Source organism: Noviherbaspirillum sp. UKPF54, assembly GCF_007874125.1.
GTDB lineage: Bacteria > Pseudomonadota > Gammaproteobacteria > Burkholderiales > Burkholderiaceae_D > Noviherbaspirillum.
The window spans coordinates 2,389,968-2,447,638 of the sequence record NZ_CP040128.1 but is presented as its reverse complement, the minus strand read 5'-3'; the positions used below and the strand labels follow the sequence as shown (position 1 = coordinate 2,447,638).

Here is a 57,671-nt window from a genome sequence, read left to right as displayed (position 1 = left end):
AACGATCCGCTGACTTCGCTCGACGCGACCGAAAAGGTCAAGCTGCTCGAAAAGGTCGAACGCATCGCGCGCGCCAAGGACCCGCGCGTGGTGCAGGTAATGGCGGGTCTGGCCGGCGAATACGACGTGGTGCTGGTAGTGCGCAGCGACGGCGTACTGGCGGCCGACATCCGCCCGCTGGTGCGCGTATCCGTCACCGTGATCGCCGAGCAGAACGGGCGCCGCGAAGTGGGTTCGAGCGGCGGCGGCGGGCGCTACAACTACGGCTATTTCACCGACGAGCTGCTGGAACAGTATGCGACCGAAGCGGTCGAATCGGCCATCGTCAATCTCGACGCGCGCCCCGCGCCGGCCGGCACGATGACGGTAGTGCTCGGCCCAGGCTGGCCGGGCGTGCTGCTGCACGAAGCGATCGGCCACGGGCTGGAGGGAGATTTCAACCGCAAGGGCTCCAGCACCTTCTCCGGGCGCATCGGCGAGCGCGTCGCGGCCAAGGGCGTGACGGTGGTGGACGACGGCACCATCGCCGATCGCCGCGGCTCCCTTAACATGGATGACGAGGGTAACCCGACCCAGTGCACGACGCTGATCGAGGACGGCATCCTGAAGGGCTATATCCAGGACACGCTGAATGCGCGCCTGATGAACATGCCGCTGACCGGCAACGCCCGGCGCGAATCGTATGCCCATCTGCCGATGCCGCGCATGACGAACACTTACATGCTTGGCGGAGACAAGGACCCGCAGGAAATCATCGCCTCGGTGAAGAACGGCCTGTATGCGGTCAATTTCGGCGGCGGCCAGGTCGACATCACCAATGGCAAGTTCGTGTTCTCGGCCAGTGAAGCCTACATGATCGAGGACGGCAAGGTCACCTATCCGGTCAAGGGCGCGACCCTGATCGGCAACGGTCCCGACGTGCTCAACAGGGTGTCGATGATCGGCAATGACATGAGCCTGGACAGCGGCATCGGCGTCTGCGGCAAGGAAGGGCAGAGCGTGCCCGTGGGCGTAGGCCAGCCGACCTTGCGCATCGATGGCGTGACGGTGGGCGGAACTGCCTGACCGAGGCATTCCGGCCTGCGCCGGAATGCCAGCCTTGGCCTCGAAGGCCATTTTGAGGTCGACAGCTTGCCAAAACCCTTGTTTTACTGCACTATTGACCGATACCAGTTGCAAGACACGTAAAAAATGACGTTCGCGCACTTTTACTTTTATTTTTACTTTAGCTATTCCAGCCCCATGGCGGTGGAAAAGCGGTAAGCGCACGAATAAAAGCCCAGACCGAATTCCTTGAAAAAACCGCCAGCGATGGCGGTTTTTTCATTTGTACAGCTTTGAACCCTACTAATCGGAGAGAAAACATGCCGCGCACCGACGATCTACGCATCCGTGAAATGAAAGAACTGACGCCGCCTTCGCATCTGATTCGCGAGTTTCCCTGTACCGACAAGGTTTCCTCGACCGTGGCCGACGCACGCACCGCGCTGCACCGTATCCTGCACGGCCAGGACGACCGCGTGATGGTGGTGATCGGCCCGTGCTCGATTCACGATCCGAAGGCGGCGATGGAATATGCGAACCGACTGGTCAAGGAGCGCGAGCGCTTCGCCGGCGAGCTGGAAATCGTGATGCGCGTGTATTTCGAAAAGCCGCGCACCACCGTCGGCTGGAAGGGCTTGATCAACGATCCGTACATGGACAACAGCTTCCGCATCAACGACGGCCTGCGCATGGCGCGCGAGCTGCTGTTGAACATCAACGAACTCGGCCTGCCGGCCGGCACCGAATTCCTCGACGTGATCAGCCCGCAATACGTGGCTGACCTGATCAGCTGGGGCGCGATCGGTGCGCGTACCACCGAATCGCAGGTGCACCGCGAACTGGCCTCCGGCCTGTCCTGCCCGGTCGGTTTCAAGAACGGCACCGACGGCAACGTCAAGATCGCGGTCGATGCCATCAAGGCGGCGTCGCAGCCGCACCACTTCCTGTCGGTGACCAAGGGCGGCCACTCGGCCATCGTGTCCACCAGTGGCAACGAGGATTGCCACATCATCCTGCGTGGCGGCAAGGCGCCGAACTACGACGCCGCCAGCGTCGATGCCGCCTGCAAGGATATCGCCAGCAACGGCTTGGCATCGCGCCTGATGATCGATGCATCGCACGCCAATAGCTCAAAGAAGCCGGAGAACCAGGTTCCGGTGTGCGCCGACATCGGCAGGCAGATCGCCGCCGGCGACAGCCGCATCGTCGGCGTGATGGTCGAATCGCATCTGGTAGGCGGACGCCAGGATCTCGTTCCGGGCAAGGAACTGACCTACGGCCAGTCCGTCACCGATGGCTGCATCGATTGGGACAGCAGCGTGAAGGTCTTGGAAGGCTTGGCGCAAGCGGTAAAACAACGCCGCCTGCAGGATCCGGATGCGTGATCGGACCGTGTGAAAGCAAAGGGCGCGTTCCGCGCCCTTTGCCTTTGCGGTCAATACCGCTTTGTCAATACCATTTGCTCGCCTTCGCGCCGCATTTCCATGCGATTCAGGAAGGACATCCCGAGCAGGATGAAAGGCAGGCCCTGTTCCTGCACCACCGCGTCCACATGGCTGACTTCGATGTCGCCGAGCTTGACGGTGTCGAGCGTGACGCGGTAGGCGGGCGCAGTGCCATTGGCAGTTTTCACGTAGCTTGGCTGGCCGTTCTTGTAGCTGACGCCCAGCCGCGTCGCTTCCGACGCGGGCAGCGCGATCAGGGTGGCGCCGGTGTCGAGCAACATGCGCACCGCGCCGCCATTGATTTGTCCCTGCGCCATGTAGTGCCCCTGGCTGTCGGGCATCAGGGTCACGCTGGCGCGGCCGCTCGACGCGCTGCGGCCCGCATGGTCGCCCAGCGCAATCGTTTGCCGCTTGCCGTTTACTTCGAGCGTGGCGCCGGAATTGTCGGCCGACAGCAGCTTGATGCCCGCCGCGATCGTGCTGTCGACCGCATAAGTCTTCGGTGCGCCGCCATCGATCACCAGCACGGCCTTGTTGGGAAAAAGGCCGACCACGCTGATGTCGGTGGCGTGCGCCGCACCGGAAAACAACGCGAACGCGCAGAAGAGGGCGGGCGCGCGCACGATGCTAGTCGCGGAAGTTGTTGAATTCGAGCGGCAGGTCGGTCACTTCCTTGCGCAGCAGCGCGATCGCCGCTTGCAGGTCGTCGCGCTTGGCGCCGGTGATGCGCACGGCGTCGCCCTGGATGCTGGCCTGCACCTTCATCTTGCTGTCCTTGATGATGCGCACGATCTTCTTGGCGGCATCCGACTCGATGCCGTTCCTGATCTTGATGACTTGCTTGACCTTGTCGCCGCCGATCTTTTCGATCTTGCCGAGGTCCATGAAGCGCACGTCGACGTTACGCTTGACCATCTTGCCGGTCAGGACATCTCGTACCTGGTTGAGCTGGAATTCGCTGTCGGCATATGCGGTCAGCTCGCGCTCCTTCTGTTCGACGCGGGCATCGCTGCCCTTGAAGTCGAAGCGGGTGGAGATTTCCTTGTTGGATTGATCAATCGCGTTCTTGACTTCGACGAGATTGGCTTCGGATACGACATCAAACGATGGCATGGCGACTTCCTCTTTGCTTCGTTGGTTTGCTGGAACGGCCCATTGCCGCTGCGGGCGGGCCGAGTTGCGATTCGATTAACAGGCCATTCTAGCGGACAAAAAACCGGGTGACTAGACTCGACTATAATCGCAGCCCTATGACTCTTCCTGTTCAGTACGAATTTTCTCTCCGGCCATTCAATACCTTCGGTATCGAGGCCAAGGCCCGGGCCTATCTGCGCGTGACATCGAACGATCAGTTATCGGCGGTTAAACGAGATGCGGAACTCAATGCGTTGCCGCGCCTGGTGCTCGGCGGTGGCAGCAACCTGCTGCTGACGCGCGATTTCCCGGGACTGGTGCTGCACATGGCGACAACCGGTGTCGGGATTGCCGGCGAGGACGCCGAGGCGACCTTTGTGAAGGCAGCGGCCGGGGAAAGCTGGCATCGCTTTGTGTTGTGGACTCTTGAGCAAGGGCTGGGCGGGCTGGAAAATCTGTCGCTGATTCCGGGCTGCGTCGGCGCCTCGCCGATCCAGAACATCGGCGCCTACGGCGTCGAGCTAAAGGACTGCTTTCATGCATTGACCGCGTTCGATTTCGAGACCGGCGAAACCTTCGTGCTCGACAAGGCGGCCTGCCATTTCGGCTATCGCGACAGCGTATTCAAGCATGCATTGCGCGACCGCGCCGCGATTCTCGACGTGACGTTTGCGTTGCCCAAGCAATGGCGGGCGAACGTGCAATATGCGGACGTGGCGCAGGAACTGGCGGCATGCGGAGTCACCGCGCCCACGCCTGGTCAGATCAGCGATGCGGTAATCGCGATCCGGACCCGCAAGCTGCCGGACCCTGCGCAGATCGGCAACGCCGGCAGCTTCTTCAAGAACCCGGTCGTGACCCAGCAGCAGCGCGACGCGTTACTGGCGGGCTATCCGAAACTGGTGAGCTATGCGCAGGCCGACGGAACGTTCAAGCTGGCTGCCGGCTGGCTGATCGACCAGTGCGGATGGAAGGGCAGGAGCCTCGGCTTGGCCGGCGTGTACGAGAAACAGGCGCTGGTGCTGGTGAACCGGGGCGGCGCGACCGGGCGCGACATCGCGCAGCTCGCCGCCGCAATCCAAGCTGACGTGCAGGCGAAGTTCGGCGTGCTGCTCGAACCCGAGCCGGTGTTCATTTAATCCAAAGAAAAAGGGCGATCGGTCGATCGCCCTTTTTTATCATGCCGCGACGAAGTGGCAGACGTAGTCGAGCGTTTCCAGCGTTTCGATGTCGAAGGTGGAATTGCCCGGGACGTTGAAGCTCTGGCCGCCTTCGTAGGTGGTCCAGCTCTCTTCGCCCTTCAGGCGGATGCGGCATTTGCCGGCATTGAGTTCCATGATTTCCGGTGCGCCAGTGTTGAAGGTCAGCGCGGAAGGGAAAATCACGCCGAGGGTTTTCTTGGTGCCGTCGGCGAACAGGACGGTGTGCGAAACGCACTTGCCGTCGAAGTAGAGATTGGCCTTCTTGACGACGGAAACGTTGTCGAATTGTGTGGTCATGGTATCCATGGGATGTCGATTGATTACTTGTCGCCGTTCTTGCCGAGGCGCGGCAGCGCCACCGACGAGGTGGTGCCCAGCAGACCGGCCTTGCCGTAGATGCCGAGCTTGTCGCGCGTATCGGTGATGTCCAGATTGCGCATCGTCAGCTGGCCGATGCGGTCCTGCGGCGTGAACGCGCCTTCGCCTTTTTCCATCGTCAGGCGTTCCGGCTGGTAAGTCAGGTTCGGCGATTCGGTGTTCAGAATCGAGTAGTCGTTGCCGCGGCGCAGCTCCAGCGTGACTTCGCCGGTGACGGCGCGCGCCACCCAACGCTGTGAGGCTTCGCGCAGCATGATCGCCTGCGGGTCGAACCAGCGGCCCTGGTACAGCAGGCGGCCGAGCTTGCGGCCGTTTTCGCGGTACTGCTCGATCGTGTCTTCGTTGTGGATGCCGGTGACCAGGCGCTCGTAGGCGATGAACAGCAGTGCCAGGCCAGGAGCCTCGTAGATGCCGCGGCTCTTCGCCTCGATGATGCGGTTTTCGATCTGGTCGCTCATGCCAAGGCCATGGCGGCCGCCAATGCGGTTGGCTTCCATCATCAGGTCGACGGCGTTGGCAAAGGTGATGCCGTTCAGCGCCACCGGCCGTCCTTCCTCGAAGCGCACGCTCACTTCCTCGCGCTTGACCTCGACATCGTCGCGCCAGAAGGCCACGCCCATGATCGGCTCGACGATCTTCATGCCGCTGTTGAGATGCTCGAGGTCTTTCGCCTCGTGCGTCGCGCCCAGCATGTTGGAGTCAGTCGAATAGGCTTTTTCGACCGACATCTTGTAGTCGAAGCCGGACTTGATCAGGAATTCCGACATTTCCTTGCGCCCGCCCAGCTCCTGGATGAAGGTGTTGTCCAGCCAGGGCTTGTAGATGCGCAGCGCCGGATTGACCAGCAGGCCGTAGCGGTAGAAGCGCTCGATGTCGTTGCCCTTGAAGGTGGAACCGTCACCCCAGATGTCGACCTGGTCTTCCTGCATCGCGGCCACCAGCATGGTGCCGGTCACGGCGCGGCCCAGCGGCGTGGTGTTGAAGTAGGTGACGCCGGCGGTCGAGATGTGGAACGCGCCGCTTTGCAGCGCGGCGATGCCCTCCGCTACCAGTTGTTCACGGCAATCGATCAGGCGCGCCTGCTCGGCACCGTACAGCTTCGCCTTTTTCGGGATCGCTTCGTAGTCGGGCTCGTCGGGCTGGCCAAGGTTGGCGGTGTACGCGTACGGAATCGCGCCCTTCTGGCGCATCCAGTGCAGCGCGGCGCTGGTGTCGAGGCCGCCGGAAAAGGCGATGCCCACTTTCTGATTGACGGGGACGGACTGGAGAATGGTCGACATGATATCTGCTTCGCTTGCTTGAAATGTGATTGATTAATTGAGCTTGCCCAGGACCAGGTATTCGAGCAGTGCCTTCTGTACGTGCAGCCGGTTTTCCGCCTCGTCCCAGACGACCGACTGCGGGCCGTCGATCACCTCGGCGGCGACTTCCTCGCCGCGATGCGCCGGCAAGCAGTGCATGAACAGGGCATCCGGATGGGCGCGCTTCATCTTTTCGCCATCCACGATCCAGCCGGCGAAGGCTTTCAGGCGTGCCGCGTTTTCCTCTTCGTAGCCCATGCTGGTCCAGACGTCGGTCGTGACCAGGTCTGCTCCCGCGCAGGCGTCGGCCGGATTGGCGAAGACGGTGTAGTTGATGTTGTCCTGGGATACCAGCGACGGATCGATTTCGTAGCGCTTGGGGGTCGATACGTTGACGTGGAAGCCGAACACTTGCGCTGCCTGCAGCCACGAGTACAGCATGTTGTTGGCGTCGCCCACCCAGGCCACAGTCTTGCCGGCGATCGAGCCGCGGTGCTCGATGTAGGTGAACACATCGGCCAGCACCTGGCAGGGATGATGTTCGTTGGTCAGGCCGTTGATCACGGGAACGCGCGAATGCTTGGCAAAACGGTCGATGATGTCCTGGCCGAAGGTGCGGATCATGATGATGTCGCACATGCGGGAAATCACCTGCGCCGCGTCTTCCACCGGCTCGCCGCGGCCGAGCTGGCTGTCGCGAGTGTTGAGGTAGATCGCCGCGCCGCCCAGCTGGTGCATGCCGGCTTCGAACGACAGTCGGGTGCGGGTGGAATTCTTTTCGAACACCATGACCAGCGTGCGATCGAGCAGCGTGTGATGGGGCTCGTAATTCTTGAACTTGCGTTTGATGATTCGGGTACGTTCGATCAGGTACTCGAATTCGTCAAGCGTAAAGTCAGAAAACTGGAGGAAGTGTTTGATAGCCATAAAAGGAAACGGCGGCCGGTGCTTGGCGCCTGCCGCCGTAGTTTTTGTAACTCGTTCAATTATATGGGTTTTGTACTCGGAAAGACAGCCTGCCTTGTCCGTATGCTTCGATTCCAGTTTCGCATTTCAGAAATTTCAGTATTGACTGAAATTTCTGATCGGTTTAGAGTAGCTTCATGGAACTGAAACCGATCGCGCAAAAATTCATTCTCCATTGGGGCGAAATGGGCACCCGGTGGGGAGTGAACCGTACTGTCAGCCAGATTCATGCACTGCTTTATATTGCAGGCAGGCCGATGCATGCGGAAGAGATCGCCGAAACGCTCGGCGTGGCGCGCTCGAACGTGTCGACCAGCTTGAAAGAGTTGCAAGGCTGGAAGCTGGTCAAGGTAGCCCACCTTATGGGCGAGCGGCGTGACCATTTCGAAACGTCGCTGGACGTATGGGAGTTGTTCCGTACTGTGGTGCGGGAGCGCAAGGAGCGCGAATTCGACCCAACTATCACGACGCTGCGCGAATGTCTGGCCAGCCCTGATTTGTCGCAAGAAGAGCGTGCCGCGCAGGAGCGCATAGCACAGACGCTTGCGCTGATGGAAACCCTGACGACCTGGGCTGATGAAATGCTGCGTCTGGAGCCGGCAACACTGATGAAGCTGCTGAAAATGGGCGCATCGGTGCAAAAGTTTGTGCGCGGAGAGGGGAAGACGTCGGCCGTGCAGCAGGATGCCGGCGATGACGGGCAGCCGCTGCTGCCGTTGCTGTAAGCAGGGCAAAAATTTTTGCCTGAATATTTCTGTTTTGACTGAAATTACAGAAATGAAAATACTTGTATGCGGTGCCAAAGGCTTTATCGGGCGCCATCTTTGCGCGGCGCTCGCCGCTGCCGGCCATGAGGTGGTGCGAGGCGTACGAGGCGCGACTGCGCCCGATGAGGTGACGATCGACTATGCGTGCGACCTGCGGTCCGACGCTTGGCTGCCGCGCCTCAAGGGCATCGATGCTGTCGTCAATGCAGTCGGCATCCTGGGTGAGTCCGGCGACGCGCGTTTCGAGGCAATCCACCGTGATGCGCCGGCGGTCCTGTTCCAGGCGTGCGCACAGGCCGGCGTCGCGCGCGTGCTCCAGATTTCCGCGCTGGGCGGCATGGAGGGGCGGGCGTCGACGCCATATATGCGGACCAAGCGTGAAGCCGATGCGCTTCTGATGGCTTCGCCGCTGGACTGGACGATCCTGCGCCCGTCGCTCGTGGTGGGCGTGGACGGTGAAAGCAGCCGCTTGTTCCGCACGCTGGCGAGCTTGCCGCTGATCGGATTGCCCGGGGCTGGCGACCAGCTTTTGCAACCGGTCCATATCGACGACCTGTGCCAGGCGGCGGTGCATATTCTGGCATCGGATAGATACGCGCGCCGCATCGTCGATGTGGTCGGGCCGCGACCGATGACTTACCGCGCCATGCTCGCGGCCTATCGCAAAGCGATGAAGCTGCGTGTGCCCGTATGGCTGCCGATCCCGCTGGGCGTCGTGCGGTTGGCGGCGCGCTGGGCGGCGAAACTGCCGCAGCGCGTGCTGACGCCCGATACCCTGCGCATGCTGAATGAGGGAAATGTGGGCGATCCGGAGCCACTGCGCGAGATACTGGGCCGGCCGCCGCTGGAGCCTGCACGCTGGTTTGCCGCGATTCCCGCCGAACTGTTGCGCTGGCAGGCGATAGCCGGCTGGATGTTGCCGCTGTTTCGCGTCACGCTCGCCGTTGTCTGGATCGTGACCGGCCTGCTGTCGCTTGGCCTGTATCCGGTTGCGGACAGCCTAGTGATGCTGGACCGGATCGGCCTGCACGGAACGGCGGCGCAAGTGGCGCTTTACGGTGCCGCACTGCTCGATTGCGTGTTCGGCATCGCCACGCTGGCCATTCCGCGCCGCGCATTGTGGCGACTGCAGATCGCGCTGATTCTCGGCTACACCGCCATCATCACGCTGTTCCTGCCGCAGTTCTGGCTGCATCCGTTCGGCCCAGTGCTGAAGAATCTTCCCATCCTTGCGCTCCTGGTCGTGCTGGATGCCTCCGAAACCCGTTAATCGTAGCCACTCATGTCCACCTACCTGATTTTCAAGACGCTTCATATCATTTCATCCGTCGTCCTGGTCGGCACCGGCCTCGGTTCGGCGTTCTACCTGTTTTGCGCCAACCGCAGCAAGAGCCTGGAGGCGCAAGCCGTGGTGGCGCGCTTCGTGGTGCTGGCCGATTGGATATTCACCACGCCGGCCGTCATCCTGCAACCGGTGACGGGCTTGGCGATGCTGTCGCTGGCTGGTTGGCCGGCGAGCACGCCGTGGGTGATGTGGTCGATCGCGCTGTATCTGCTGGCGGGCGCCTGCTGGTTGCCGGTGCTGTGGCTGCAGATCCGGATGAAAAGGATGGCAGACGATGCGCTCCGGTCCGGGGCAGCGTTGCCGGCCCGTTACTGGACCTATGCGCGCTGGTGGGAAGGGCTGGGTTATCCGGCCTTCGTCTCGATGGTGGCGGTGTACTTCCTGATGGTGAACAAGCCGGGATTCTAGTAGCCGATCTTTTGCGACGACTCGTGCAGGAGCTGCTGGTACAGCGCATGCCGCATCGGCGCAATCGTGTTTGCCTCGACCGCGGCCAGGACCGCGCAGCCGGGCTCGGTCAGGTGATGGCAGTTATAGAACCGGCACTTGCCGAGATGCGGGCCGAACTCGCGGAACGCCCGCTCCAGCATGCCTTCGCTCAGGTGATACAGACCGAATTCCTGGAAACCGGGCGAGTCGATGATCGCGCAGTCCGTTCCGATGGCATACAGGCGGGTGAAGGTGGTAGTGTGCTTGCCCGAGTCGAGCGCGGCGGAAATCTCGCGCGTGGCGATATCCGCATCAGGCACCAGCAAATTGATCAGCGACGACTTGCCCATGCCGGACTGGCCGATCAGGATTGACGACTGGCCGCGCATCAGCGGCAGCAGTGTTTCGCAGGCGGCATCCGGCGCGCTGCGCGCCGATACCTCATGGACCCGATAGCCGAGCGAGGCATAGAGCGCGACGCGTTCGCGCGCCTTGGGCAGCAACTCCGTCACGTCGGTTTTGTTGAGCACGATGTGCGCCGCGATGCCGGCGGCTTCGGCGGCGATCAGCGCGCGCGATACCAGGTCGTCGGAAAAACCCGGCTCGGTGGCGACGACGATGAACAGCTGCGTCACGTTCGCCGCCAGCAGCTTGGACTTGTACTGGTCGGAGCGGTACAGCAGCGTCTTGCGCTCGTCGATAGCTTCGATCACGCCCTGATTGGGTGACGTTTCCTTGATCCGGACGATATCGCCCACGGCAACGTCGCTTTTCTTGCCTCGTGTGACGCACTGCAGCCGTATCCCGTCGACCTGGGCCAGGTAATGCCGGCCGTGCGCCGCGATGATGGTGCCGATCTTTCCCGCCATCGGTCAGGCCGCGCGCTGGTGAAACACGGCGTCCACCTTGGCCGCACAAATGAAGTCGTTCTCGGAGATGCCGCCGCGTCCGCCGTTCACCGAATGCGTGTCGAACTTCACGACGCAGCGGTTATAGGTGACGGCCAGTTCCGGATGATGGTCTTCGGCATGGATCACGTAGGCGATCGCATTTACGAAAGCCAGCGTTTCGTAGTAGTTCGCGAAGCTGAAGGTCTTGGCGACCTTGCCATCCTGTAGCGACCAGCCGTCGACGGCGGCAAGATGCTCCTTGATCTGGGCATCGCTCAGGCCGGTATCCAGATGCCGGCATCTCTTTTTCAACAGTTCGTTGGCGGTAACCATGGTGTTTCCTTTTATCGGCCGGCAAGCAGATGCTGGATCCGCACGCTGGCTGGCGGATGGGAGTCGTAGAACGCCGAATGGAGCGGGTCCGGCGTCAGCGTCGAGGCGTTGTCTTCATACAGCTTCACCAGCGCTGCGACGAGGTCGGATGCCTCCGTATGCCGGGCGGCGAACGCGTCGGCTTCGAATTCATGCTTGCGCGAGGTGATCGACGTCAGCGGCGAGAGCAGGAAGGTGAACACCGGCAGTGCCAGCATGAACAGGATCAGCGCCATCGCGTCGTTGTTACCCAACAGCATGGGGTTGACGCCCAGGCCGGTGAAGAACCAGATTTGCGTCTTCAGGTAGCCTAGCAGCGCGAGAAAGCCGAGCGAGAGCGCGAACATGACGGCGATGCGCTTGATCACGTGCTTGAGCTTGAAGTGGCCGAGTTCGTGCGCCAGCACCGCTTCGATTTCCTGCGGCGCCAGGCGCGCCAGCAGAGTGTCGAAAAACACGATGCGCTTGGCTGCGCCGAAGCCTGAGAAATAGGCATTGCCGTGCGCGCTGCGCTTGGAACCATCCATCACGAACAAGCCTTTCGACGCGAAGCCGACGCGCTGCATCAGGCTCTCGATGCGCGCACGCAGGTTCTCGTCCTGCAGCGGCGTGAACTTGTTGAACAGCGGCGCGATCACGGTCGGATACAGCACCAGCATCAGCAGCTGGAATCCGCTCCATACGAACCAGGCGTACAGCCACCACAGGTCGCCGGACTTCGCCATCAGTGTCAGTATCACCCACAGGAGCGGCAGGCCGATGATGGTGCCGATGATGATGTTCTTGATCAGGTCGGTCACGAACAGGCGCAGGCTCATCTTGTTGAAGCCGAAGCGGGCTTCGAGCACGAATTGCTTGTAATAGTCGAACGGCAGGTCGATGGCCGCCGAGATGAATGCGAACGAGGCGATGAGCAGCAACTGGTACGCCATGCCGGGGCCGGTCAGCCTGAAGAGGTATTCTGAAAGCGCCTGCAAGCCGCCCAGCAGCGTGAAACCGATCAGCACCGCCGCGTTCACCAGCATCGTCAGCAATCCCAGCTTGGTCTTGGCAACGGTATAATCCGCCGCCTTTTGATGCGCATACAATGGGATCTTTTCGGCGAATTCCGCCGGCACCGCGTTGCGGTGGGCCAGCACGTGACGGATCTGGCGCGAGCCCAGCCAGAAGCGCACCAGCAGCGTAACAGCGAGAAAACCGATGAATAATACCGAAAACGCAAGTGAAGACATTCTGTGCCTGTGAGAAAATGGCTGGTTTTAGGTGCGGGCGCTCTTGCGCAATGGGACGGCACGGGCCGATGCCAGGCAAGACCGCTGCAAAAGCGTGCAGATTATCGCGCACCAATCCTTACCGAGGAAAATAAATTATGTCACAAGCTACCAATTCCAACGTTCCTGCCAACGCGCCCGCCCGGCCCAATGAATTCAACCTGATCTGGGTTGACATGGAAATGACCGGGCTGGACCCGGACAACGACCGCATTATCGAAGTGGCGGTCGTGGTGACCGACTCCGAGTTGAATGTGCTGGCCGAAGGCCCGGTGTTCGCGATTCACCAGCCGGACGAGGTGCTGGACCGCATGGACGCTTGGAACAAGGGCACGCATGGCCGGTCCGGCCTGATCGACCGTGTGAAGGCGTCGACCGTGACGGAAGCGGATGCTGAAACGGCATTGATCGATTTTCTCAAGCATTTTGTGCCGGCCGGTAAGTCGCCGATGTGCGGCAACTCGATCTGTCAGGACCGCCGCTTCATGGCGCGCGGCATGCCGAAACTGGAAACGTTTTTCCACTATCGCAACCTCGACGTGTCGACGCTGAAAGAATTGTGCAAGCGCTGGAAGCCGTCAGTGGCAAGCGGTTTCAAGAAACACCAGAAGCATACGGCGCTGGCCGATATCGTCGAGTCGATCGAAGAGCTGCGCTATTACCGCGAGCATTTCATCAAAGAGTAATTCCATTCTTGTGAGGCGGGATTCCGGCCTCACATTCAGATTCCGCTTTACATATCATCAAAAGCATCATGTCCTCCGCTCCAGATCTCCCGACCGCCGATACCGCCGAGGTCGCCTCCGAATCCCGCAAGGCTCCCGCCGAGCTGATCGCGCGCGAAGTCGCGCGGCGCCGTACCTTCGGCATCATTTCCCACCCGGACGCCGGTAAAACCACGCTGACGGAAAAGCTGCTGCTGTTCTCGGGCGCGATCCAGCTCGCCGGCACGGTCAAGGCGCGCAAGAGCGGCCGCCATGCGACTTCCGACTGGATGGAGATCGAAAAGCAGCGCGGCATTTCGGTGGCCAGCTCGGTGATGCAGTTCGAATACCGCGACCACGTGGTCAACCTGCTCGACACGCCGGGCCACCAGGACTTTTCGGAAGACACCTATCGCGTGCTGACCGCGGTCGACTCGGCGCTGATGGTGATCGACGCCGCCAAGGGCGTGGAAGAGCAGACCATCAAGCTGCTCAACGTGTGCCGCATGCGCGATACGCCGATCCTGACCTTCATGAACAAGCTGGACCGCGAGTGCCGCGATCCGCTGGAGCTTCTGGACGAAGTCGAATCGGTGCTGAAGATCCAGTGCGCGCCGGTGACATGGCCGATCGGCATGGGCAAGAACTTCCGCGGCGTGTATCACCTGCTGCGCGATGAAATCCTGCTGTTCAAGGCGGGCGAGGAACGCGCCGATCAGGAATTCGAAGTGGTCCAGGGCATCGACAACCCGCGTCTGGCCGAGATGTTCCCGCTCGAGATCGAACAGCTGAAGATGGAGGTGGAACTGGTGCATGGTGCATCGCATCCGTTCAACCTCGAGGAATTCCTTGCAGGTAAGCAAACGCCGGTCTTCTTCGGCTCGGCGATCAACAATTTCGGCGTGCGCGAAATCCTCAATGCGCTGCTGGACTGGGCGCCGGCGCCGCGCGAACGCGATGCGACCGTGCGCTCGGTGGCGCCGGTCGAGGCGCCTTTCTCAGGCTTCGTGTTCAAGATCCAGGCCAACATGGACCCGGCGCACCGCGACCGTATTGCATTTTTGCGCGTGTGTTCCGGCCGTTTCGAGCGCGGCATGAAAATCAAGCACCTGCGCCTGAACCGCGAGATCAAGGTATCGTCGGTCGTGACTTTCATGGCCTCTTCCCGCGAACAGGTGGAAGAAGCCTATGCGGGCGACATCATCGGCTTGCCGAATCATGGCAACATGCAGATCGGCGACAGTTTTTCCGAAGGTGAATTGCTGCAATTCACCGGTATTCCGTATTTCGCGCCGGATTTCTTCCGCTCGGTGCGCATTCGCAATCCGCTGAAGATCAAGCAATTGCACAAGGGCTTGCAGCAGCTGGGCGAGGAGGGCGCAGTCCAGGTCTTCAAGCCGGTGCATGGGGGCGACCTGGTGCTGGGCGCGGTCGGCGTGCTGCAGTTCGAAGTGGTGGCGTCCCGCCTGCTGAACGAATACGGCGTCGATGCGGTTTTCGAAGGCACCAGCATCAGCAGCGCGCGCTGGGTTACATCTAATGACAAGAAGGCTCTGGCGGATTTCGAAAAATCCTCGGCCGGCGCCAATGTCGCTTTTGACGCTGCGGGGAATATGGCTTATCTGGCAACTTCCGGCGTCAATCTCAAGCTCACGCAGGAGCGTTGGCCGCAGCTGACTTTCCATTCCACCAGGGAACACGCGGTAAAGCTGAGCTGATCTGTATTCTTGCTTCGCGGATTGATATGTTGCCCGCCAACATGGTCAATCCGCATTACTTTCCCTATTCCTTCTTACCTTTCTTACCGGCACACACTCCTCCTCGAGTTTGGGTCGCGTATCACGGTCGTTGCGCTTCTGTTACTAATCATTAGCGTATTAACATTAAGTTACCTCAAATTACTTGGCTTCTCCGGTCAATTTGCGTAATGTCAAATGAGCAAATCAACCGCCGCCTATACTTAGCGCACGCTTTTTTTAACCCATTCCCCTCGGATTTTCGCAGTGCAACGTCTGGATTCGTTGAATCCCGGATCGTCTAGCCGCAGTTACAGAATCAAGGAGTCCGCATGCTAACTGCCACTTATTCCCTTGTTGCTATTGCTGCAGAGCAAGATGTCGCGCACCGTTTCCTTCGCAAGCTGCAACAGCATGTCCGGAATATATGGCAGGGCATCCAGAACATCGATTTTGCTTTCCTCGATTCTGCGTTTGGCAAGCTTGTCGAGTTCGACGAGTTTTGCCGAAAGCGCAAGCTGACGGTGTATGTGATTCCCGCCCTGCGCAACGCGACACGCGAGGCCGATGCATTGCTGGCCGAACTCGATGCGCTGAGCGAGGCTGGCCGAATCCTGTTGCGCGACGTGCGTGAGCACCTGACCGAGGCATTTGCGGCGGGGCGCGGCACGCTGCACGAGATTTGCTCGGCAATGGAATCGTACTGCGAACGCTTGCATACGCGCCTGGTGAGAGAAGAAGAAGAGCTGTTCCCGATGCTGAGCCGCCTGCTGTCTGGGGAGGAATGGTTCGGGATCGCCGCCCAATTCCTGTCGGATGATGCCGATGCCGACGGGCGCAAGCGCTATCCGCTGCCGCAATTTCGCCTGCCGGCATCGCCTTCCATGCCCAACCTGACGGCTAATTAATTAGTGTCATTACCATTGAAGCTGGCGGTCTTGCCGGAGCAACAGGACGGCGTTGGCAGGCTTGCTATTGCTTAGTCGCACATTTCTTGGCATGGTGTGACCATGATTTCATTCAGGTCACGCATGCCGAAAATTCTGAAGTTTACCCAATTCTCGCTCCGCGATTTCCTTGTTGCCGCTGGCCCGGCGGCGCTCGCCATCGCGGTCACCTGTCTGCTGGCATACTGGCTGGTGGACCCGGCGCCGCCTTCACAGGTGACGCTCTCGACCGGGCAGGAAAATAGCGCCTACGAGGCGTTCGGGAAAAAATACGCCGCCGCGCTGGAGCGTTTCCACGTTCACGTCGCCTTGAAGCCGTCGCAAGGCTCGCAGGAAAATTTGGCGCGCTTGCACGATCCGGAGTCCGGCGTCGATATCGCCTTTGTCCAGAGTGGATCGTCCGAGCTGGAAGACGCGGAGCAAAAAGGCCTGGTTTCACTGGGCAGCTTGTTTACCGAGCCGGTCTGGTTGTTTCTGCGCGATGCGAAAAGCATCACGAAGCTGACCCAGTTGCGCGGCATGAGGATCAACGTCGGTCCGGAGGGGAGTGGTGTTCCGGCACTGTTTCGTAAGCTGTTGTCGGTCAATGGCGTCGAGCCGAGCGAGCTCAGGCTCGGGGCGCTGGAGAATACGCCGGCCACGGTGGAACTGCTGGCCGGGCGCATCGATGGCCTGGTATTCAGTTCGGCGCCGGACGCGCCGCTGATCCAGATGCTGCTGCAAACACCCGGCATCAAGCTGTTCGACTTTGCGCTGGCGGAAGCCTATACCCGGCGCTTTCCGTTCCTGTCGCATGTGGTGCTGCCGCGCGGGATCGTCGACCTCGGCCGCGACCTGCCGCGCAAGGATTATCATCTGATCGCGCCGACGGCTACCCTGGTGGCGCGCGCGGACTTGCACCCGGCCGTCGTCGACCTGTTCGTGCAGGCAGCGGTCGACATCCATGGCGGCGCCGGCTGGTTCCATCGAAAAGGCGATTTTCCGACCGCCAGCTACACCGAAATTCCGGTTTCGCGCGCGGCGCAGCGGTTCTACAAGGAAGGGCCGCCGCTATTGCGGCGCTATCTGCCGTTCTGGCTTGCCAATTTCTTCGAGCGCATGTGGGTGGTCGTGGTCGCGCTTGGCGCGCTGATCCTGCCTCTGTCGCGCATTATCCCGCCGCTCTATGTATGGAAAGTGCGTTCGCGCGTCTATCGCTGGTATGGTCAGTTGCGCGCGGTCGAGCAGGCGATCGAGGACGTGCCGCGCGAGCGCCAGGCGGACGTGTATCCGGCGCAGCTCAAGCGCCTGAACGACATCGAGGACCGGGTCAACCGGATCTCGATCCCGCTGTCGTTTGCGGACGAGCTGTACGGGCTGCGCAGCCATATCAATTTCGTGCGGCGGCGCGTGACCGGCCTGATGCGCGCGGAGCAGTGACGCTCAGGCCCCCAGCCACGGCAGGCCGGCTTTGCACCAGCCGCCGACGGTTTTGCGATGGCCGTCGGCGTCCTTGTCGCCTTCAAACCCCTCGAGAATGTCGAAGCAGTTGGCGTAGCCATGTTCGGTCGCCAGCTTTGCCGCATGCCGCGAGCGCACGCCCGAGCGGCATAGGAACAGCAGCACGTCGTCTTTGCCCGCCACCTGCTCCAGTTGCTTCAGGAATTCGGGATTCGGCGTACCTGCCGGGTAGAGGTTCCATTGCACGGCGGCGTGCTGGGGATCGGGGATGGCAACACGCCCGACCCAGTCGCGTTCGGCGTTGGTGCGCACGTCCACCAGCTTGGCGGTCGGGTCTTGCCGCAGAAGGGTATAGGCCTCCTGCGGCGTGACCGCGCCCGCATAGGACAGCTGGCGCTCTTGCCCGCGTTGCCGGGCCGTTGAAAGAATCTGATTGGTCATGGCAGCCTGCATCAAGTGAAGTCTTCTGTATTTTATCTTTTAGATTATATTGATTCGGAAGGCCTGTCAGACATCCCTAGATTGGTGCAAAAACACATCTTTGCTGCAAAAATGCACCAACATAGTGCTAACACTAATTTTTGCACCAAATTGGTGTTTCTCGAGGGGCGGATTTTCAGGCAAAAGTATTTCATTTGCTCATTATTTCTAATAATTTGTGCGTTTTATGACATTGGGCAAGACTTGCTTTTTTAGAAGATGGTGGCATGGAATCTGCTATCATCTCCGGCTGAGTTTAGGCTGCACTTCTGCCCTTGGCGTCCGATACGCTGACGGGATACCGAGCGGACTCACAACCGATTCAATAAAACCCATACCACTTTGCTCATTTAGGAGATTCGCATGGCAATGACGGCCGCAGATGTCTTGAAGATGTCGAAAGAGAACGAAGTCAAATTCGTTGATTTCCGTTTTACCGACACCCGAGGCAAGGAACAGCACGTAACTGTTCCGGCTTCTCACTTCGATATGGACAAGTTTGAGTCTGGCCATGCCTTCGACGGTTCCTCGATCGCTGGCTGGAAGGGGATCGAGGCTTCCGACATGATTCTGATGCCGGACCCGAATACCGCCAACATCGATCCGTTCATGGAAGAGACCACGCTGTTCATGCAGTGCGACGTGATCGAACCGTCCGACGGCAAGGGCTACGACCGCGACCCGCGCTCGATCGCCAAGCGCGCCGAAGCCTACCTGAAGTCTTCCGGCCTGGGCGACACCGCCTACTTCGGCCCGGAACCCGAATTCTTCATCTTCGACAACGTGCGCTGGAAGATCGACATGTCCGGCTGCTTCGTCAAGATCGGCTCGGAAGAAGCATCCTGGAGCACCGGCAAGGAACTCGAAGGCGGCAATACCGGCCACCGTCCGACCATCAAGGGCGGCTACTTCCCGGTTCCGCCGGTTGACAGCTTCCAGGACATGCGTTCGGAAATGTCCCTGATCCTCGAAGCGATGGGCATTCCGGTTGAGGTGCATCACCACGAAGTGGCAGGCGCCGGCCAGAACGAGCTCGGCACCAAGTTCTCCACGCTGGTGCAACGCGCCGACTGGACCCAGAACCTGAAGTATGTGATCTGGAACGTTGCCCACACCTATGGCAAGACCGCGACCTTCATGCCGAAGCCGCTGGTCGGCGATAACGGTTCGGGTATGCACGTGCACCAGTCTGTCTGGAAGGATGGCAAGAACCTGTTCGCAGGCGACGGCTATGCCGGCCTGTCCGAGTTCGCGCTGTACTACATCGGCGGCATCATCAAGCATGCACGTGCGCTGAACGCGATCACCAATCCAGGCACCAACTCGTACAAGCGCCTGGTGCCGGGCTTCGAAGCGCCGGTGAAGCTGGCTTATTCCGCCAAGAACCGTTCCGCTTCGATCCGCATTCCGCACGTCGCCAATCCGAAGGGCCGCCGCGTCGAAGCGCGCTTCCCGGATCCGCTGGCCAACCCGTACCTGTGCTTCTCGGCTCTGCTGATGGCCGGTCTGGACGGCGTGCAGAACAAGATCCATCCGGGCGAGGCAGCGTCGAAAGACCTGTATCACCTGCCGCCGGAAGAAGATGCGAAGATCCCGACCGTATGCTCCTCGCTGGATCAGGCGCTCGAGTACCTGGACAAGGACCGCGAGTTCCTGACCCGCGGCGGCGTGTTCAGCGACACCATGATCGACGCTTACATCGAGCTGAAGATGCAGGAAGTGCAGCGCTTCCGCATGACGACGCACCCGATCGAGTTCGACATGTACTACTCGCTGTAAGACGCATTCGCCGGCTGGCGATGAAAGCGGGGAAAACTGCGGTTTTCCCCGCTTTTTTATTTGTAACGAGTTGAAACATCGCCGTGGCATGTGTTTGTATCGTCTTGATTCTTATCCTAAACTAATAGGCGCTTCTGGTGTTTCCAAAAAGAAAGATTATGAAAAAGCAATTAGTGGGGTTGCTCCTGCTCGGTGCCGCCGCAGGCTATGCGCATGCTCAGAATGAGGTGTATCTATGCGTGGACGAGCATGGCAAGAAGGAATACAAGAACACCGGATTGACCAAGGGGTGCAAGAAGGTCGACCTGCCCGGGATTACGATGATTCCGGCGCCGCCCAAGCGGACGGCGGCCCAGAATCCGCCCGCCAGGGCGGCGGCGAGTTCGCCGTCCGATTTCCCGAAGGTGGACGGCGACACGCAAAAGGCGCGCGATAACGACCGCAAGCAAATCCTGCTCGACGAGATGAAAAGCGAAGAGCAGAAGCTGGCGAACCTGAAGAAGGAATTCAACAACGGGGAGCCCGAGCGACGCGGCGACGAGCGCAACTATGCAAAATACCAGGAACGCGTCGGGGCGATGAAGGAAGACATCGGCCGCACCGAAAAGAATATCGAAGCGTTGAGGCGCGAGATCGGTAACTTAAAATAGGGCAGGTATGACGCTTGCATGAAGGCCGCGTGATGCGGCCTTTATTTTTATTCGGGATCATCTTGAAGACATCCGTTACCTCGCTCGACGGCCTCGACCTGCTTTCGTCGGCGGTGCTTATCCTCGATGCGCATTACCGCATCGCCTATGCGAATGCTGCCGCGGAAAATCTGCTGGAGACGTCGATCAAGACGCTTATGCAGCAAACGCTGGGGGACTTGTTTTTGAACGCCGGCCAGCTTGACCCGGTGCTGAGGCAGGCGGTTGAGCACCAGTTTGCCGACAAGCGCCAAGATCTGGCGCTCGAACGCGTCGGGCGCGAGCCGCTGCACGTGCACATGATTGTGACCGCGCTCGACCTGCGCGACATGCCGGTGCTGATCGAGTTGCGCGAAAACGTGCAGCAGCTCAAGCAGGACCGCGAGGAGCGTCTGCTCGACCAGAGCCAGGCCAACAAGGAGCTGATCCGCAACCTGGCGCATGAAATCAAGAATCCGCTGGGCGGCATTCGCGGCGCGGCGCAGTTGCTGGAATTCGAGCTGCCGGAGCGCCACTTGAAGGAGCTGCGCGAATACACGCAAGTGATCATCAAGGAGGCCGACCGCCTGCAGACCTTGGTCGACCGCCTGCTGGCGCCTCACAAGCGGCCGCATATCGTGGGCGACGTGAATGTCCACGAAGTGTGCGAGCGCGTTCGCAGTCTGATCCTGGCCGAATTCCCGAACGGACTGACGATCAAGCGCGACTACGACTTGTCGGTGCCCGAATTCCGGGGCGACAAGGAGCAGCTGATCCAGGCGGTGCTGAACATCATGCACAACGCGGCGCAGGCTTTGTCCGCACAGATCAAAAGCGGCGATGCGCAGATCACGATCCAGACCCGTATCGCGCGCCAGGTGACGCTCGCGAAGGTCCGCTACAGGCTGGCATTAGATTTGCATATCATCGACAATGGACCGGGCATCCCGCCCGACATCCGCGACCGCATCTTTTATCCGCTCGTCTCCGGGCGGGATGGCGGCAGCGGACTGGGGCTGACCCTCGCGCAGACGTTCGTGCAGCAGCACATGGGCGTGATCGAATGCGAGAGCCGGCCGGGATGCACCGACTTCAGGATCTTGATACCGCTGCCTTGACAGCACGGCTTTAACCAACGCATACGACGCGGGACGCTGAATAAAACATGAAGCCAATCTGGATTGTTGACGACGACGAATCGATTCGCTGGGTGCTGGAAAAGGCACTCGCCCGCGAAAACCTCGCCACCAAGAGCTTTGCCAATGCGCGCGATGCGATGGACGCGCTCCAGACCAGCGTGCCCCAGGTGCTGGTGTCGGACATCCGCATGCCGGGCGAATCCGGGCTGGAGTTGCTGCAGGCGGTCAAGGCCAAGCACCCCGGCCTGCCGGTCATCGTGATCACCGCGTTCTCCGACCTCGACTCGGCGGTGGCCGCGTTCCAGGGCGGCGCCTTCGAGTATCTCGCCAAGCCGTTCGACATCGACAAGGCGGTCGAGCTGATCCGGCGCGCGCTGGAAGAAAGCCTGCGCGAATCGGATGTCGAGCAGACCGCCGCCGACACGCCGGAAATCCTCGGCCAGGCACCGGCGATGCAGGACGTGTTCCGCGCCATCGGCCGCCTGTCGCAATCGAACGTCACGGTGCTCATCACCGGCGAATCCGGCACCGGCAAGGAGCTGGTGGCGCGCGCGCTGCACAAGCACAGCCCGCGCGCGACGCAGCCTTATATCGCGTTGAACACGGCGGCGATCCCCAAGGATCTGCTCGAATCGGAATTGTTCGGCCACGAGCGCGGCGCCTTCACCGGCGCGCAGGCGATGCGGCGCGGCCGATTCGAGCAGGCCGAAAACGGCACGCTGTTCCTCGACGAGATCGGCGACATGCCGTTCGACCTGCAGACGCGCCTGCTGCGCGTGCTGTCGGACGGGCACTTCTACCGCGTCGGCGGGCATCAGCCGCTCAAGGCCAATGTGCGCGTGATCGCGGCGACCCATCAGAACCTGGAACAGCGCGTCAAGGAAGGGCTGTTCCGCGAGGACTTGTATCACCGGCTGAACGTGATTCGCTTGCGCCTGCCCAGTTTGAGGGAGCGGCGCGAGGATATACCGCTCTTGACGCGCCACTTTTTGGCGCAGAGCGCCAAACAATTGGGCGTCGAGGCCAAGCGCATGTCCGATAGCGCGATGCAATTCCTGAGCGGACTGGATTTGCCAGGCAATGTGCGGCAGCTGGAAAACCTGTGCAACTGGATTACCGTGATGGCACCGGGGCAGACGGTCGAGGTGAAGGATCTACCGCAGGAGCTCACGCATGGCCAGGAATTCGTGCCGCAGGCAACGGGCGCGTCGCCGGCGGCCCCGGCGCAGCCGCAGGTGTTCGTCGCACCGCCAGAGACGAGCAGCCTTGCCGTACCGAACGGCGGTGGCCTGATGCCTTCGGCGGCGGCAGGGGCCTCGGGTAACGGCGCCGCGGAAAAATCCGGCTGGATCGCCCTGCTCGAATCCGAAGCCGCGCACATGCTCGCCGCCGGGCAGCCGGAAGTGATGGACGCGCTGGGGCGCCAATTCGAATCCGCGCTGATCAAGACCGCATTGAAGCATACGCACGGACGCAAGAACGACGCGGCGATCCGTCTCGGGATCGGGCGCAACACGATCACGCGCAAGATCCATGAACTCGGGATCGACGGCGCCAAGGACGATTGATTCCCGCTGTGCCGAATGCGGCACGTGGGCACGGCTAACCTGTTTGCGGGTTTGCCGGGCTCAGGAATTGCGGCGCGGGTAACCCTGCGCCGTGATCCTGGTCCATACCCGCTCCTTTTCCTCTTGCGTCATGAACACCCAGTTCGCGACTTCGGCAACCGTGCGTCCGCAGCCACGGCAGACATCGTCGAAAGTGGTTGAGCAAACGGCAACGCAAGGCGTATCGGGGCGGGAAGACGGAGGTTTCTGCATGGTGTGCAATGATAGGCCAAACGCCGGATGGCCGCCATCCGGCGTTGCAGCGGCGCGAATCCGCCGGACGATCATTCCAGGTATTGCTCGTTCCAGCGCTGGTACAGCGCATAAGCCGCCTGCTTCATCGCATGCTTGTCCGGATAGGCTTTGGGTTCTAGCGGATCGTAGACATAGTAGTTGGCGCGGTTGTTCCGGGTCTTCATCATGTGCCAGATCTTGTCCGGCAGCGTGTAGGGCGGCTGCCACTCGAAGTCGTCCTGCGCCTCGTAATGCAGGAACACCGGCAGGATCGGCACGCCGGTGCGCATCGATACCTCGAAAGCGCCGGACTTGAATTCCTCGAACAGGCGCCGTCCCTTGCAGCCGCCTTCCGGGTAGAGCGCGATGTTGCGGCCGGCGTTGACGGCGTCCACCATGGCCTGGATCGCCTGCCGGCGCGAGGCGGGATCGTCGCGGTCGACATAGAGCGTGCCAGCGGCCCTGGTGATGCGTCCGACGACAAACCAGTCCTGCACCTGCACCTTGGCCAACGACACCACGTCGAACAGCGCCGGGATGCCGATGTCCTCGAAGGCGGCCGGATGGTTGGCGATCAGGATGAACCGCTCGGGCAGGTGTTTGCGGTTTTTCTGGTGCAGCCGCAGGTCGACATCGATGGCGCGCACGAAGGCGCGGCACCATGCATGGAACATGCGCGCCACCGGATGCCTGCCGCGCCACGGCAGCCAGGACAGCACGACCATCAGCGCGGTAAACAGGATGAAATCGATCCAGCCGACGAGTTTTCGCAGCAGGCGCAGCAGCAGTAGCATTCGGCTTGTCCCCAAAAGGAAGTGCAATACGGTGATGGGCGCACATTCCTGGCGCGCCAGATCATTATTGCTTCAGAGGATTTGTTGGGCAAGCAGTAACGATGCCGGCGCGCCACGGCGGCGTCGTTACTGCTTGCGCGCGAGCTTGCGCCACAAGGTGGTGCGGCTGATGCCGAGGTGTTTTGCGGCCGCTTCGCGATTGCCGTTGAAGCGCGTCAGCACCTGCTCGATCGATTCAGGCGGCTCTTGCGGGGCGGGGGGGCTTGCCTGCTGTGGCCCTGCCGCCGCCAACTCAGGCGCTATTGCCGCGACAAAGCCCGGCGAGAGCGCCTGCAGCGGTTCGGCGGCAAGGAATAGCGCGACGCGCTCCATCATGTTGCGCAGTTCGCGCACGTTGCCGGGCCAGGTGTAGGATGACAGGAGCGGCATGCAGGCCACGATTTCCGCGTGCAGGTTGGCATGCGGGCGCACCCCGAGCGAGGCCAGCGCGTTTTTCAGGCACCATTCGGCCAGCGCCACCAAATCCTCGGCGCGCTGGCGCAGCGCCGGCAAGCCAAGGCGCAGCACGCACAGGCGGTAAAACAGGTCGGCGCGAAAGCGCCCGTCCTTGACGCGCTGGTCCAGGTCGCAGTGGGTGGCGCTGATGACGCGCACATTCACGGGGATGGGGCGGGTGCCGCCGACGCGCACCACTTCGCGCTCTTCCAGCACGCGTAGCAGGCGCGTTTGCAGCTGCAGCGGCATTTCGCCGATTTCATCGAGGAACAGTGTGCCGCGGTTTGCTGCTTCGAACAGGCCGGCGCGCCCGCCGCGGCGCGAGCCTGTGAATGCGCCTTCTTCGTAGCCGAACAGTTCGGATTCCAGCAGCGACTCGGCCACCGCGCCGCAATTGATCGCGACGAAGGGCTGGCGCGAACGCTGGCTTTCGCGGTGGATCGCCTGCGCGGCCAGCTCCTTTCCCGTGCCGGTTTCGCCCTGGATTAATACCGTTGCCGGTGACTTCGCGAACAGTTCGATCGAGTGCCGCACCGCCTGCATGGGGGGGGAATCGCCGCGCAAGTCGTTCAGCCCGTGCCTGGCGCGCAGCGTGTCGAAGGGTGAATGGCTGCGGCCGGATCCGGATTCAAGCTGGGTGAAGCGCGCGATCTCCAGCGCATCGTCGAAGGCCTGGCGGATCGACGCGGCGGAGTACACGAATACCCCGGCCAGTCCCGCTTCCTCGACCAGGTCGGTTATCAGGCCGGCACCGACGATGGCCTTGATGCCGGCGGCTTTGAGCTCGCTGATCTGGGCGCGCGCATCCTCCGCCGTGACATAGGTGCGCTGCGCGATCTGCAGGCCGAAGGTCGCCTGGAAATCGGCCAGTTCCGGCATGGTCTGCTGGTAAGTGATCAGCCCGATGTCCGGCGTGATCTTGCGTGCGCGCGCCAGCGCCTGCATCACGTCGAAGCCGCTGGCCTTGGCTGTCACCACCGGCAGCGACAGCCGGCTCTTCAGGTAGGCGGCGTTCGAGCCGGCGGCAATCACCGCGTCGCAGCGCTCCGTGGCCATGCGCTCCCGGATATGAAGCACCGCGTCCTCGAAGCCGAGGCTGATCGGCTCGATTACCGCGCGGCCGTCATATTCCGGCGTGATGGCACGAAACAGGTCGCGCAGGCGCGAAATGGCGACAGTCCAGATGACCGGCTTGTCGTCAGGCGCAGCAAGGGGAGGGGAAGGTTCGCGCATGTTTCATGTTGCGTTTCAATGTTTCAAGTGTAACGCAGTTTGAAACATTTTGGGGTGGGGTGGATGTTTTCGCTATCCGGGATGGAGAGTGTAAGCCACTGAAAAAAAAGAAAATCTAGGGGCGAGCGGAAGTGGAGAATGATCTCATTACCAATTGGCACGGCGATTGCACTAGGAGACCCAGCTTCTCTCAATGAAACAGTCCAGACAAGGTGACGACATGAGTCTCTATTCCGCAGGTGCCGCTTTCCGCAAGGCCGTCAAAGAAGAATCTCCGCTGCAGGTGATCGGCGCGATCAATGCCAATCATGCATTGCTGGCCAAGCGCGCCGGCTACCGCGCGATCTACCTGTCCGGCGGCGGTGTGGCCGCCGGTTCGCTCGGCTTGCCCGACCTTGGCATTTCCAACCTGGACGACGTGCTCACAGACGTGCGCCGCATCACCGACGTGTGCGATCTGCCGCTGCTGGTGGACGTCGATACCGGCTTCGGTTCCTCCGCGTTCAATGTGGCACGTACCGTGAAGTCGATGATCAAGTTCGGCGCGGCCGCGATCCATATCGAAGACCAGGTCGGCGCCAAGCGCTGCGGCCATCGTCCGAACAAGGAAATCGTGAGCAAGCAGGAAATGGTCGACCGCATCAAGGCAGCGGTCGATGCGCGTACCGACGAAAATTTCGTGATCATGGCGCGCACCGATGCGCTCGCCGTCGAAGGCCTGGAAGCGGCGCTGGACCGCGCGCAAGCTTGCGTGGAAGCAGGCGCCGACATGATTTTCCCCGAAGCGATTACCCAGCTCGACATGTACAAGACCTTCGCTGACGCGGTGAAGGTGCCGGTGTTGGCGAACATTACCGAGTTCGGCGCAACACCGCTGTACACCGTCGAGGAACTCAAGAGCGTGGACGTCGGCCTGGTGCTGTATCCGTTGTCGGCCTTCCGTGCCATGAACAAGGCCGCCGAAAACGTCTATAACGCGATCCGCCGTGACGGCACGCAAAAGAATGTGGTCGATACCATGCAGACGCGCATGGAGCTGTACGATCGCATCAACTACCATGAGTTCGAGCAAAAACTGGATGCGCTGTTTGCGCAACAAAAATCGAAATAAATCTTTCAGGAGATATTGATGAGCGAACAACAAGCAGGCTTCAAACCGAAGAAATCCGTTGCCCTGTCCGGCGTGACAGCCGGTAACACCGCGCTGTGCACCGTCGGCCGTACCGGCAACGATCTGCACTACCGCGGCTACGACATCCTCGATATCGCCGACGAATGCGAATTCGAAGAGATCGCGCACCTGCTGGTGCATGGCAAGCTGCCGACCGCCGCCGAGCTGCGCGCGTACAAGGCCAAGCTGAAGGCGTTGCGCGGCCTGCCCGCGAACGTGAAGGCCGCGCTCGAATGGCTGCCGGCCTCGTCGCACCCGATGGACGTGATGCGCACCGGCGTGTCCGCGCTGGGCTGCGTGCTGCCGGAGAAGGATGATCACAACACGCCGGGCGCGCGCGACATCGCCGATCGCCTGATGGCGTCGCTCGGTTCCATGCTGCTGTACTGGTATCACTACAGCCATAACGGCAACCGCATCGAAGTCGAAACCGACGATGAGTCGATCGGCGCGCACTTCCTGCACCTGCTGCACGGCGAGAAGCCGTCGGCGCTGTGGGAAAAGGCAATGCATACGTCGCTGATCCTGTACGCGGAGCACGAGTTCAACGCATCGACTTTTACAGGACGCGTGATTGCCGGCACCGGTTCCGACATGTATTCCGCCATTACCGGCGCGATCGGCGCGCTGCGCGGCCCCAAGCACGGCGGTGCCAATGAAGTCGCGTTCGAGATCCAGAAGCGCTACGACAACCCGGACGAGGCGGAAGCCGATATCCGCAAGCGCGTCGAGAACAAGGAAGTGGTGATCGGCTTCGGCCATCCGGTGTACACCGTGTCCGACCCGCGCAACAAGGTAATCAAGGAAGTCTCGCGCAAGCTGTCGAAGGAAGCAGGCTCGATGAAGATGTTCGACATCGCCGAGCGCCTCGAAACCGTGATGTGGGAAATCAAGAAGATGTTCCCGAACCTCGACTGGTTCTCCGCCGTGTCGTACCACATGATGGGCGTGCCGACCGCGATGTTCACGCCGCTGTTCGTGATCGCGCGTACTTCGGGCTGGGCAGCGCACATCATCGAGCAGCGCATCGACAACAAGATCATCCGTCCGAGCGCCAACTACGTTGGCCCGGAAGACCTGAAGTTTGTCCCGATCAGCAAGCGCAAGTAAAGCCGGGAGCCTGTGATGATTGCATCACAGGCTTTTCTCCTTGACGCCACCCTTTTTTTTACCGAGCCATGAACACCGCATACCGCAAACCCCTGCCGGGCACCCAACTGGATTATTTCGACGCGCGTGCAGCGGTCGAGGCGATCCAGCCGGGCGCCTGGGAAAAGCTCCCCTATACTTCCCGCGTGCATGCCGAGAACCTTGTGCGCCGCTGCGACCCCGCGATCCTCACCGAATGCCTGAAACAGATCATCGAGGTCAAGCGCGAGCGCGACTTCCCGTGGTTTCCGGCGCGCGTGGTGTGCCACGACATCCTCGGCCAGACTGCGCTGGTGGACTTGGCCGGCCTGCGCGACGCGATTGCCGACCAGGGCGGCGATCCCGCCAAGGTCAACCCGGTCGTTCCGGTGCAGCTGATCGTCGACCACTCGCTGGCGGTCGAATGTGGCGGCTTCGACCCGCAAGCGTTCGAGAAAAATCGCGCGATCGAAGATCGCCGCAATGAAGATCGTTTCCACTTCATCGAGTGGACCAAGGACGCGTTCAAGAACGTGGACGTGATCCCGGCGGGTAACGGCATCATGCACCAGATTAATCTGGAGAAGATGTCGCCGGTCATTCACGCAATCGATGGCGTGGCCTACCCAGATACCTGCGTCGGCACTGACAGCCACACGCCGCACGTCGATGCGCTCGGCGTAATCGCGGTGGGCGTGGGCGGCCTCGAAGCCGAAAACGTGATGCTGGGCCGCGCATCCTGGATGCGCCTGCCGGAAATCGTCGGCGTGGAGCTGTCGGGCAAGCGACAGCCTGGCATCACTGCGACCGATATCGTGCTGGCCTTGACCGAATTCCTGCGCAAGTCGAAAGTGGTTGGCGCCTATCTCGAGTTCTACGGCGACGGCGCTTCCTCGCTGACACTGGGCGACCGTGCAACGATTTCCAACATGGCACCGGAATATGGCGCCACCGCCGCGCTGTTCTCCATCGACCAGCAGACGCTCGATTACCTGACGCTTACCGGCCGCTCTGCAGAACAAGTGAAACTGGTCGAGACCTATGCGAAGGAAGCGGGCCTGTGGTCTGACACGCTGAAGAATGCGAAGTACGAGCGTGTACTGAAATTTGATCTTTCCAGCGTCGTGCGCAACATGGCTGGCCCGTCCAACCCGCATGCGCGCGTGGCGACCACCGATCTGGCAGCCAAGGGCATCGCCGGCAAGTGGCAGGAAGTCCCAGGCCAGATGCCGGACGGCGCCGTGATCATTGCAGCGATTACCAGCTGCACCAACACCTCCAACCCGCGCAACGTGATTGCCGCCGCACTGTTGGCGCGCAACGCCAACCGCCTGGGCCTGACCCGCAAGCCGTGGGTGAAGACATCGCTCGCGCCGGGATCGAAGGCGGTGGAGCTCTACCTGGAAGAGGCGGGACTGAAGGAAGAGCTGGAAAAGCTCGGCTTCGGCATCGTCGCTTTTGCCTGCACCACCTGCAACGGCATGTCCGGCGCACTGGATCCGAAGATTCAGCAGGAAATCATCGACCGTGATTTGTACGCGACTGCTGTCCTGTCCGGTAACCGCAACTTCGACGGCCGTATCCACCCGTATGCAAAACAGGCTTTCCTGGCTTCGCCGCCGCTGGTCGTCGCGTATGCAATCGCCGGCACGGTGCGTTTCGACATCGAGCGCGATTCGTTCGGCACCGATGCAAACGGCAAGCCGGTCACGTTGAAGGACCTGTGGCCGTCGGATGAAGAGATCGACGCGATCGTCAAATCCAGCGTGAAGCCGGAGATGTTCAACAAGGTGTACATCCCGATGTTCGACCAGCGTGCAGCGTCGTCTGCCTCGGTGAGCCCGTTGTATAACTGGCGTCCGATGTCGACCTACATCCGCCGTCCGCCATACTGGGAAGGCGCGCTGGCAGGCGAGCGCACGCTCAAGGGCATGCGTCCGCTGGCTGTTCTGCCCGACAACATCACGACCGACCACCTGTCGCCGTCCAATGCGATCCTGGCAGATTCCGCTGCTGGTGAATACCTCGCCAAGATGGGCCTGCCGGAGGAGGACTTCAACTCCTACGCCACGCACCGTGGCGACCACCTCACCGCGCAGCGCGCGACGTTCGCCAATCCGACGCTGAAGAACGAGATGGTGCGCGACGCCGACGGCAAGGTGAAGCCGGGTTCGCTTGCGCGCGTCGAACCGGAAGGCAAGGTGATGCGCATGTGGGAAGCGATCGAAACCTACATGGGGCGCAAGCAGCCGCTATGCATCATCGCCGGTGCCGACTACGGACAGGGTTCGTCGCGCGACTGGGCAGCCAAGGGCGTGCGCCTGGCGGGCGTGGAAGCGATCGTGGCCGAAGGCTTCGAGCGCATCCATCGTACCAACCTGATCGGCATGGGCGTGTTGCCGCTGGAGTTCAAGCCGGGCACCAATCGCAATACGCTCGCCATCGACGGTACCGAAACCTTTGACGTGATCGGTGAGCGCAAGCCGCGCGCCGACCTGACGCTCGTCATCACTCGCAAGAACGGCGAGCGCGTGGAAGTGCCGGTGACCTGTCGTCTCGATACGGCCGAAGAGGTGTCGATCTACGAAGCGGGCGGCGTGCTGCAGCGTTTTGCGCAGGACTTCCTCGCATCGTCGTCGGCCAAGGCTGCCTAACAGCCTCTTTTGGTTCTTTTTGCTTCTCCCCCACAAGGGGAGTGTCAGGGAGGGGATGGGTTTTGTCATTCGCATTGCACCCATCCCTCAACCCGATTGCAGAAAAAGTTTGAACAGCGGTGCAGCAATGCGCCGCCTAGTTTTACCAGGAAAACATTCCATGGCCCACGTACCCCAAATCAAGATTCCCGCCACCTATATCCGAGGCGGCACCAGCAAGGGCGTGTTCTTTCGCCTTCAGGACTTGCCCGAAGCTGCGCAGGTGCCGGGCGAAGCGCGCGACAAGCTGCTGCTGCGCGTGATCGGCAGCCCCGACCCGTACGGTAAGCAGATCGACGGCATGGGCGGCGCGACCTCCAGCACCAGCAAGACCGTCATCCTGTCCAAGAGCAGCAAACCCGACCACGACGTCGATTACCTGTTCGGCCAGGTCTCGATCGACAAGCCGTTCGTCGACTGGAGCGGCAACTGCGGCAACCTGTCCGCGGCAGTAGGATCCTTCGCCATCAGCGCCGGATTGGTCGATGCCGGTCGCATCCCGCAAAACGGGACTGCGACCGTGCGTATCTGGCAGGCGAATATCGGCAAGACCATCATTGCGCATGTGCCGATCACCAACGGCCAGGTGCAGGAAACCGGCGACTTCGAACTGGACGGCGTGACCTTTCCCGCAGCCGAGGTGCAGCTCGAATTCATGGACCCTGCGGCCGAGGAAGAGGGCGCGGGCGGCGCGATGTTCCCGACCGGGAACCTGGTCGATGACCTCGAAGTGCCCGGCATCGGCACGCTCAAGGCGACCATGATCAATGCCGGCATCCCGACCATCTTCGTGAACGCGGAAGCGATCGGCTACAAGGGCACCGAACTGCAGGACGATATTAACGGCGACGCCAAGGCGCTGGCGATGTTCGAGACCATTCGCGCCTATGGCGCGCTGCGCATGGGGCTCATCAAGAACGTCGACGAAGCCGCCAAGCGCCAGCACACGCCGAAGGTCGCGTTCGTCGCCAAACCGGCCGACTATGTTGCGTCGAGCGGAAAACCGGTGAAGGCTTCCGACGTCGACCTGCTGGTGCGCGCGCTGTCGATGGGCAAGTTGCATCACGCGATGATGGGCACGGCCGCCGTCGCGATAGGCACCGCCGCGGCCATTCCCGGCACGCTGGTTAATCTCGCCGCCGGCGGCGACGAACGCACCGCGGTGCGCTTTGGCCATCCGTCGGGCACCTTGCGCGTGGGGGCCGAAGCAAAGCAGGTCAACGGCGACTGGAGCGTGACCAAGGCCATCATGAGCCGCAGTGCGCGGGTGCTGATGGAAGGCTGGGTGCGCGTGCCGGGCGATACATTCTGAGCACGATGAGTTGATGATGAATAAGAAAAAGCGCACCGACAATTTTCGATGCGCTTTTTTTTCGACCCAGTAAGTCCTTTGTAAGTAGCCCTACCCAAACTTGAAGCTATAGACAGGAGCGGTGCGCATCGCGGCGCGCCCTGCACAAATAATCCATACGTTGGAGACATCATGAACTACGCAGACTTCTACCAGCAATCCGTCAACGATCCCCAGACCTTCTGGGGCAACGAAGCCAAGGCCATCGACTGGCACCAGCCGTATTCGCAGGTGCTCGATTATTCCAAGCCGCCTTTCACCAAATGGTTCGTCGGCGGCACCACCAACCTGTGCCACAACGCCGTCGACCGCTGGGCCGCAAGTCAGGGCGACAAGCCGGCGCTGATCGCGATCTCGACCGAGACCAACAGCGAGAAGGTGTATTCGTTTGCCGAACTGCAGCAAGAAGTGATGCGGACCGCGGCCATCATGCAGACGCTCGGCGTGGGCAAGGGAGACCGCGTGCTGATCTACATGCCGATGATTGCGGAAGCGGCGTTCGCGATGCTGGCCTGTGCGCGCATCGGCGCGATCCATTCGGTGGTGTTCGGCGGCTTCGCTTCGAACAGCCTGGCAACACGCATTGACGACGCCAAGCCTAAGCTGATCGTGTCGGCCGATGCCGGCTCGCGCGGCGGCAAGAGCGTGCCGTACAAGCCGCTGCTGGACGAGGCGATCAACCTCGCGCAGCACAAGCCGGCGCATGTGCTGCTGGTGAACCGCGGGCTGGCATCGATGCAGACGGTGCCGATGCGCGACGTCGATTACGCGTCGATGCGCGAGCAGCACATGCATGCGCAAGTGCCGGTGACCTGGCTGGAGTCGAACGAGCCGTCCTACATCCTGTACACGTCCGGCACCACCGGCAAGCCCAAGGGCGTGCAGCGCGACGTCGGCGGCTATGCGGTGGCACTGGCATCCTCGATGAAGCATATATTCTGCGGAAATCCGGGCGAGGCGTATTTCTCGACCTCGGACATCGGCTGGGTGGTGGGACACTCGTACATTGTGTACGGCCCGCTGATCGCCGGCATGGCGACCATCATGTACGAAGGCTTGCCGATCCGTCCCGACGCCGGCATCTGGTGGAGCATCGTCGAGAAATACAAGGTGACGCGCATGTTCTCCGCGCCGACTGCGGTGCGCGTGCTCAAGAAGCAGCCGCCGGAATTCATGAAGAAATACGACCTGTCGTCGTTGAAGGCGCTGTATCTCGCCGGCGAGCCGCTGGACGAGCCGACCTCGCAGTGGATCGCTTCGGAGCTTGGCGTGCCGATCATCGACAACTACTGGCAGACCGAGACCGGCTGGCCGATCCTGTCGATCGCCAAGGGCGTGGAAGACAAGCCGACGCGCCTGGGCAGCCCCGGCGTGCCGATGTACGGCTACAAGGTGAAAGTCTTGAACGAATCGACCGGCGCGGAATGCGCTCCGAACGAGAAGGGCGTGGTGGTGATCGACGGCCCGCTGCCGCCGGGCTGCATGCAGACCGTGTACGGCGACGACGAGCGTTTCGTGAAAACCTACTGGGCGAATTTCAGGGAGCCTGCGTATTCGACCTTCGACTGGGGCATTCGTGACGCCGACGGCTATTACTTCATCCTCGGCCGCACCGATGACGTGATCAACGTGGCGGGCCACCGCCTCGGCACGCGCGAAATCGAGGAAAGCATTTCCAGCCACCCGAACGTGTCGGAAGTCGCGGTCGTAGGCGTGGAAGACAAGCTGAAGGGGCAGGTCGCGGTCGCCTTCGCGATCCTGAAGAATCCGGACCCGGCATCCACCCCGGACGGCAGGAAGGCGCTGGAAGCGGAGGTGATGGCGGTGGTCGACAAGCAGCTCGGCGCGGTGGCGCGTCCGGCGCGCGTGCATTTCGTCTCGCTGCTGCCGAAGACGCGTTCCGGCAAGCTCTTGCGCCGTTCGATCCAGGCCTTGTGCGAAGGCCGCGATCCGGGCGACCTGACGACGATCGAAGATCCGGCTTCACTCCAGCAAATCAAGGCAGTCCTCGTCGCCTGATCCGCATACCCGGCGCGGCGTGTTCATCGCGCCGCGCCCGGCCTTCTTTTTCTCCCCGCCGCACCGCCTTTTATTGCTGCACCGAAAAGGTTTCATTAAAAGACAATCTATTCGGAACGCTTGAAGTTGCTCTCGGGTCGAACCCGGGCAGGCACTTGTTGTTTGCCAACCGCGGAGCAGGGCGACGTGAAAATCTTTTTTCGAGGCAATCTGAAGGCGCGCCTTGTGCTGTTGATCCTGATGGCCATGACGCCAGCATTCGCGTTGTACGTGTTCAATTCCTATCGGCAGATGGAAACGCAGAAGGAGAACGCGCGCGAGGCCGCGTTGCGGCTGGTGCGCGTCATGAAGGCCAGCCATATGCAGATGATCGACGACGCGAAAGGCGAGTTGAAGGCGATGTCGCAGCTGCCCTCCCTGCGGGGAGATGGAAAGCGGCGCTGCAACTTGCTGCGCAGCGAGCTTGCGCCGACGTTTCCTGGCTATGGAGAGATCGGGCTGGCCAGACCCAATGGCGACATCATCTGCCTGACCAGCCCCTCCAGGCTCAATAACAATGTCGCGGGCATGCCGTTTTTCAGCGATACCATTGTCAGGCATGATGTCGGCGTCGGGCCTTATGAAATCGATGCGGTGACGTTGGTGCCGCGGGTGTTCATCGGCGTGCCGGTGACCGGCGCGACGACGCGCGTCGAGGCCGTGCTGTTCGCGTCGCTCAGCCTGTCGCAGTTCGAGCTCCTGCCGCCGGCGGCCCAGCTGTCGCGCGATTCGGTCATCCTCATATTCGACGACTCCGGGCTGATCCTTGCGCGCTATCCCGATTCGCAGGGCTGGCGCGGCACCCGCCGCATCGCCGACTCGCCGCTCGTGCGCTCGGTGCGCGGCAGCCTCGATGAGGAAGGCGTGAACGACCTGATGGGCGCCGATGACGTGTCGCGGCTGTTCGCCTTCGCGAAGATCCACAGGACGCCGAAGCAGACCGCCTATCTCGCCATCGGCATTCCTACTGCGGTGGCATACGCCGGCGCGAATAGCGCATTCCAATCCAACATGCTCAATCTCGCGCTGGTGTCGCTGCTGGCGCTGGGAATCGCCTGGGTCGGCAGCCATCGCCTCGTGGTCAGGAAAATGCGCTCGCTGATCCGGGTCAGCGACCGCATCCGCAACGGCGACTTCGGCGCGCGCAGCGGAGTGGCGCGCACCGGGGACGAGGTCGGCCAGCTGGCCGCCGCCATCGATGACATGGCGCACTCCATCCAGAGCCGCGTCGCCGAATTGCAGCGCCATGGCGACGAGCTGCGCGAACTGAAGGAAATGAACGACGCGCTGCAGTCCTGCGTGACGCAGGACGAAGTGCTGGCGATCGTTCGCCAGTTCGCGCTGCGCCTGTTTCCCGACCAGCCAGGCATGCTTTACCTGATGCATTCGAGCGGCGATCACCTGGAAGCGAAAAGCCGCTGGAACGATCCGGCGGCGATGGGCGAGTTCCTGCCGCAGGATTGCTGGGCGGTGCGCCGAGGAAAAATGTACCGGGTCGAGGCCGAGGGCAACCAGCCGCGCTGCCACCATGTGCAGGAGCCGCCGCCCGGCAATTACGTGTGCGTGCCCCTGATGGTGCAGGGAGAAATGCTGGGCGTGCTGCATATCGAGAACGACAGGGCCGGAAGCCGCTCGCGGGAACAGCCGCTGGTGCAGGCGGTGGCCGAACATACAGCATTGACGCTGGCGAACCTGCGCCTGCGCGACACGCTGCATGCGCAGGCCATGCGCGACGGGCTGACTGGTCTGTTCAATCGTCGCTTCATGGAAGAGTCACTTAGCCGCGAAATGCGCAATGCGCAGCGCAACAAGTCACCTGTGGCGATCGTCATGATCGACATCGATCATTTCAAGCGCTTCAACGATACCTTTGGCCATGCCGCCGGCGACATGCTGTTGCGCGAAGTCGGCGGCATGCTGCAGCGGCAGATGCGCGGCGGCGATCTGGCATGCCGTTACGGTGGCGAAGAATTCACCGTCATCCTGCCGGCGACGGCATTGCGCAACGCCGCCGAGCTGGCGGAAAAGCTGCGCGACAGCGCGCGCGGCCTGAGCGTGACCATGGATGGTCACGCGCTCGGCCAGATCACGATTTCGCTCGGCGTGGCCTCTTTCCCGGAGCATGGCGACACATGGGAGGCGGTCCTGCATGCCGCTGATATTGCGCTCATGCAAGCCAAGCACACGCGCAATCGCACCATGGTCTACGGCGCGGAGGAAGCGCCTGAGCCGGAGATCAAGGTGGGGACGTAAGGGTGGGGACTTAAGTGTCGGAACTTAGACGGGAATGGCTGATCTGTTTCTGTCAGGGACATCAGTATGCGGCATCGGCCAGCCGGTGTGTCATTTGGGGAACATCGCCTGCCTTTGCCCGTCCAAGCGTAATCGGCATCGGTCTGACAGGGGGCGGTGCGGCGCATGCAGCGGCGTCGTGCCAGACGTGCCGCCGCACATGCCTTGGCTATGCCGCATGATGCCCCCCACGTCCTGATCATTCGTCTGCGGCAGCCCCGTGGATCGAAACACCGCGAGAGGCAAGATCCATGGTCCAGACTGATGAGATCCGAGTTTTGCTTGTCAACGACGACCCTGGATCGCGTTTTGCACTGCATACCATCCTGACCGATCTTGACGCCGGGATCGAGACCGCGGCCTCCGGCGAAGAGGCGTTGATGTTGCTTCTGAAGAAGGATTTCGCCGTCATCCTCCTCGACGTCAAGATGACGGGTATCGACGGCTTTGAAACGGCGCGCCTGATCCGGCAGCGCCCGCGCACGAAATCTACGCCGATCATCTTCCTCACCTCGCACCGCGCCACCGACCTCGACCGCGCCACCGGCTACGAGCTGGGCGCGGTCGACTACCTGTTCATGCCGGTCGCGCCCGAGGTGCTGAAATCGAAGGTGCAAGCCTTCGTCGATCTCGCCAGGAGCACCCGCCGGCGCGAGCGCGGCGACGCCGACCTGGAAACCCAGAACCGCCAGCTGCGGCAGCAGCTGGACCACGTGACGCGCCTGAACGAAACGCTGCGCGCCGAGATAGCGGCGTGCGGGCAGGTGGCGGCCGATGCGCGGGAAGCCGGCGGCAGCAGCGACATCGAGCGCCTGATCGCGCAGCATGCGGGCGACTACGTGTCGCTGCTCGACGCCGACGGCGCCTGGGTGTACGCCAGCCCCTCCTGCCATGCGGCGTTCGGCAACGCGATCCGGGCGCCGGGCAGCTATTTCGACATCGTGCATGCCGACGACCGGGAACGGTTGCGCGAAGCTTTCGCCCGACTGGTCGGGGATGGCGCGAATAGCCGCCTGCAGTACCGGGTTCTCGAGCCCGAGCGCGGCGAACGGTATCTGGAGTCGGAGGCCAGTACCATCCGCGGCCCGTCCGGAAAGGTGTCGCAGGTGGTGATGGTGTCGCGCGACATCACTGACCGCAAGGAAATGGAAGCCTACATCCTGCACCAGTCATTCCACGACACCCTGACCGGCTTGCCCAACCGCCTGCTGCTGGAAGACCGCATGCGCCAGGCCACTGCCCACCTGGGGCGCCAGCATGCGCCGGTGGCGGTGCTGTTCATCGACCTCGACCGCTTCAAGGATATCAACGACACGCTCGGCCATGCCTCCGGCGACCGCTTGCTGCAGGAAGTCGCGGAGCGCCTCGGCCGCTGCGTGCGCGAGGGCGATACCGTGGCGCGCCTGTCGGGGGACGAGTTCGTGGTGCTGCTGGCCGGCCTGCACGATGTGCAGGACGCCGCACTGGTGGCCAGCAAGATCGTGCGCGCGGTCGGCGAACCATGCCAGCTCGGCGGCCGGGAGCTGCGGGTGTCGCCCAGCATCGGGATCGCGATTTTTCCCGACGACGGGCAGAACATGGACGAGCTGCTGCGCAACGCCGACACCGCGATGTACCACGCCAAGCAGGAAGGGCGCGGCCGCTATTCCTTTTTCACCGCAAGGATGAATGAAGCCGCCAACGAGCGGCTGGCCGTCGGCAGCGCCTTGCAGCGCGCCATCCAGGAGGGCGAGTTCATGCTGTATTACCAGCCCAAGGTCAGCGCGGCCGACGGCGAACTGCGCGGCTTCGAAGCGCTGATCCGCTGGCCGCAACCGGACGGCGAATGGATGGCGCCCAGCAAATTCATTCCGATCGCCGAGGAAACCGGGCGCATCGAGCCGATCGGCAAGTGGGCGCTGCATGAAGCGGCCAGGCAGATCAGGTATTGGATCGAGGCGGGCGCCAAATGCTGCCCGATAGCAGTCAATGTGTCTGCGCGCCAGTTTCACCAGGATAGCCTGGCGCAGGATATTCAAATGGCGCTGCAAAGAACGGGCATCCCGCCTGGCATGTTGGAAGCCGAGCTGACCGAGTCGGCGGTGATGGCCGATCCGGCAAAGACGATCCAGGCGTTGCACCAGATCCGCGACCTGGGCGTGTCGATCTCGGTGGACGACTTCGGCACCGGTTACTCGTCGCTGGCCTACCTGAAGCGATTCCCGCTCGACAAGCTGAAAGTCGACGCCGCCTTCGTGCGCGATATCGCTTCCGATCCGGACGACGCGGCCATCGTGTCGGCCATCATCACGCTCGCGCACAGCCTGAACCTGACCGTGATCGCGGAAGGCGTCGAGACCGCCGAGCAGATGGCATTTCTCATCGAGCACGGCTGCGACGAGATGCAAGGCCATTATTTCAGCAAGCCGGTGCCGACCGAAGAAGCGCTGGAAATGATCAGGCGCGGCCGGTTCAATCTTCATTAGCGAGGAGGACGACGTGGGGCAGGAATCCGTAACGCATGAACGCCGCAACTATGCCAGGCGCGCGCACGACCGCGCCATCATGGAGCAGGGCCCTGAAGCCGATACGCTGGATCACGTCACCGTGCTGCGGGCATTGAACGCGGTGCGCGAGGGCGATTTCAGCGTGCGCCTTCCGCTGCACTGGGAAGGCATGCACGGCAAGATCGCGGAGGCATTCAACGAGATCGTCGCCACCAACGAAAATCTGGCCAAGAACATCGAGCAAGTTTCCGAAATCGTCGGCATGGAAGGCCAGCTCGGCCGGCGCATTTCCTGCGACAAGGAAGACGGCGCATGGGGCGTGGAAGTGCGTTCCATCAATACCCTGATCGATAACCTGGTACAGCCGATCCGCGACTCGGGACGGGTGATCGGCGCGGTCGCGCGCGGAGCGCTCGACCAGGACATGGAGCTGGAAGTCGAAGGCAGGCCTTTGAAAGGCGAATTCCTCAAGAATGCCAAGACCATCAACACCATGCTCGACCAGTTGAACAGCTTTTCCAGCGAAGTCTCGCGCGTGGCGCGCGAGGTCGGCACCGAAGGCAAGCTGGCCGGACAGGCCCAGGTCACCGGCGCATCCGGAGTGTGGAAGGACCTGACCGACAACGTGAACCTGATGGCAAACAATCTTACCGGCCAGGTGCGCAACATCGCCGAGGTCACCACGGCGGTGGCCAGGGGCGACCTGTCGCGCAAGATCACGGTCGACGTGAAGGGCGAGATCCTGGAGCTGAAGGACACCATCAACATCATGGTCGACCAGTTGAACAGCTTTGCCGGCGAGGTGACGAGGGTGGCGCGCGAGGTCGGCACCGAGGGCAAGCTGGGCGGGCAGGCGCAGGTCAAGGGCGTGTCGGGCGTATGGAAGGATCTGACCGATAACGTCAACCTGATGGCGAGCAATCTTACCGGCCAGGTGCGCAATATCGCCGACGTCACCACGGCGGTGGCCAAGGGCGACCTGTCGAAGAAGATCACCGTCGACGTGAAGGGCGAAATCCTGCAGCTGAAGGACACGATCAACATCATGGTCGACCAGTTGAACAGCTTCGCCGGCGAGGTGACGCGGGTGGCGCGCGAGGTCGGCACCGAGGGCAAGCTGGGCGGGCAGGCGTTGGTGCCGGGCGCGGCGGGCGTGTGGAAAGACTTGACCGACAGCGTCAACGCCATGGGCAGCAACCTGACTGCGCAGGTGCGCAACATCGCCGAGGTCACCACGGCGGTGGCCAAGGGCGACCTGTCGCGCAAGATCACGGTCGATGTGAAGGGCGAAGTGCTGCAACTGAAGGACACGATCAACATCATGGTCGACCAGTTGAACAGCTTCGCCGGCGAAGTGACGCGGGTGGCGCGCGAGGTCGGTACCGAGGGCAAGCTGGGCGGGCAGGCCGAAGTGGTGGGCGTGTCGGGCGTATGGAAGGACTTGACCGACAGCGTCAATGCGATGGCCGGCAACCTGACCGTGCAACTGCGCGACGTGTCGAAGGTGGCGACCGCGATTGCCAGCGGCGACCTGGGGCAGAAGATCACGGTCGCGGTGCAGGGCGAGATCCTGCAGATCAAGGACGTCATCAACATCATGGTCGACCAGCTGAACCGGTTCGCCGGCGAAGTGACGCGGGTGGCGCGCGAGGTCGGCACCGAGGGCAAGCTGGGCGGACAGGCCGAAGTGGTGGGCGTGTCGGGCGTATGGAAGGACTTGACCGACAACGTCAATGCAATGGCCGGCAACCTGACCGTGCAGCTGCGCGACGTGTCGAAGGTGGCGACCGCGATTGCCGGCGGCGACCTGGGGCAGAAGATCACGGTCGCGGTGCAGGGCGAGATCCTGCAGATCAAGGACACCATCAACATCATGGTCGACCAGCTGAACCGGTTCGCCGGCGAGGTGACGCGGGTGGCGCGCGAGGTCGGCACCGAGGGCAAGCTGGGCGGGCAGGCGCAGGTCCAGGGCGTGTCGGGCGTATGGAAGGATCTGACCAACAACGTCAACCTAATGGCGAGCAATCTGACCGACCAGGTGCGCAATATCGCCGCCGTCACCACCGCCGTGGCCAACGGCGATCTGTCGAAGAAGATCACGGTCGACGTGCGCGGCGAAGTGCTGCAGCTGAAGGAAACCATCAACACCATGGTCGACCAGTTGAACGGCTTCGCCGGCGAAGTCACGCGCGTGGCGCGCGAGGTCGGCACCGAAGGGCGCCTGGGCGGCCAGGCTTACGTGCCGGCGGTGGCCGGGGTGTGGAAGGACCTGACCGATAACGTCAACCTGATGGCGGGCAACCTGACCGCGCAGGTGCGCAATATCGCCGCCGTCACCACGGCCGTGGCCAACGGCGACCTGTCGCGCAAGATCACGGTCGACGTGCGCGGCGAAATCCTGGAGCTCAAGGACACCATCAACGTCATGGTCGACCAGCTCAATGCCTTCAGCAGCGAGGTGACCAGGGTGGCGCGCGAGGTCGGCACCGAAGGGCGGCTCGGCGGGCAGGCGAACGTGAAAGGCGTGTCCGGCGTGTGGAAGGATTTGACCGACAGCGTCAACCTGATGGCGGACAACCTCACCGACCAGGTGCGCGGCATCGCCAAGGTGGTGACCGCGGTTGCGCTCGGTAATCTCAAGCAAAAGATGATGGTGCCGGCCAAGGGCGAGGTGGCATCGCTGGCCGAAACCATCAACGACATGGTCGACACCCTCGCCACCTTCAGCGACCAGGTCACGCGCGTGGCGCGCGAGGTCGGAGCCGAAGGACGGCTCGGCGGCCAGGCGGTGGTGCCCGGCGCGGCCGGGAGCTGGAAAGACTTGGTCGACAACGTCAACGAACTGGCCGCCAATCTCACCACCCAGGTGCGCGCCATCGGCGAGGTGGCCACCGCCGTGACCAAGGGCGACCTGACGCGCTCGATCCAGGTGGTGGCACGCGGCGAGGTGTCGGACCTCAAGGACAACATCAACCAGATGATCCGCAACCTGAAGGAGACCACCGAGCACAACACCGAGCAGGACTGGCTCAAGACCAACCTGGCGCGGCTGACACGCATGCTGCAGGGGCAGCGCGACCTGATCACCCTGTCGCGCATGCTGCTGTCGGAACTGGCGCCGCTGGTGGCCGCGCCGCACGCGGTGCTGTACCTGATGCAGGGGCAGGGCGCGGCCATGCGCCTGAAGCTGATGGCGAGCTACGGCTACCAGCAGCGCAAGAACCTGTCGCAGAACTGGGCCGTCGGCGAAGGCGTGGTCGGTCAGGCGGCCTTCGAGAAGCAGCGCATTCTGGTCACCAACCTGCCGGACGACTACGTGCAGGTCGTATCGGGACTGGGGCAGGCGGTGCCGCGCAACATCGTGGTGCTGCCCATCCTGTACGAAGGGCAGGTCAAGGCCGTCATCGAGCTGGCCGCGTTCGAGCGCTTCCAGGCGATCCACCTGACCTTCCTGGACCAGCTGGCCGAGGGCCTGGGCATCGTGTTCAACTCGATCGAGACCGCCAGCAGCACCGAAACGCTCTTGCAGCAGTCGCAGTCGCTGGCCAACGAACTCAAGTCGCAGCAGGACGAATTACAGAAGACCAATGCGGAGCTGGAACAGAAGGCGCGCCAGCTATCCGACCAGAACGCCGAAGTCGAGCGCAAGAACCGCGAAATCGAAGTCGCGCGCGGCAACCTTCAGGAAAAGGCGGAACAGCTGGCGCTGACCTCGAAATACAAGTCGGAATTCCTCGCCAACATGTCGCACGAATTGCGCACGCCCTTGAACAGCCTGCTGCTGCTGGCCGAGCAGCTTCAGCAGAACCGCGACCGCAACCTGTCGGACAAGCAGCTAGAAATGATCCGGATCATCCACGGTTCCGGCAGCGACCTGCTGCACCTGATCAACGACATCCTGGACCTGTCGAAAATCGAGTCCGGCAGCGTCACGCTCGACATCGAGGATGTGCCGGGCGATGAATTGAGGGAGTATGTGGACAAGACCTTCCGCCACCTGGCCGAGGCCAAGGGGCTGGACTTTAGCGTCGAGTTCGCCTCCGGGCTGCCTGCCTACATCCGCACCGACGAGCAACGCCTCAAACAGGTGCTCAAGAACCTGCTGTCCAATGCGATCAAGTTCACGGCCAAGGGCAGCGTGACCCTGTCGGCGCATGTCGCGCGAAGCGGCTGGAGCCCGGCGCATCAAATCCTCAACCGCGCACCGCTGGTGATCGCGTTTTCCGTGACGGACACGGGCATCGGGATCCCGCAATCCAAGCAGAAAATCATTTTCGAAGCCTTCCAGCAGGCCGATGCGGGCACTTCGCGACGTTACGGCGGCACCGGCCTCGGCCTGGCGATCAGCCGCGAGATCGCCTACCTGCTGGGCGGCGAGCTGCGCGCCGAGAGCGAAGAGGGCGTCGGCAGCAAGTTCACCTTCTACCTGCCGCAGCAGATGCCGGGCATGCCGGCCGAAAAAGCGCCGCAGGCAAGGCAGGCCAGTGCGCGTGGCGAAGCGCGGGCTGCGCAGCCGGCGGCCGCGCCGCACCGCGCACAGGCACTGTGGGACGATCGCATGACGATCGCCGAGGGCGACCGGTTGGTCCTGATTATCGAAGACGATCCGGTGTTTGCCGGTTCATTGCGTGATATGGCGCATGACAATGGCTTCAAGACCCTGATGACGGAAAGCGGCGAGGATGGCCTCATGCTCGCGCGCAAATACCGCCCCGATGCGATCACGCTGGACCTGATCCTGCCAGACGCCGACGGTTGGGAGGTGGCGGAACAACTGAAGGCACATCCGGCCACGCGAGACATCCCGATCCACGTCATTTCCATCCGCGACCGCCCGTCCGCGGCCGCCGAACACGGCGTGAGCAGCTATACCGCCAAGCCGGCCGACATCAGCGCGCTGGGGCAGGTGTTCAGCCGCATCACGCATCACCTGGGGCGGCCGATCCGCGCCCTGCTGGTGGTCGAAAACGACGCGGCCAAGCGCGATACCCTGGTGGCAGCGCTCAAGGGCGAACGGCTGGAGCTGGACGCGGTTCCGAGCGCGACCGAAGCGCTGGCCGCGCTACACGGCAGGCAGTACCAGGGAGTGGTGCTGGACCTCGACCTGCCGGACATGAGCGGCGAGTCGCTGCTGCGGGAAATCCGCCGCAGGCAGGAGTTGGCGGACCTGCCGGTCGTCGTCTATACCGCGCATCCGATCGCGCGCGCGACGGAAGAAGAAATTGAACGGCTGAATGCGACCGTGGTGACGGAAGGCGACAGCGCGCTGGATCGCCTGACGATGGAAACAGGGCAGTTCCTGCACCGGGTGAAAGACAGCCTGGCCAGGAGCCGGCCAACGCCGCCCCAGGACGCCGCCGACGTGTCTCTCGACGGGCGCAAGGTGCTGATCGTCGACGACGACGTGCGCAACCTGTTTGCGCTGACCGGCCTGCTGGAAAACCACGGGATGACGGCGCTGGCGGCAGAAGCCGGCGCCGAAGCCATCGAGCGCCTGAATGACGTAGCCGACATCGACATCGTGCTAATGGATATCATGATGCCGGATATGGACGGCTACCAGGCGATACAGAAGATCCGCAGCGATCCCCGCTTCAAGAATTTGCCGATAATCGCGCTGACCGCCAAGGCGATGAAGGGGGACCGTGAAAAATGCCTGGCCGCCGGCGCATCCGATTATGCGTCCAAGCCGGTGGACGCGGAACAGCTGCTGGCGCAGATGCGGGTGCTGCTCGGGCGATGATCTTCAGGAAAGCGTCGCGATCACCGGCGCATGATCCGACGGCTGCTCCCACTTGCGCGGCGCCTTGTCGATGGCGCAGGCATTGCAGCGCGCGGCCAGCGTGTTCGACAGCAGGATATGGTCGATGCGCAGCCCCATGTTGCGGCGGAACGCCATCATGCGGTAGTCCCACCAGCTGTACAGCTTCTCGGGCTGCTCGAACAGGCGGAACGCATCCTTGAAGCCGAGATCGAGCAGGCGCCGGAATTGCGCGCGCTCCGGCTCCGAGCACAGCACCTGCCCGGCCCAGGCGGCAGGATCGTGCACGTCGCGGTCCTCGGGCGCGATGTTGTAGTCGCCCAGGAGCGCCAGGTTTTCGTGCGACTTCGATTCGTCGGCCAGCCAGTCGTGCAGCGCATCGAGCCACCGCAGCTTGTACTGGTATTTGTCGGAGTCGACCGCCTGGCCGTTGGGAATGTAGGCGCACACCACGCGCATGCCTTCGATGGTCGCGGCGATGATGCGCTGCTGCTCATCCTCGAAGCGAGGATTGTTCTTCACTACCTCGCTCATCGGATATTTCGAGATGATCGCCACGCCGTTGTAGGTCTTCTGGCCGGTGAAGACGACCTGGTAGCCGATCTTCTCGATGTCGCCGACCGGGAATTTATCATCGGTCAGCTTGGTCTCCTGCAGGCACAGCACATCGACAGGATTGTCCGCCAGCCACTGCAACACCTGCGGCAGGCGGACCTTCAGCGAATTCACATTCCAGGTGGCGATCCTCATGCCGTTCCTTATGCCGCTTTCTTGCCGCTGGCCTTGTTGATCAGGAAGGTGGTCAGCAGCGGCACTGGGCGCCCGGTCGCGCCCTTGGCCGCGCCGGATTTCCAGGCAGTGCCGGCGATATCCAGGTGCGCCCAGGTGTACTTGCGGGTGTAGCGCTCCAGGAAGCAGGCTGCCGTGATGCTGCCGCCGGGCGGCCCGCCGATATTGGCCATGTCGGCGAAGTTCGACTTCAGCTGTTCCTGGTAGGCGTCCTCGATCGGCATGCGCCACGCGGTGTCGCCGGCGGTCTTGCCCGCGGCCAGCAGCTCGTTGGCCAGCGCGTCATGCGCGTCGTCGCTGCGCGTGAAGAGGCCGGAGTTGTGATGGCCGAGCGCGGTTACGCAGGCGCCGGTCAGCGTCGCCACGTCGATCACGGCCGCCGGCTTGAAGCGCTCGACGTAGGTCAGCGCATCGCACAGGATCAGGCGGCCTTCGGCGTCGGTGTTGAGGATTTCGATGGTCTGGCCCGACATCGAGACAACGATGTCGCCCGGTTTGGAGGCGCGGCCGGAAGGCATGTTTTCGCAGGTCGGGATCACGCCGATCACGTTGAGCTTCAGGCCCATCTCGCCGATCGCATGGAAGGTGCCCAGCACCGACGCTGCGCCGCACATGTCGTACTTCATCTCGTCCATGTTGGCGCCCGGCTTGATCGAAATGCCGCCGGTATCGAAGGTGATGCCCTTGCCGACCAACACGATCGGCGCATCCTTGGCCTTGCCGCCCATGTGCTTCAGGATGATGAACTTCGGCGGTTCTTCGCTGCCCTTGGTGACAGACAGGAAGCTGCCCATCTTGAGCGCCTCGATCTGCTTGCGGTCCAGCACTTCGACGCCGAACTTGTAATCCTTCGCCAGGCTCTTCGCGACATTGGCAAGGTGGGTCGGCGTGCAGATATTACTGGGAAGATTGCCGAGGTCCTTGGTGAGGGCCACGCCGTTGGCAATCGCAACGGCTTGCGTCACGGCGGCCTTGGCGGCAGGCGTTGCGGCGCCGGAGGCGGCAAGCGCGACCTTCTTCACGCCTGTCGGCGCTTCGTCCTTCTTGCTCTTGGTGGTGTCGTAGCGGTAGGCGCCGTCGCGCAAGGCCAGGATCGCCGCGCGCGTCGCCCAGGCGGCGTCGCGCTCCTTGACGCCTTCCAGCGGCAGCGCCAGCAGCGCATCGCTGCTGCCGAGCGAAGCAAACACGCGCCCGGCGGCCTGCACGGCGGAGACGAAGGTCTTGTCGCTCACCGCTTCGTCATTGCCGAGGCCGACCAGCAGTACGCGTTCGGCCGCGACGCCGTCCAGTCCGCGCAGCAGCAGGGTGGAGCCGGCCTTGCCGCTGATGTCGCCCGACTTGAGCGCGGCGCTGATGGCGCCCTTGCCGTCGAGCTCGCGCGCGGCTTGCGACAGTTTCTTGTTTTCAAATACGCCGACGACCAGGCAGCCCGTTTTGATGCTGGCGACGCCGGTTTTTGCGTCGTATGTTTTTATGCTAAAGTCCATGAGTCGCTCCTTATCCAGACGCAATTATAGTCTTCAATTCAATGATCTTTCAGCGCGCTCTCCGACGCGAATTGGTAAGTACCGCAGGCGCTGTCTTCACCACGCTTTTCACCATTACCATCACCGTGATGCTCATCAAGATCCTCGGCCAGGCCGCGGGAGGCAAGGTCGCATCGTCGGATGTGATCGCGCTGATCGGCTTCGCGGCACTTAATTATCTGCCGGTCATCCTTATTCTCACAGGGTTTATTTCCGTCCTGGTGGTAGTGACGCGCAGTTATCAGGACTCTGAAATGGTTGTATGGTTCGCGTCCGGACTTTCCCTGACGCGCTGGATCGCGCCGGTGCTGTCGTTCGGCGTGCCGATCGTGGTGCTGACCGCGTTGCTCTCTTTCATCCTGACACCCTGGGCAGCGCGCCAGAGCGCCGAATTCCGGGAGCGTTTCGAAAAGCGCGAAGACATCGCAAAAGTATCTCCGGGAAAATTCCAGGAATCGGCATCGGCCGACCGCATCTTCTTCGTCGAGGGCGTGAGCGGCGACGCCACCAAGGTCAGGAACGTGTTCGTCAACACCGTGCAGAACGGGCGCACCAGCGTCGTGGTCGCCAGGGAAGGCTCGGTCGCGCTCGATCAGCATGGCGACAAGTTCCTGGTCATGAGCAAGGGACGCCGCTATGACGGCATCACCAACCAGCCGGATTTTCGCGTCATGGAGTTCGAGCGTTACGGCGTGCTGGTGGGGCGCCAGTCGCAGGCGGTGGTGGGGGACAAGTCGGCCCGTTCGCTGCCCACACCGGCCCTGCTGGCCGATCCGAACAAGTTCAACCGCGGCGAATTGCTGTGGCGCGCCTCCTTGCCCCTGATGTGCCTGCTGCTGATGCTGCTTGCCATTCCCCTGGGCTTCGTCAATCCGCGCGGCGGGCGCTCCGCCAACTTGCTGATCGCGCTGCTGCTCTTCGTTGTCTACAGCAATATGGTCAGCGTGCTGCAGGCCGCCGTGGTGCAGGAGCGCCTGTCGCTCGGGGTCGCGTCGTGGCCGATTCATCTGACGGCCGCCCTGCTGATCGCGCTGCTGTTCGCCTGGCGCCTGTTCATCAACAGCCCGCGCCATCCGGCGGCGCTGTGGGGCGCATTCAAGCGCACCGTCATGTTCAGAAAGGCCGCGCGGGCATGAAAGTCTTGCAAAGATATGTCGCGTCCGAAATCGTTGGCGCGGTCTTCTTCGTGCTGGTGGCCTTCCTGGCGCTGTTTGCGTTCTTCGACCTGATCAGCGAGTTGCCCGAGGTCGGGCGCGGCGGCTACAAGCTGCAGCATGCGTTCATGTACGTGGCGCTGGGCTTGCCCGGCTACGTGTATGAACTGATGCCGATCGCGGCGTTGATCGGCACGATCTATGCGCTCGCCCAGCTCGGGGCGCGCTCCGAATTCACCATCATGCGCGCTTCCGGCCTGTCCACGCGGATGGCGGGCTTCATGCTGGCCAAGGTCGGCATCGTGTTCGTGCTGCTGACTTTCCTGTTCGGCGAATTCATTGCGCCGGCATCCAGCCAGTTCGCGGAAAAGCTGAAGCTGCAGGTGCAGGGCTCGATGATTTCGCAGGAATTCCGTTCCGGCTACTGGACCAAGGATGTGATCCGCGAGAACGGGCTGACCGGCGAAGCCATCGGCTCGCGCTTTTTGAACGTGCACGAGGTGACTCCTGACGGCCAGTTGCGCGGGGTGACGCTGTACGATTTCGACCGCGACTTTCACCTGACCGCGGTGGTGACGGCAGTCCATGCGGACTACCAGGGCAATAACGCCTGGCGCTTGTCGGACGTGGCGGAGACAACTTTCTCGACCGGCGCTCCGGATGTCACCTCCACCGTGAAGACGGCACGCGAGCCGTCAAGAAAGCTGATCTCGGAAATCACGCCCGACATCCTGTCGGTGCTGTTCGCCGACCCGGACCGCATGTCGGCGCTCGACCTGTCGGCCTACATCAAGCATCTGGCGGAAAACAACCAGAGCACCGGGCGCTATGAAATCGCGTTCTGGAAGAAGCTGGTCTACCCGTTCGCGGCGCTGGTGATGATGGCGCTGGCATTGCCGTTCGCCTACCTGCATTTCCGCGCCGGCGGCGTGAGCCTGAAGATCTTCATCGGCATCATGATCGGCGTGAGTTTCCAGCTGCTTAACAGCCTGTTCTCGCACCTGGGCTTGCTCAATACCTGGCCGGCGCTGGCGACGGCGCTGCTGCCGAGCGCTTCCTTCCTGGTGCTGGCGATCGGCGCGCTGCTTTGGGTGGAAAGACATTGACCATGAAAAAACGCGCACTTGTCCTGTTTGCGCACGGCGCCCGCGATCCGCGCTGGGCCGAACCGTTCCAGCAGTTGCAGCAAATCATCCAGGCGCAGGCGCCCGACCTGTCGGTGTCGCTCGCCTTCCTCGACCTGATGGCGCCGCGCCTGCCGGAACTGGTGGAACAACTGGTGCGGGACGGCTGCGGCGACGTCACCGTGGTGCCGGTATTCTTCGGGCAGGGCGGGCATGTGCTGCGCGACCTGCCGCTGATGATGGAGCAGTTGCGCCAGGCATATCCCGGCCTCACATTGAAGACCGCCCAGGCTGTAGGCGAGGATGAACAGGTGCTCGGCGCGATTGCGCGCTACTGCATCTCGACGCTTTGAAGGGTAGCGGCGCCGGATCGGATTCAGCCGCGCTTGTTTCGTGTCGCCATTGCCTCGCCTATCATCACCAGCACCGGCCCGCTGCAATCGGCCAGCCCTTTTTCCAGATCGGCCAGACGCAGGCGCAGCACGCGCTCGTTGTCGCGGCTGCAGTTCTCCACCACCACGAGCGGCAAGTCGGGAGAGCGTCCCTGCGCCAGCAATTTTTGCGCGGTGACGATCGCCTCCCTGCCGCCCATGTACTGGATCAGGGTGTCGCAGTCGGGCAGGGTGGTGTGTTCAGGGTGGTTCGGCGCGGTGGCGGAAGTGAAAAACGCGACGCTGCGCGCCACGCCGCGCTTGGTCAGCGGCTGTTTGGTCGAGGCGGCGGCGGCCAGCGCGGCCGTGATGCCTGGCACGATCTCAACCTCGATGCCTTCGGCTTCCAGCGCGTGCAGCTCCTCGTCGGCGCGCCCGAACATCATCGGGTCGCCGCCTTTCAGGCGTACCACCAGCTGGTATTTCTTTGCGCAATAGACCAGTTGCTGATTGATGAAAGTTTGCGCGGTCGAGCGTTGCCCGGAGCGCTTGCCGACCGAGATCTTTTCCGCCTGCGGGCACAGCGCCAGCATGTCGTCGGTGACCAGCGCGTCGTACAGCACGACATCGGCCTGGGAAAGGATGCGGGCGCCGCGGACCGTGATCAGGTCGGCGGCGCCCGGGCCGGCGCCGAGCAGAACGACTTTGCCGAACGTGTTCTGCGCGGGCAGTTTTGACATGAGCTGCTGTAATCAGGCGATGCGGATCATGCCGGCGGCGACGGTCTGGTGCGTCACCTCGTCGATCAGGATGAACGCGCCGGTGGAGCGGATCGCGTCATACGCATCGGCCGCCAGCGGCTGCTGCACGTTGATCGATACGGTCGCGATATCGTTCAGCTTCAACGCATCGGCGGGGCGGCACTCCTGTGTATTGATGTCGAGCAGCGTGTCGATCTTCGTCACGCGCGCCGCCACCTGCTTGGTGGTGTGCTTGAGCCAGTACTTGCGACGCATGTCGAGCGGTTCTTCCGACAGCCAGCAGACGTCTGCGGTGACGGTCTTCTGCAGCGTGGCCGGCTGCTCCGCGGAGGAGAGCATGTCGCCGCGCGAAATGTCGAGATACTCGTCCAGCAGGATCGTGACCGACTGTCCGGCGACGGCGGACTGCAAGGAGCCTTCCAGCGTCAGGATATCCTTGACCGTTGCGCTCTGGCCGCTCGGCTGCACCACCAGCTTGTCGCCCTTCCTGACCTTGCCGGCTTCGATACGGCCCATATAGCCGCGGAAGTCGTTCGCTTCGTGGCCGTTATGGCGTGCCACCAGCTGCACCGGGAAGCGCAGCGGCTGCTCGTGCGCTTCGTCGTAGACGGACAGCGATTCGAGCAGGCTGATCAGCGTGGGGCCCTTGTACCAGGGCATCTTGTCGGAGGCTTCCACCACGTTGTCGCCGGCCAGCGCCGACAGAGGAATCGGATGCACGTCGGCCAGGCCGAGCTGTTGCGCGAACTGCTTGTAGGCCGCGACGATGCGGTCGTACACGGTCTGGTCGTAATTCACCAGGTCCATCTTGTTGACCGCGACGATCACGTGCTCGATGCGCAGCAGGTGAGCGATGGTCGAATGGCGCTTGGTCTGCGTCAGCAGTTCCACGCTGCCGTCGTCGCCCAGCTTCACTTTCGACACGTCGATCAGGATGATCACCGCGTCGGCGGTCGATGCGCCGGTCACCATGTTGCGGGTGTACTGCTCGTGGCCGGGGGTGTCGGCGATGATGAACTTGCGCTTCGGTGTGGCGAAATAACGGTACGCCACATCGATCGTGATGCCTTGCTCGCGCTCGGCTTCCAGGCCGTCGGTCAGCAGGGAAAGGTCGACCGTGTCGCCCACGGTGCGCTTGTGCTTGGCGCGCGAAATCGCGTCGAGCTGGTCGGCGAAGATCCCTTTGCTGTCGAACAGCAGGCGGCCGATCAGCGTGCTCTTGCCGTCGTCGACCGAGCCGGCGGTAATGAAGCGCAGCAGGCCGCGCTCGGCGCTGGCGTTAGAAAGTACTTGTTCTGCAACTGCGGCGTTCATCAGAAATATCCTTCTTTCTTGCGTTTTTCCATCGATGCTTCGGAAGTCTGGTCATCCATGCGGGTCGCTCCGCGCTCGGTGATTTGCGTGACCGCGGTTTCGGCGATGATCGCATCCACATCGGCTGCGTCGGACGCGACCGGGCAGGTGCAGGAGATGTCGCCGACGGTGCGGAAGCGCACCACGCGGGTTTCGACCGTCTCGCCTTCGCGCGCGGGAGTGAGGTTCGTCAGCGGCACCAGCAGGCCATTGCGCGGGATCACCTGGCGCTCGTGCGCGAAGTAGATCGGCGGCAGTGCCAGCTGTTCGCGCGCGATGTACTGCCACACGTCGAGTTCGGTCCAGTTCGAGATCGGGAACACGCGCATGTTTTCGCCCGGATGGACGCGGGTGTTATACAGGTCCCATAGTTCGGGGCGCTGCGCCTTCGGGTTCCATTGGCCGAATTCGTCGCGGAACGAGAAGATGCGCTCTTTTGCGCGGGCCTTCTCTTCATCGCGGCGGGCGCCGCCGATGCAGGCGTCGAACTTGAATTCGTCGATGGTTTCCAGCAGGGTCACCGCCTGCGCAGCGTTACGCGAATCGGTTTGCGGATTGCGCAGTCGTACCGTGCCGCGCTTGATCGAGTCCTCGACCGAACGCACGACCAGGCGCTCGCCCAGTTCCTTGGCGCGGCGGTCGCGGAATTCGATCACTTCCGGAAAATTGTGACCGGTATCGATGTGCACCAGCGGGAACGGGAATTTGCCCGGACGGAATGCCTTCTCCGCGATGCGCAGCAGGACCACCGAGTCCTTGCCGCCGCTGAACAGAAGCGCCGGGTTGGAGCACTCTGCCGCCACCTCGCGCATGATATGGATCGCTTCCGATTCGAGCCAGTCCAGGTGCCGGTTGCTGGCTGCATCCAAAAAGAGTTTTTCGACTGCTGTATTCATGTTTTAGTTTGCCACCGATTTGATTCTGACGAGCTTGCCATCGACCACGTGCAGGCCGCATTCCTTCGATTCCGGGTTCTCCCACCACCAGCGTCCGGCGCGCACGTCTTCGCCCGGCTGGATGGCGCGGGTGCAGGGCTCGCAGCCGATCGACGGATAACCCTTGTCGTGCAGCGGGTTATACGGCACGTTATTGCTGCGGATGTAGTTCCACACATCCTCTTCCGACCAGTCGGCCAGCGGGTTGAACTTGGCCATGCCGTGCGCGGCGTCGTCTTCCTGCACTGCGAGTTCGGCGCGGGTGGTCGACTGCGCGCGGCGCTGTCCGGTGATCCAGGCCTTGTTGCCGGCTAGGGCGCGCTTCAGCGGCTCCACCTTGCGGATGCGGCAGCATTCCTTGCGCATCTCGACACTGTCATAGAACGCGTTCAAGCCATGCTGCTGGACGTAGGCATCCACTGCGGATTGCTCCGGCTTGAACAGTTTTACTTCGTAGTCGTAGGTTTCCCTGATGCGGTCGAGCATGCCCAAGGTTTCCCTGTGCAAGCGGCCGGTCTCCAGCGAAAAGATTGTGATCGGCAGCTTTGCGCGCAGGATCATGTCGGTCAGAACCATGTCCTCGGCCGCGAGGCTGGAGGCGAACACAGCCGGGGAGAAGTCGCTGCCAATCCGGCTCAGTGTGGCCTGCGTGGCGGCCACCAAGGCGTTGAAATCGGCCATCGCTTATTCCTGCGCTGCTTTCTGACCGCGCTCGGCGCGGCGGTACAGCGGCAGCTTCATGTCCCAGGCGGCCTGATAGGCTTCCGAAAAATCGGACAGGCTCTTCAGTGCGTCGTGGATGTTGCGATCCTCGCGCGTGGCGAACGCATTGAAGCCGACGCGCTGCATGTAAAACATCTGGTCGCGCAACACGTCGCCGATGGCGCGCAGTTCGCCGGCATATCCCAGGCGCACGCGCAGGTTGTAGGCGATCGAAAAGCCGCGGCCATCGGAAAACTTCGGGAAATCGACCGCGATCACCGGCAGCTGTGTCACGTCTTCCTTCAGCACTTCCGGCCGTTCGTGGCTGGCGATCCATACGCCGATGTCCGTGCGCTTCTTCAGTTCGGTGCGCTGCGCTTCCCATACCGTCAGCGGCACGATGAACTTGCCAGCCGGGACGGCAACCGCCTCCGGTGTTTCGCCTTCGGCCAGTTTCAGCACGGTCCAGTCGTCGTTGACGACTGCCTTATCCTTGATGATTTCACGCATATTCGTCTTCCCCTACCAATGCGCCGCCTTCGATCGGCGTCGCATACACATGTTCCTTGAAAGGCTCGATACCGATGCGGCGCACCGTATCGATGAAGCGCTCTCCCTGCAGGCGGTCCCGCACATAGACCTGCAGCAGGCGATCGACCACGCCCGGCACCTGCAGTGCCGAGAACGACGGGCCGATGATCTTGCCGACCGAGCTGTGGTTGCCCTGCGCGCCGCCGATCGAGATCTGGTACCACTCGGAGCCGTCCTTGTCGACGCCGAGGATGCCGATGTTGCCGATATGGTGATGGCCGCAGGCGTTGATGCAGCCGGACATGTTCAGCTCGATCTCGCCGATGTCGTGCTGGAAGTCGATATCCTCGAAGCGCTCGGTGATGGCCGCCGCGATCGGGATCGACTTGGCGTTGGCCAGCGAGCAGAAATCGCCGCCCGGGCAGCAGATCACGTCGGTCAACAGGCCGATGTTCGGCGTGGCCAGATGATGCGCCTTGGCTTGCTGCCATACCTCGAACAGCTCCGATTGCTTGACGTCGGCCAGCACCAGGTTCTGCTCGTGCGTCACGCGCAGTTCGCCGAAGCTGTAACGGTCGGCCATGTCGGCCACGAAATCCATTTGCTCGGCGGTCGCGTCACCGGGCGGTACGCCGGGCTTTTTCAGCGACATGACGACGGCGGCATAGCCGGGCACCTTGTGCGGCTTGACGTTGCGCTTCATCCAGTTGTCGAAGGCCTTGCTTTCCGCGCGCTGCTGCTTGAGCAGCGCATCTTCGTTTTCCAGCTTTTCATAGGCCGGCGGCGTGAAGTAGGCGGCGATGCGGTTGAATTCCTCTTCGGTGAGGGTGCCGGGACCATCCTTCAGGTCGGCCCATTCTTCCTCGACCATGCGCGCGAATTCCTCGACGCCGGTGGCCTTCAGCAGGATCTTGATGCGTGCCTTGAACTTGTTGTCGCGGCGGCCATACTGGTTGTAGACGCGCAGGATCGCTTCGATATAGGTCAGCAGGTGCTGCCACGGCAGGAACTCGCAGATGAAGCTGCCGAGGATCGGGGTGCGGCCCAGGCCGCCGCCGACCAGCACGCGGTAGCCGATTTCGCCTTGCGCGTTCTTGACGATCTCGATGCCGATGTCATGCATCTGCAGCGCCGCGCGGTCTTCCTTGGCGGCGTTGAAGGCGATCTTGAACTTGCGCGGCAAGTAGGCGAATTCCGGATGGAAGGTGCTCCACTGGCGCACCAGCTCGGCATACGGGCGCGGATCGACCAGCTCGTCGGCCGCGACGCCGGCATACTCGTCGGCGGTGGTGTTGCGCACGTCGTTGCCGGAAGTCTGGATCGAGTGCATCTCGACCGAGTTCAGGTGCTCCAGGATGTCCGGCACTTCTTCCAGGTTGATCCAGTTGAACTGGATGTTCTGGCGGGTCGTGAAGTGGCCGTAGCCGCGGTCGTACTTGCGCGCGATGTAGGCGAGCTTGCGCAGCTGGGTCGACGACAGCAGGCCGTACGGGATCGCGATGCGGTACATGTAGGCATGGCGCTGCATGTACAGGCCGTTCTGCAGGCGCAGCGGCAGGAATTCCTCTTCGGTCAGCTCGTTGGCGAGGCGGCGCCGCACCTGATCGCGGAACTGCGCGAGGCGCTCCTTCACGATCAGGTGATCATATTGGTCGTAACGATACATCTCTCTTCCAATCTCTTAAAAAACCATTTTCGCGGCGACGCCGGTGAGCGTCGTGGCCAGCAGGCCGCGCAGAACCTTTTCGGGCATCGCCTTGGCGGCGAGCGAACCGATCGTAATGCCGGGCACGGAGCCCAGCAGCAGCGTCATCAGGAGTTCCCAGTCGATCGAACCCAGCCACCAGTGGCCGAACGCGGCGATGGCCGTCAGCGGCACGGCGTAGGCGATGTCGGTGCCGGCGATTTCCGCCGGGGACAGGCGAGGATACAGTAATACCAGGATCGTTGCACCCACGGCGCCGGCGCCGATGGAGGAAATGGTTACCAGCGTGCCGAGCAGTGCTCCGACAGCCACGGTGGCGATGGCGAGCTTGACGCCTTGCAGCTGCTTTTCCGGGTGGGCAATCACCCAGGCCTGCATGCGGCCGCGAAACAGAAGCGCGACCACGGTCAGCAGTACCGAGCCGGCGATCGAGTAACGGATGATGTGGGCGATTTCCTTGTCCAGCGCCCCGAAGTATTTCAACCCCAGCGTCGCCAGGACGGCTGCCGGCAGCGCGCCCATGCACAGATGGCGCACCACTTCCCAGCGTACCGTGCCGCGCACGCGGTGCGCCAGCGTGCCGGCGGCCTTGGTGGTCGAGGCAAAAGCCAGGTCGGTGCCGACCGCCACCGTGGGGGAGACGCCGAACAGCAGCGTCAGGAGCGGTGTCATCAGCGACCCGCCGCCCACGCCGGTCAAGCCGACCAGGGCACCGACCGCGAACCCGGAAAATACATAAGAGAGAGTCATGAAGCCTCGCACAAAGGAGTACGAATCGTAATAAACTAATTCCTTATTCCAAACTACTTAGTATTTATTTGCTTATATGCTTATTTGGCATAAACAAAAATGCGAATAAGTTGGCAATGAATCAAGGGAAACGATGAACCTGCATCAACTTCGCTTCGTGCGCGAAGCCGTCCGGCAAAATTTCAACCTGACCGAGGCCGCCAAGGCGCTGTACACCTCGCAGCCGGGCGTGTCCAAGGCCATCATCGAGCTGGAAGAAGAGTTGGGCGTGGATATCTTTACCCGCCATGGCAAACGCATCCGCGGTCTGACCGAGCCGGGCAGGGCGGTGCTGCGCTCGGTCGAGCTGATCATGCAGGAAATCGACGGCCTCAAGCGCATCGGCAAGGAGTTCGCGGCGCAGGACACCGGCAGCTTCACCATCGCCACCACGCATACCCAGGCGCGCTATGCGCTGCCGCCGGTGGTGCAGGCATTCATGCACCGGTTCCCCAAGGTACGATTGTCGCTATTGCAAGGAAATCCCAAGCAGATCGCGGAAATGGTGCTCAAGGACCAGGCGGACATGGCGATCGCAACCGAAGCGATTGCCAGCGTGGACGGCCTGGTGACCTTGCCATGCTATCAATGGGAGCATGTCGTGGTGGTGCCGCCGGAGCACCCCTTGCTCAAATCCAGCACCATCACCCTGGAAGAAATCGCCACCTTTCCTCTGATTACTTACGACAGCGCCTTTACCGGCCGCGCCAAGATCGACCATGCTTTCGCGATAAGAAGCCTCAAGCCCGATGTATTGCTGGAAGCGATCGACGCCGACGTGATCAAGACCTATGTGGAACTGGGCATGGGGATCGGCATCATTGCGGGAATGGCATTCAACGAAGAGCGCGACAAGGGCTTGCGGGCTATTTCCGCCGGCCACCTGTTCGGCACTAACGTCTCCCGGGTGGCGTTGAAGCAAGGCGCCTATTTGCGCGGCTATGTATACAGTTTCATCGAATTGCTGACGCCCACGATGAATCGCAAGCTGATCGAGCAGGTGATGAGCGGCGTGAAAGACAGCTACGAGTTATAACTATTTTCCGTCGGCTCGACATCCTGTCTGCAATGACTTAGAATCCTGTCCGTCATTGGGGAGTAGCCGCCCTCCGAATTGCGAGAGGGGCTTGCGTCAACAGACTTGATCCATCCGCGATCATGGCGCAAGCGACTTCAGGTTTGGCGAGACCT

47 protein-coding genes and 1 riboswitch (2 of these 48 cut by a window edge) are annotated in these 57,671 nt (G+C 62.1%); of the genes, 26 read left to right on the top strand and 21 right to left on the bottom strand.

The features are described 5' to 3' along the window. Together tldD and aroG are read left to right on the top strand one after the other, a co-directional pair. Positions 1-1,065: the 3' portion of a metalloprotease TldD gene (tldD, locus tag FAY22_RS11295; RefSeq protein ID WP_146330296.1), read on the top strand. 396 nt of this gene lie to the left of the window's left edge; only the last 1,065 of its 1,461 coding nucleotides appear in the window; the start codon falls outside the window, past its left edge; it ends in the stop codon at positions 1,063-1,065. A 299-nt stretch (positions 1,066-1,364) separates the two neighbouring features. Then, the gene (gene aroG, locus FAY22_RS11290) at positions 1,365-2,429 is read left to right on the top strand and encodes a 3-deoxy-7-phosphoheptulonate synthase AroG (RefSeq protein WP_146330295.1); all 1,065 of its coding nucleotides are present in this window, start codon (positions 1,365-1,367) and stop codon (positions 2,427-2,429) included. 50 nt (positions 2,430-2,479) lie between these two features. Here the strand turns inward: aroG and FAY22_RS11285 are convergent, their stop codons facing one another. After that, positions 2,480-3,112: a TIGR02281 family clan AA aspartic protease gene (locus FAY22_RS11285; protein WP_146330294.1), complete on the bottom strand. Its 633-nt coding sequence runs from the start codon at positions 3,110-3,112 to the stop codon at positions 2,480-2,482. A 4-nt stretch (positions 3,113-3,116) separates the two neighbouring features. Continuing rightward, positions 3,117-3,602 (bottom strand): YajQ family cyclic di-GMP-binding protein, encoded by a 486-nt coding sequence (locus tag FAY22_RS11280; RefSeq protein ID WP_146330293.1) that lies wholly within the window; start codon positions 3,600-3,602, stop codon positions 3,117-3,119. Positions 3,603-3,739: 137 nt separating this feature from the next. On the opposite strand from FAY22_RS11280, the gene murB reads away from it, so the two are divergent. Beyond that, positions 3,740-4,762, top strand: a complete 1,023-nt coding sequence (murB, locus tag FAY22_RS11275; RefSeq protein ID WP_146330292.1) for a UDP-N-acetylmuramate dehydrogenase — start codon at positions 3,740-3,742, stop codon at positions 4,760-4,762. A gap of 39 nt (positions 4,763-4,801) precedes the next feature. On the opposite strand, the gene FAY22_RS11270 is transcribed toward murB, so the two are convergent. From FAY22_RS11270 to argF, 3 genes are read right to left on the bottom strand one after another with little or no spacing between them, the layout of a single operon-like run. Then, a complete protein-coding gene (locus FAY22_RS11270; RefSeq protein WP_146330291.1) occupies positions 4,802-5,122 on the bottom strand; it encodes a pyrimidine/purine nucleoside phosphorylase in 321 nt (106 codons plus the stop codon). Between the two features lie 23 nt (positions 5,123-5,145). Continuing rightward, positions 5,146-6,483, bottom strand: coding sequence for an argininosuccinate synthase (gene argG / locus FAY22_RS11265; protein WP_146330290.1), 1,338 nt, complete (start codon positions 6,481-6,483; stop codon positions 5,146-5,148). A gap of 33 nt (positions 6,484-6,516) precedes the next feature. Next, positions 6,517-7,431, bottom strand: coding sequence for an ornithine carbamoyltransferase (argF, locus tag FAY22_RS11260; RefSeq protein WP_146330289.1), 915 nt, complete (start codon positions 7,429-7,431; stop codon positions 6,517-6,519). Between the two features lie 176 nt (positions 7,432-7,607). On the opposite strand from argF, the gene FAY22_RS11255 reads away from it, so the two are divergent. From FAY22_RS11255 to FAY22_RS11245, 3 genes are read left to right on the top strand one after another with little or no spacing between them, the layout of a single operon-like run. Then, the gene (locus FAY22_RS11255; protein ID WP_146330288.1) at positions 7,608-8,195 is read left to right on the top strand and encodes a GbsR/MarR family transcriptional regulator; all 588 of its coding nucleotides are present in this window, start codon (positions 7,608-7,610) and stop codon (positions 8,193-8,195) included. A 52-nt stretch (positions 8,196-8,247) separates the two neighbouring features. Beyond that, positions 8,248-9,507 (top strand): SDR family oxidoreductase, encoded by a 1,260-nt coding sequence (locus FAY22_RS11250; RefSeq protein ID WP_146330287.1) that lies wholly within the window; start codon positions 8,248-8,250, stop codon positions 9,505-9,507. A 12-nt stretch (positions 9,508-9,519) separates the two neighbouring features. Continuing rightward, positions 9,520-9,990: a DUF2269 domain-containing protein gene (locus FAY22_RS11245; protein WP_146330286.1), complete on the top strand. Its 471-nt coding sequence runs from the start codon at positions 9,520-9,522 to the stop codon at positions 9,988-9,990. Here FAY22_RS11245 and rsgA read toward each other — a convergent pair. From rsgA to FAY22_RS11230, 3 genes are read right to left on the bottom strand one after another with little or no spacing between them, the layout of a single operon-like run. Next, positions 9,987-10,880 carry a ribosome small subunit-dependent GTPase A gene (gene rsgA, locus FAY22_RS11240; RefSeq protein WP_146330285.1) on the bottom strand — a complete coding sequence of 298 codons (894 nt, stop codon included), beginning with the start codon at positions 10,878-10,880 and terminating at the stop codon, positions 9,987-9,989. The genes FAY22_RS11245 and rsgA overlap by 4 nt on opposite strands. 3 nt (positions 10,881-10,883) lie before the next feature. After that, the gene (locus FAY22_RS11235) at positions 10,884-11,234 is read right to left on the bottom strand and encodes a 4a-hydroxytetrahydrobiopterin dehydratase (RefSeq protein ID WP_146330284.1); all 351 of its coding nucleotides are present in this window, start codon (positions 11,232-11,234) and stop codon (positions 10,884-10,886) included. Positions 11,235-11,245: 11 nt separating this feature from the next. After that, complete coding sequence (locus FAY22_RS11230) at positions 11,246-12,505, bottom strand: M48 family metallopeptidase (RefSeq protein ID WP_146330283.1); 1,260 nt, start codon at positions 12,503-12,505, stop codon at positions 11,246-11,248. A 137-nt stretch (positions 12,506-12,642) separates the two neighbouring features. Between FAY22_RS11230 and orn the strand changes: the two genes are divergently transcribed. The 4 genes from orn to FAY22_RS11210 all read left to right on the top strand — a co-directional run bounded on the left by orn (position 12,643) and on the right by FAY22_RS11210 (position 17,350). Continuing rightward, positions 12,643-13,230, top strand: coding sequence for an oligoribonuclease (orn, locus tag FAY22_RS11225; protein WP_146330282.1), 588 nt, complete (start codon positions 12,643-12,645; stop codon positions 13,228-13,230). A gap of 68 nt (positions 13,231-13,298) precedes the next feature. Further along, the gene (locus tag FAY22_RS11220) at positions 13,299-14,966 is read left to right on the top strand and encodes a peptide chain release factor 3 (protein ID WP_146330281.1); all 1,668 of its coding nucleotides are present in this window, start codon (positions 13,299-13,301) and stop codon (positions 14,964-14,966) included. 350 nt (positions 14,967-15,316) lie between these two features. Continuing rightward, positions 15,317-15,892 (top strand): hypothetical protein, encoded by a 576-nt coding sequence (locus FAY22_RS11215; protein WP_146330280.1) that lies wholly within the window; start codon positions 15,317-15,319, stop codon positions 15,890-15,892. Positions 15,893-16,015: 123 nt separating this feature from the next. Beyond that, positions 16,016-17,350 carry a TAXI family TRAP transporter solute-binding subunit gene (locus tag FAY22_RS11210; RefSeq protein WP_146330279.1) on the top strand — a complete coding sequence of 445 codons (1,335 nt, stop codon included), beginning with the start codon at positions 16,016-16,018 and terminating at the stop codon, positions 17,348-17,350. 3 nt (positions 17,351-17,353) lie between these two features. Here the strand turns inward: FAY22_RS11210 and FAY22_RS11205 are convergent, their stop codons facing one another. Next, positions 17,354-17,812, bottom strand: a complete 459-nt coding sequence (locus tag FAY22_RS11205) for a rhodanese-like domain-containing protein (RefSeq protein ID WP_146330278.1) — start codon at positions 17,810-17,812, stop codon at positions 17,354-17,356. Positions 17,813-18,214: 402 nt separating this feature from the next. Here FAY22_RS11205 and glnA point away from each other — a divergent pair, with 402 nt between their 5' ends. The 4 genes from glnA to ntrC all read left to right on the top strand — a co-directional run bounded on the left by glnA (position 18,215) and on the right by ntrC (position 23,005). Further along, the gene (gene glnA / locus FAY22_RS11200) at positions 18,215-19,630 is read left to right on the top strand and encodes a type I glutamate--ammonia ligase (protein ID WP_146330277.1); all 1,416 of its coding nucleotides are present in this window, start codon (positions 18,215-18,217) and stop codon (positions 19,628-19,630) included. Positions 19,631-19,788: 158 nt separating this feature from the next. Next, positions 19,789-20,280 (top strand): DUF4124 domain-containing protein, encoded by a 492-nt coding sequence (locus FAY22_RS11195; protein WP_146330276.1) that lies wholly within the window; start codon positions 19,789-19,791, stop codon positions 20,278-20,280. 62 nt (positions 20,281-20,342) lie between these two features. Then, positions 20,343-21,416 carry a nitrogen regulation protein NR(II) gene (gene glnL / locus FAY22_RS11190; protein WP_146330275.1) on the top strand — a complete coding sequence of 358 codons (1,074 nt, stop codon included), beginning with the start codon at positions 20,343-20,345 and terminating at the stop codon, positions 21,414-21,416. 47 nt (positions 21,417-21,463) lie between these two features. Next, positions 21,464-23,005, top strand: a complete 1,542-nt coding sequence (ntrC, locus tag FAY22_RS11185; protein WP_146330274.1) for a nitrogen regulation protein NR(I) — start codon at positions 21,464-21,466, stop codon at positions 23,003-23,005. Between the two features lie 60 nt (positions 23,006-23,065). On the opposite strand, the gene FAY22_RS11180 is transcribed toward ntrC, so the two are convergent. The 3 genes from FAY22_RS11180 to prpR all read right to left on the bottom strand — a co-directional run bounded on the left by FAY22_RS11180 (position 23,066) and on the right by prpR (position 25,800). After that, positions 23,066-23,257, bottom strand: coding sequence for a DUF1289 domain-containing protein (locus tag FAY22_RS11180; protein ID WP_146330273.1), 192 nt, complete (start codon positions 23,255-23,257; stop codon positions 23,066-23,068). 71 nt (positions 23,258-23,328) lie between these two features. Next, positions 23,329-24,072, bottom strand: a complete 744-nt coding sequence (locus FAY22_RS11175) for a 1-acyl-sn-glycerol-3-phosphate acyltransferase (protein ID WP_146330272.1) — start codon at positions 24,070-24,072, stop codon at positions 23,329-23,331. Between the two features lie 126 nt (positions 24,073-24,198). After that, positions 24,199-25,800, bottom strand: a complete 1,602-nt coding sequence (gene prpR / locus FAY22_RS11170; RefSeq protein ID WP_146330271.1) for a propionate catabolism operon regulatory protein PrpR — start codon at positions 25,798-25,800, stop codon at positions 24,199-24,201. A 220-nt stretch (positions 25,801-26,020) separates the two neighbouring features. Between prpR and prpB the strand changes: the two genes are divergently transcribed. The 8 genes from prpB to FAY22_RS11130 all read left to right on the top strand — a co-directional run bounded on the left by prpB (position 26,021) and on the right by FAY22_RS11130 (position 44,722). Then, complete coding sequence (gene prpB, locus FAY22_RS11165; RefSeq protein ID WP_146330270.1) at positions 26,021-26,911, top strand: methylisocitrate lyase; 891 nt, start codon at positions 26,021-26,023, stop codon at positions 26,909-26,911. Positions 26,912-26,929: 18 nt separating this feature from the next. Then, complete coding sequence (gene prpC / locus FAY22_RS11160; RefSeq protein WP_146330269.1) at positions 26,930-28,081, top strand: 2-methylcitrate synthase; 1,152 nt, start codon at positions 26,930-26,932, stop codon at positions 28,079-28,081. Between the two features lie 68 nt (positions 28,082-28,149). Further along, entirely contained in the window at positions 28,150-30,753 is a 2,604-nt protein-coding gene (gene acnD / locus FAY22_RS11155) for a Fe/S-dependent 2-methylisocitrate dehydratase AcnD (protein ID WP_146330268.1), read from the top strand. Positions 30,754-30,913: 160 nt separating this feature from the next. Then, positions 30,914-32,104, top strand: a complete 1,191-nt coding sequence (gene prpF, locus FAY22_RS11150; RefSeq protein WP_146330267.1) for a 2-methylaconitate cis-trans isomerase PrpF — start codon at positions 30,914-30,916, stop codon at positions 32,102-32,104. Between the two features lie 171 nt (positions 32,105-32,275). Continuing rightward, complete coding sequence (locus tag FAY22_RS11145) at positions 32,276-34,162, top strand: propionate--CoA ligase (protein WP_146330266.1); 1,887 nt, start codon at positions 32,276-32,278, stop codon at positions 34,160-34,162. Between the two features lie 186 nt (positions 34,163-34,348). Then, positions 34,349-36,454 (top strand): diguanylate cyclase, encoded by a 2,106-nt coding sequence (locus tag FAY22_RS11140; RefSeq protein ID WP_146330265.1) that lies wholly within the window; start codon positions 34,349-34,351, stop codon positions 36,452-36,454. Between the two features lie 290 nt (positions 36,455-36,744). Then, complete coding sequence (locus FAY22_RS11135; protein WP_146330264.1) at positions 36,745-38,958, top strand: EAL domain-containing protein; 2,214 nt, start codon at positions 36,745-36,747, stop codon at positions 38,956-38,958. 79 nt (positions 38,959-39,037) lie between these two features. Beyond that, a complete protein-coding gene (locus FAY22_RS11130) occupies positions 39,038-44,722 on the top strand; it encodes a HAMP domain-containing protein (protein ID WP_146333411.1) in 5,685 nt (1,894 codons plus the stop codon). A 3-nt stretch (positions 44,723-44,725) separates the two neighbouring features. On the opposite strand, the gene xth is transcribed toward FAY22_RS11130, so the two are convergent. Together xth and FAY22_RS11120 are read right to left on the bottom strand one after the other, a co-directional pair. Then, the gene (gene xth, locus FAY22_RS11125; RefSeq protein WP_146330263.1) at positions 44,726-45,490 is read right to left on the bottom strand and encodes an exodeoxyribonuclease III; all 765 of its coding nucleotides are present in this window, start codon (positions 45,488-45,490) and stop codon (positions 44,726-44,728) included. An 8-nt stretch (positions 45,491-45,498) separates the two neighbouring features. Then, the gene (locus tag FAY22_RS11120) at positions 45,499-47,016 is read right to left on the bottom strand and encodes a leucyl aminopeptidase (RefSeq protein WP_146330262.1); all 1,518 of its coding nucleotides are present in this window, start codon (positions 47,014-47,016) and stop codon (positions 45,499-45,501) included. A gap of 41 nt (positions 47,017-47,057) precedes the next feature. Between FAY22_RS11120 and lptF the strand changes: the two genes are divergently transcribed. The 3 genes from lptF to FAY22_RS11105 are packed head-to-tail and all read left to right on the top strand — an operon-like array spanning position 47,058 to position 49,686. Further along, positions 47,058-48,191 (top strand): LPS export ABC transporter permease LptF, encoded by a 1,134-nt coding sequence (lptF, locus tag FAY22_RS11115; protein WP_146330261.1) that lies wholly within the window; start codon positions 47,058-47,060, stop codon positions 48,189-48,191. Further along, complete coding sequence (gene lptG / locus FAY22_RS11110; protein WP_146330260.1) at positions 48,188-49,315, top strand: LPS export ABC transporter permease LptG; 1,128 nt, start codon at positions 48,188-48,190, stop codon at positions 49,313-49,315. Before lptF ends, lptG begins: the two co-directional genes overlap by 4 nt. A 2-nt stretch (positions 49,316-49,317) precedes the next feature. Continuing rightward, on the top strand, positions 49,318-49,686 hold the full coding sequence (locus FAY22_RS11105; protein WP_146330259.1) for a sirohydrochlorin chelatase: 369 nt from the start codon (positions 49,318-49,320) through the stop codon (positions 49,684-49,686). 23 nt (positions 49,687-49,709) lie between these two features. Here FAY22_RS11105 and cobA read toward each other — a convergent pair whose 3' ends face one another. From cobA to FAY22_RS11070, 7 genes are read right to left on the bottom strand one after another with little or no spacing between them, the layout of a single operon-like run. Next, the gene (gene cobA / locus FAY22_RS11100) at positions 49,710-50,444 is read right to left on the bottom strand and encodes a uroporphyrinogen-III C-methyltransferase (protein ID WP_146330258.1); all 735 of its coding nucleotides are present in this window, start codon (positions 50,442-50,444) and stop codon (positions 49,710-49,712) included. Between the two features lie 12 nt (positions 50,445-50,456). Continuing rightward, positions 50,457-51,779 carry a sulfate adenylyltransferase subunit 1 gene (locus FAY22_RS11095; RefSeq protein ID WP_146330257.1) on the bottom strand — a complete coding sequence of 441 codons (1,323 nt, stop codon included), beginning with the start codon at positions 51,777-51,779 and terminating at the stop codon, positions 50,457-50,459. Next, positions 51,779-52,714 (bottom strand): sulfate adenylyltransferase subunit CysD, encoded by a 936-nt coding sequence (cysD, locus tag FAY22_RS11090; RefSeq protein ID WP_146330256.1) that lies wholly within the window; start codon positions 52,712-52,714, stop codon positions 51,779-51,781. Before cysD ends, FAY22_RS11095 begins: the two co-directional genes overlap by 1 nt. Before the next feature lie 3 nt (positions 52,715-52,717). Next, positions 52,718-53,434: a phosphoadenylyl-sulfate reductase gene (locus tag FAY22_RS11085; RefSeq protein ID WP_146330255.1), complete on the bottom strand. Its 717-nt coding sequence runs from the start codon at positions 53,432-53,434 to the stop codon at positions 52,718-52,720. Between the two features lie 3 nt (positions 53,435-53,437). After that, a complete protein-coding gene (locus FAY22_RS11080) occupies positions 53,438-53,965 on the bottom strand; it encodes a DUF934 domain-containing protein (protein WP_146330254.1) in 528 nt (175 codons plus the stop codon). Beyond that, entirely contained in the window at positions 53,958-55,652 is a 1,695-nt protein-coding gene (locus FAY22_RS11075) for a nitrite/sulfite reductase (RefSeq protein ID WP_146330253.1), read from the bottom strand. The genes FAY22_RS11080 and FAY22_RS11075 overlap by 8 nt, the downstream gene beginning before the upstream one ends. Positions 55,653-55,667: 15 nt before the next feature. Further along, on the bottom strand, positions 55,668-56,441 hold the full coding sequence (locus tag FAY22_RS11070; protein ID WP_146330252.1) for a sulfite exporter TauE/SafE family protein: 774 nt from the start codon (positions 56,439-56,441) through the stop codon (positions 55,668-55,670). Between the two features lie 133 nt (positions 56,442-56,574). On the opposite strand from FAY22_RS11070, the gene FAY22_RS11065 reads away from it, so the two are divergent. Then, positions 56,575-57,516 (top strand): CysB family HTH-type transcriptional regulator, encoded by a 942-nt coding sequence (locus tag FAY22_RS11065; protein ID WP_146330251.1) that lies wholly within the window; start codon positions 56,575-56,577, stop codon positions 57,514-57,516. A 45-nt stretch (positions 57,517-57,561) separates the two neighbouring features. Then, positions 57,562-57,671: riboswitch (yybP-ykoY riboswitch) on the top strand (it continues 70 nt past the right edge of the window).

Excerpts from the sequence above, each read along its gene's own strand:
- prpB (WP_146330270.1), top strand. The coding sequence starts at position 26,021 with ATGAGTCTCTATTCCGCAGGTGCCGCTTTCCGCAAGGCCGTCAAAGAA.
- FAY22_RS11255 (WP_146330288.1), top strand. The coding sequence starts at position 7,608 with ATGGAACTGAAACCGATCGCGCAAAAATTCATTCTCCATTGGGGCGAA.
- FAY22_RS11105 (WP_146330259.1), top strand. The coding sequence starts at position 49,318 with ATGAAAAAACGCGCACTTGTCCTGTTTGCGCACGGCGCCCGCGATCCG.
- cysD (WP_146330256.1), bottom strand. The coding sequence starts at position 52,714 with ATGAATACAGCAGTCGAAAAACTCTTTTTGGATGCAGCCAGCAACCGG.
- cobA (WP_146330258.1), bottom strand. The coding sequence starts at position 50,444 with ATGTCAAAACTGCCCGCGCAGAACACGTTCGGCAAAGTCGTTCTGCTC.
- FAY22_RS11180 (WP_146330273.1), bottom strand. The coding sequence starts at position 23,257 with ATGCAGAAACCTCCGTCTTCCCGCCCCGATACGCCTTGCGTTGCCGTT.
- FAY22_RS11175 (WP_146330272.1), bottom strand. The coding sequence starts at position 24,072 with ATGCTACTGCTGCTGCGCCTGCTGCGAAAACTCGTCGGCTGGATCGAT.
- FAY22_RS11145 (WP_146330266.1), top strand. The coding sequence starts at position 32,276 with ATGAACTACGCAGACTTCTACCAGCAATCCGTCAACGATCCCCAGACC.
- FAY22_RS11085 (WP_146330255.1), bottom strand. The coding sequence starts at position 53,434 with ATGGCCGATTTCAACGCCTTGGTGGCCGCCACGCAGGCCACACTGAGC.
- FAY22_RS11220 (WP_146330281.1), top strand. The coding sequence starts at position 13,299 with ATGTCCTCCGCTCCAGATCTCCCGACCGCCGATACCGCCGAGGTCGCC.
- FAY22_RS11095 (WP_146330257.1), bottom strand. The coding sequence starts at position 51,779 with ATGAACGCCGCAGTTGCAGAACAAGTACTTTCTAACGCCAGCGCCGAG.
- ntrC (WP_146330274.1), top strand. The coding sequence starts at position 21,464 with ATGAAGCCAATCTGGATTGTTGACGACGACGAATCGATTCGCTGGGTG.
- FAY22_RS11215 (WP_146330280.1), top strand. The coding sequence starts at position 15,317 with ATGCTAACTGCCACTTATTCCCTTGTTGCTATTGCTGCAGAGCAAGAT.
- murB (WP_146330292.1), top strand. The coding sequence starts at position 3,740 with ATGACTCTTCCTGTTCAGTACGAATTTTCTCTCCGGCCATTCAATACC.
- FAY22_RS11195 (WP_146330276.1), top strand. The coding sequence starts at position 19,789 with ATGAAAAAGCAATTAGTGGGGTTGCTCCTGCTCGGTGCCGCCGCAGGC.
- FAY22_RS11065 (WP_146330251.1), top strand. The coding sequence starts at position 56,575 with ATGAACCTGCATCAACTTCGCTTCGTGCGCGAAGCCGTCCGGCAAAAT.
- prpC (WP_146330269.1), top strand. The coding sequence starts at position 26,930 with ATGAGCGAACAACAAGCAGGCTTCAAACCGAAGAAATCCGTTGCCCTG.
- FAY22_RS11235 (WP_146330284.1), bottom strand. The coding sequence starts at position 11,234 with ATGGTTACCGCCAACGAACTGTTGAAAAAGAGATGCCGGCATCTGGAT.
- FAY22_RS11205 (WP_146330278.1), bottom strand. The coding sequence starts at position 17,812 with ATGACCAATCAGATTCTTTCAACGGCCCGGCAACGCGGGCAAGAGCGC.
- FAY22_RS11210 (WP_146330279.1), top strand. The coding sequence starts at position 16,016 with ATGCCGAAAATTCTGAAGTTTACCCAATTCTCGCTCCGCGATTTCCTT.
- FAY22_RS11135 (WP_146330264.1), top strand. The coding sequence starts at position 36,745 with ATGGTCCAGACTGATGAGATCCGAGTTTTGCTTGTCAACGACGACCCT.
- rsgA (WP_146330285.1), bottom strand. The coding sequence starts at position 10,880 with ATGGCGGGAAAGATCGGCACCATCATCGCGGCGCACGGCCGGCATTAC.
- prpF (WP_146330267.1), top strand. The coding sequence starts at position 30,914 with ATGGCCCACGTACCCCAAATCAAGATTCCCGCCACCTATATCCGAGGC.
- FAY22_RS11230 (WP_146330283.1), bottom strand. The coding sequence starts at position 12,505 with ATGTCTTCACTTGCGTTTTCGGTATTATTCATCGGTTTTCTCGCTGTT.
- glnA (WP_146330277.1), top strand. The coding sequence starts at position 18,215 with ATGGCAATGACGGCCGCAGATGTCTTGAAGATGTCGAAAGAGAACGAA.
- FAY22_RS11120 (WP_146330262.1), bottom strand. The coding sequence starts at position 47,016 with ATGGACTTTAGCATAAAAACATACGACGCAAAAACCGGCGTCGCCAGC.
- argG (WP_146330290.1), bottom strand. The coding sequence starts at position 6,483 with ATGTCGACCATTCTCCAGTCCGTCCCCGTCAATCAGAAAGTGGGCATC.
- FAY22_RS11280 (WP_146330293.1), bottom strand. The coding sequence starts at position 3,602 with ATGCCATCGTTTGATGTCGTATCCGAAGCCAATCTCGTCGAAGTCAAG.
- prpR (WP_146330271.1), bottom strand. The coding sequence starts at position 25,800 with ATGCGCGAACCTTCCCCTCCCCTTGCTGCGCCTGACGACAAGCCGGTC.
- argF (WP_146330289.1), bottom strand. The coding sequence starts at position 7,431 with ATGGCTATCAAACACTTCCTCCAGTTTTCTGACTTTACGCTTGACGAA.
- orn (WP_146330282.1), top strand. The coding sequence starts at position 12,643 with ATGTCACAAGCTACCAATTCCAACGTTCCTGCCAACGCGCCCGCCCGG.
- FAY22_RS11075 (WP_146330253.1), bottom strand. The coding sequence starts at position 55,652 with ATGTATCGTTACGACCAATATGATCACCTGATCGTGAAGGAGCGCCTC.
- aroG (WP_146330295.1), top strand. The coding sequence starts at position 1,365 with ATGCCGCGCACCGACGATCTACGCATCCGTGAAATGAAAGAACTGACG.
- FAY22_RS11130 (WP_146333411.1), top strand. The coding sequence starts at position 39,038 with ATGGAGCAGGGCCCTGAAGCCGATACGCTGGATCACGTCACCGTGCTG.
- FAY22_RS11270 (WP_146330291.1), bottom strand. The coding sequence starts at position 5,122 with ATGACCACACAATTCGACAACGTTTCCGTCGTCAAGAAGGCCAATCTC.
- acnD (WP_146330268.1), top strand. The coding sequence starts at position 28,150 with ATGAACACCGCATACCGCAAACCCCTGCCGGGCACCCAACTGGATTAT.
- FAY22_RS11250 (WP_146330287.1), top strand. The coding sequence starts at position 8,248 with ATGAAAATACTTGTATGCGGTGCCAAAGGCTTTATCGGGCGCCATCTT.
- lptF (WP_146330261.1), top strand. The coding sequence starts at position 47,058 with ATGATCTTTCAGCGCGCTCTCCGACGCGAATTGGTAAGTACCGCAGGC.
- FAY22_RS11080 (WP_146330254.1), bottom strand. The coding sequence starts at position 53,965 with ATGCGTGAAATCATCAAGGATAAGGCAGTCGTCAACGACGACTGGACC.
- xth (WP_146330263.1), bottom strand. The coding sequence starts at position 45,490 with ATGAGGATCGCCACCTGGAATGTGAATTCGCTGAAGGTCCGCCTGCCG.
- lptG (WP_146330260.1), top strand. The coding sequence starts at position 48,188 with ATGAAAGTCTTGCAAAGATATGTCGCGTCCGAAATCGTTGGCGCGGTC.
- FAY22_RS11245 (WP_146330286.1), top strand. The coding sequence starts at position 9,520 with ATGTCCACCTACCTGATTTTCAAGACGCTTCATATCATTTCATCCGTC.
- FAY22_RS11070 (WP_146330252.1), bottom strand. The coding sequence starts at position 56,441 with ATGACTCTCTCTTATGTATTTTCCGGGTTCGCGGTCGGTGCCCTGGTC.